Origin of the sequence: Fibrobacter sp. HC4, from assembly GCF_023373925.1 — a bacterium.
GTDB lineage: Bacteria > Fibrobacterota > Fibrobacteria > Fibrobacterales > Fibrobacteraceae > Fibrobacter.
This window is the reverse complement of the sequence record NZ_JALCZV010000002.1, coordinates 99344-157014: the sequence shown is the minus strand read 5'-3', so window position 1 is coordinate 157014 and position 57671 is coordinate 99344. Positions and strand designations below refer to the sequence as shown.

Here is a 57671-nt window from a genome sequence, read left to right as displayed (position 1 = left end):
CCAGAACGCGGCCCTTGGTGAAACTCTGGGCGCTCAGGATACTTGCAGAAATCTTTGCTGGATTGTGGGCAAAGTCATCCACCAGGGTAACGCCATTGAAGGTTCCCAGAATCTGATGACGGCGGAACACGCCCGGGAAGGAGCTGAGGGCGTCCGCGCAAGTCCTAAGACTTACGCCGGCCTTGAGCGCGGCTGCGGTTGCAGCCAGGGCATTTTCCATATTGTGACGGCCCGGCAGCGGCACCGTAAACTTCACCAGTTCATTATTGTGACGGCAACGGAAAATGATGCTGGGGCCTTCCGTGCGGAAGTCAATGCCCTGGACGCCCACATAGCTTTCAGTACCGAAATCGTTATGACGATCCTGGCTGAAAGGCTTTGCCAGCGGATGAGCGTCATTCACAATCAGGGTCTTGCCGTTATTCAAAATGTTGTCGCGGAACTTGCCGAAAATTTCCTGCAGTTCGCTCATTTCCTTATGGTCCTTATCCACGTTCAGAATAAGACCTACTTCAGGTTCGTAGCGGACCAGCGTTCCATCGCTTTCGTCGGCTTCAACCACCAGCCATTCGCCAGAACCGCTGACAGCGTTACCAATCTTGCCTTCCTTCTGGAGGTTCACAAGGCCAGCGCCAGTCATTACAGAAGGCTGCAAACCGGCGTACTGCAGAATGTGGTAAATCATGGCAGTCACAGTGGACTTTCCACTAGTACCGCTCACAGCAATGGTCTTAGCTTCCTTGGAAATCTTGGCCAGCATTTCGCTGCGGTGCATCACCTTCACACCAAGTTCCTTGGCACGCTTCAGGTCCGGATTGGAATCTTCGATGGCGGTGCTGACCACAACGGCGGTCAAGTCTGCGGAAACACCGGAACCATCCTGGGCAAAGCACTTGATACCGCATTCTTCCAGTTGTTCCATGACGCGGGGCTTCTCGCAGTTGCCTGCAAGATATTCACCAAACTGACGGTCGGAACCGCGAACTTCAACACCGCGGCCTGCAAGATACTGACCGATGGCACTCATGCCAACACCAGCAACACCAATAAAGAAATAAGCTTCCATAATTCAGGCGGCTCCTGCGCCAATTATAAAAGGTTCGGATCAATTGTGGGTTCGTAACCGGGTTCCACGAAGTCTTCCTTGGCAACGCCTCTCTTGCGGGCGGCCTTCATCTGCTTGATGAGCTTGCGTTCGGCAGCCTTGGCCTTACGGGCAGCGGCACGTTCCTTACGTTCAGCAAAACGCTGGGCACGAGTCTTACGTTCCTTATAGGGAGCGGCCTCTTCCGGAGTGATAGCCAGGAGTTCGTCGCTTTCGTATTCGTCGATGTAATCGCCCTCGTCCTCAAAACGCATTTCGGGATCCAGTTCGCGGAAGGCGGTATCGTCTTCAGAGAAGTTGGGAGCGTCTTCGGGGCATTCCTTCTTCAAGAGTTTCAGCACCTTGTCGAAAGGCTTTTCCAGAGGAACCTTGAACTTCATCTTCTTGCCGGTAGTCGGGTGAATCAGTTCAATCTTCACAGCCTGCAGCAACTGGGCCGGAGCAATTTCCAGAACCTGTTCTGCATATTCGCGCATCAAGGGAGACACGCGGTTCAGGCAACCTTCGCGACCATCGTACAAGGGATCGCCCACCACAGGGTGGCCCATGTAACGGCTATGCACGCGGATCTGGTGAGTACGGCCGGATTCCAGCTGCAGTTCCAGAAGGGTTGCAAAATTAAAGAACTTCTTGGCGGTATAATGGGTACGGCTTTCCTTGCCGCCATTGACCACAGCCATCTTCAAGCGGTTCTTGGGATTACGACCAATGGGCGCATCGATGGTACCTTCCAAGTCGCGAACATGGCCCCACACCAGAGCGTTATAGGTGCGGTGCAAAGTGCGGGTTTCCAACTGATGTGCCAGGTGACGGTGAGCGTTGTCATTTTTGGCAACCACCATCAAACCCGGAGTGTCCTTATCCAAACGATGGACAATACCCGGGCGCAGAGCGCCATTGATGGTAGAAAGGTTTTCCTTGAAATGGTACAGCAAACCGTTGGCCAAGGTACCACCCTTTACGCCGGCACCCGGATGCACCACCAGATTACGGGGCTTGTTGATCACCACAATATCGTCATCTTCGTAAACGATATCCAGAGGAATTTCTTCCGGTTCCAGGGTAGAGGCTTCCTTTTCGGGAACTTCACCGCAAACCACCACCATACCCGTTTCTACACGGAAGTTCTTGGGAGTGGCCACCCCACCCACCTTCACTTCGCCGGCAGCGATCATCTTCTGCACATCGGTACGGGAAACATTTTCAAGAACGCCAACAAGGAACTTGTCGATACGTTCACCATTCTTCTTTTCGTCTACGAGATAATTCATACAAGGGTAAAGATAGAAAAAAGCCAAATCCCATTTAAGATTGGAATACAGCAAACAGTACAATTCAGACTTTTTGGATTTATATTAATCGGTATGCGATACTGTATACGATGTGCAAGGGATATCGGTGAAGGGCACGAGTATTGCCCTCACTGCGGGACTCCGCAAAAGAGCCCCCTGCCTCGCCCAGTACCTGCAAAAAAGAAAGCGATCTGGTTCAAGATCGCAATTATCGTGGGAATCGTGCTGGTATTGATTATCGCGGTCTGCGTATCCATGGCAGTCACCGTGTACGAAGATTCGAAACCCAATCCCGACGCCATCATCCACAACGCAAACGGGTCCATCACCACCACTGCAAAGACACTGCTCAAGGAATTCAACGACAACGAAATCCGCGCCGGCGAAATGTTCAACGAAAAGCGGGTCTCTTTCTCAGGATGCGTGGAATCCGTCAACGACATGCTCCTCTTTTCGACGGTTCACATCAACAACTGCGGAATCCTGGGCTCAAAAACCATCAAGGCCATCTTCCCCACCTCGGCCAAAAAAGACCTGGCCACCCTGGTAAAAGGGAACAAGGCGACCATCACCTGCACCATCGTAGATGGCGGCAACATCATGGGCGTCCTGGCAAAGGAATGCCTTGTAAATCGCTAGAAGTTAACGGTTCCAGCCGGAATGGCCGTCACCATAAAGCAGGGGACCGTTATCATCGGGGTGACCTCCCCCGGTAACCGCGCCCTTCACTCCAAGCCAGCCACGCATCCTTTTGATACGTTCGGCCTTGCGCTTTTCGTCATCAAGTTTCTTCTCTTCATTAAGGCACTGTTCGTAGGCATTTTCGTCGTAGAGAGACATAGATTATCTTCCTTTGTAAGAAAGATAATCATTTTTTGCAAACTATCTCTCAATGAATTGAGCTTTTTCCTCTAATGAGAGGTCGTTTATTGACTTGCCGACTTGTTCTGCATACGCAACCAAGGCACGATGATCATATCGGCAAGATGGAGCCACCTTGTAAGGGTCAATGTTCGCCACATATTCACCATGATTGTCAGCCAAATTCATCGTCTTTTCATTTCCACTCATAGGTGTAATTCTCCAAAAGTTTCCTTGCAGACTTAGGCTCCAAGAGGAAGTGATAAGGGTGGCGGATACCGACAAAGAAGCACCCTAGAACTTCAATATAGTGATTTAACAATTCTTTGTTAAGAGCATAGCCATAAACATATCCCTCATATCCCCATTTAATCGACATATCCACCGCAATGGCGAAAAGATGACCTCCGACACCAGCATACCTTTGCGAACCAAACAGATGCTTGTTATTCCTAGGAGCTGTACACGCCCAATGCAGCTGAACAACCTTGGATTCAGGTTCATTTTTAACAGCTACAAGCCCCTGAATTTCTCCTGAATCTTTTAATCCAAGGGCAAATACATCAATTTCCTTGGGAATCTTATTCCAGTCTATCCCCCACCCTTTTTCCTCTGTAAAATTGTCTAGAAAAGACCTGCTCTCTATCTTAAAAACAGCAGTTTCCTTTATCTCGCCGGTTTCATTATCCTTAAGGCATGGGACTATTTCGTCAAGCCAAATATCCACGCACCCTATTTCTGTATATTGCATATATCCTCTGTACGTTAAAACCATCATTTTCCCCACGTCGGGAAAATGATCGATAGCATTCTTCTGATTTTGTGATGTTCTAGCACTGTTGTTGGCAGGGGTATTCCCTGGCTTACGTAATGAGCAGGCTGCGTCTCCTGCCAGCTATCCAACAACATCAACCAGATGGTTAATGAGCCTTGCCGCGAATGCACGTACGGACTTATGCAAGTCTATGTCGACTGTCGCAAGGATTGGTGAAATACGGAATGAAATATAATTAAAGATTTTGACAGTAAAGTGTCAAAAACAAAGCGTCAAAGCATAATTTTGATATTTTTTATTTCATTTTTACATTTGGTATTGCATTTTTCAACAGGTTAAGCTATTTTACGGGTATGAAAAACTCAACCGTTAGCTTAAAAAGAATTCTCCTGGAGAACTTCAAAAATGTCAAAAAAGGTGAAATTTCCCTAGTTCGCAAGGTGGAAAATGGAGCCTGCATTGTCGGCATTTACGGGCAAAACGGCTCCGGTAAAACGGCTATTATCGAAGCAATGAGTTTGCTGAAGCATTGTCTTCTGGGGTATCCTATGGACCCCACCATTACGAATTATTTTGCATCCTGCATTAACGTAGATAGCGAATCTGCACGTCTTGAATTTGAATTTGCCATTGAAGACGTTGAAGCCGAAACCAACTACAAGGTTGTCTATTGCTTCACATTGAAGAAAGAAGATAGCAACCGCAATACCAAGCTGATCATTTGCGACGAAAAGATTTCCTATTCCAGCAAGAATAAAGACACTGCAACAAAGTTTGTAGATTATGTAGATACCGATAGCGAAGCGCCCTTTGTGCCGAAATCAAAATACGACACACTTATCGGCAAAGACAAAAACAAGAAAACCGCTTTGCTCGTCGCAAAAAAAATGGCAGAGGCAAATACAGCATCCTTTATCTTTTCAAAGGAAATGCACGATGCCATACAGTTCGAAGAAACAAACTCCATTTTGGAACGTTTGGCAAATTATGGCGCACGAGAGCTCTTTGTGATTAGAACAGCATCGACAGGGCGAATCACCTTGAACGACATGCCAATCCACATTTCTCTGGACCACAATGTGGATCATAAGTCTGGTAGTTTGCTGTTGCCCTTGAACAGGCCAAATACGGTCGCACCGCATATCCTTCAGATTTTGGAACGAACCATCAATAGCCTGAACATTGTGTTGCCGCAAATTGTTCCCAATCTTAAAGTAGGCTTGAAACATCTTGGCCAGGAACTCATGCAAAACGGCATGCCGGGCCATATTGTGCAAATGACATCCAGCAAAGATGGCCACGAATTTCCATTAGCTATGGAATCCGACGGCGTCAAGAAAATTATATCTATCCTGTCGCTACTCATCGACGTTTACAATAACCATTCCATTACAGTCGCCATTGACGAATTGGACTCCGGTATTTTTGAATACCTGCTTGGTGAAATTCTCAGAATCATTTCTGAAAAAGGCAAGGGACAGTTGCTGTTCACATCCCACAATCTTCGTCCACTTGAAACGTTGGACAAAAACTTCATTGTATTCACGACTACGAATCCGGAAAATCGCTACATCCGCTTTAGCGGCGTGAAAACCACCAACAACTTGCGCGATTTCTACTACCGTGACATTATTCTTGGCGAGCAGAGCGAACCCGTTTACGAGACCACCAACAATTCCGAGATTGCCTTGGCATTCAAGATTGCAGGAGGCTCCAATGGCTCGTAAAAAGGTCGTGTTTGTCATTGTAGAAGGCCCCTCCGATGAAACGGCCCTGGGCGTAATCCTTTCTCGTTACTTTGACAAGGATTCCGTCTATACTCATGTGATGCACTGTGATATTACAACAGAATTTGACCAGGACACCCGTCAAAAAGTCGGTTCTGCAGACATCACAAAGAAAATCGCAGAAGTGGTTAAGAGATGGGCTGATACCAACCGCCTTAAACCGGAACATTTTGAACGTATCATTCACATTGTTGATACGGACGGAGCCTTTGTCGCAGAGGACTATGTAATTCAAGGTGATGTAGAAAAGCCTTTCTACACCCTAACGAAGATATTGTGCCCTGTACGTAAAAACATTATTGAACGCAATGAGAGAAAGTCCAAGAATCTTTTAAGACTCGCAAGTACGCCTACAATTTGGAAAGTTCCTTACAACGTTTACTACATGTCCTGCAACTTGGACCATGTACTTTACGACAAGCAGAACTCCAGCGATAGCGACAAGGAAAATGACGCCTTGGAATTCGCCCTACACTATAGAGATAACATTCCCGAATTCGTCAATTTCATTTCAAAGTCTGATTTCGCATACAGGCCAAACACTGAACATTCTTTAATCGAGATCTACAAGGAATCCTGGAAGGAAATCCAGGTGGGTTGTAATTCGTTGGAACGCAGGACGAATTTCGGACTGGTGTTTGGGTGAAAAAAGATATTTATAATTCAAATGGACCTTCTATTTTTTCGATAGAAGATTCTTTTGCTAAATGCGTGATAAGATAATCCCCAAAGCCCTCGTTATATTTTCGTTCAGATTTACCAAAAATTCGGTTTCAAGGTCGTTCCGTTCATCTATGGAGAGCTTGTCGGCTTCTTCTTCACTTTCGGCACCTTTGTTCATCATGCGGGTATACACCGATTCATCCGTCTTATAGATGTTGGGGAAGCCCTCGAATACCACACTGAATGTTCTTGACTACATATTTAGACATAAGCAACTCCTTCTTGGATTCCTATACCAAATATAGGAGCAAACCTCCGTCCGTTGGATTCAATCCGAAGCACCATCCCGCGCAAGGGATACCCATAGGATTCAATCCGACGCACTTTCCCGCGTAATGGATTTGCCTTGGGATGCAATCCGACGCACCATCCCGCGTAATGAATTCGCCTTGGAATGCAATCCGACACACTTTCCCGCGTAATGGATTTGCCTTGGGATGCAATCCGACGCACTTTCCCCACTTTTTAGCTGCTAATTTGAACAGCGTTTATTGTAAATTTTACTCATTTGTTCAGTATCAAAAATCAGAAAAATGCATTTTTTTCTTCATTCATACGCCAAAATGGCCAGTTCATACGGAACACCCCCCAAAAATGTGGTTTTTGCGAAAACTTTTTTGTACATTCTTTTGCAAGGAAATGTTCGAACAATTATCCTAAAAAAGACAAACAAACTTTCTTATATAAAGGATTAAAAATATGAACAAAATCAAAAGAATTAATTTCCATAGCATGCGCAACGAAGAAGTTCGCGCTTTCCACTACGAATGTCTGAAATTCACCAAGTATCTTTCGTCCGACATCTTTTCAAACAACGTAGCCGCCTACGAAAATGTATTCCAGAAATATAGTGATGCGTTAAAGTTGAACGCTACCGAGAACTTCGAAACCACCAAGGATCTTGATATCAAGCGCACCGATATCTATGTGGCCTGCCGACGTATCGCCCTGGGATTGCAGCAGTTCCCCAGCCAGGATCCGGTCATCCAGAACACAACGGCAAACATCGTTGAGTTCTTCAGCAAGGCTCCCACCATCCACAAAATTGCCCAGAATCAGACTAGCGGTATAATCAAGGGGATTGTGGAGAGTTGCTACGCCCTGGACTCCAACGCCCTGGAGGCTTGCGGTTTCAAGGTTTACCTGGATCAGCTTAAGGAAGCCAACGAGCGTTTCATCGAGGTTTCTGCCGAGCGCGCAGCCGCCTTGGGGAATCGCGAGACGGAGCTGGTCAAGCACACCCGCGATGAGTTGAACGAAATTTTCGACCGTGTGTGCTCCGGCGCCGAAGGCCTTGGCGCATCAGGTAACGAAGACTGTCTGAACTTCGTCAACAACATCAACGGAATCATCGAACGATTCAGTTCCGTCTACAAGTTGCGTCAAACCCTCAAGCAAAACGCCAAGGAAAAAACAGAAGAAAAATCTGAAAACAAAACCGTGGTTGCCTCCGCAGTGAAAGCAGCCTAAGCCCAAAACTAATTAAAGGAGTTCGCCCGGCCCATCAAAAAAAATGGCCGGGCTTTTTTACACAACAAATTTCTTACAAAATCATAAAATATGTAAAACCTACGATTATGTTTCTAGGTTAACACTTGTTTACCTGATGTTCATCCAAGGTATGCCATAGACAAATCGTCTATGGCATTTTTGGTTCGGCCAGATTAAGGGGGTTCTTTTTAGGGTAGATTATATTTGGGCGAATTTTTGCCCGGGATACAATAAGGAGTTCTTGTGAAGCACAATTTCCAGAAAGCTTTTGTGGCGGGGCTTTCCGCCTTGGGTTTGGCCATGTTCATGGCCTGTAGCGACGATTCCACCCCTCATGCGGCCGACCCAGTGGTTGATCCCTCTGCCGGATTAGAGGAACAGCCGCAAAGCGGCGTCAACCAGCCCGAAACCCCGGCAGACCAGTTTCCGGCCGAAAATCCCGACCCTAGCGAAAATACGGTCCCGGCAGAAAGCTCCGAATCCGGCGAAATTGCAGACCCGGCCCCCACATCCAGCGAAATCGCAGAAATTTCAAGTTCTTCCGAAGAGGTTTCCAGCTCCAGCGAAGAGGAACCCGCCTCTTCCGAAACGGTTCCTGCCGAGCCTTCCTACGCATTCGGCTATGCCCTCAAGAACGCCCCCACCCCCAGTAAGGGTTGCGGCAGGGAAACCACCCTCAAGACCGACAAGTTGGTCGAAAATGGCGAGCATCATGTGGTCAACGTTAACGGTACCTACCGCGAATATTTTATCACCCTGCCCAAGAATTACGACAATACCAAGCCCTACAAGCTGCTGATCGCCCTCCACTGCTACGGCAGTTCCGCCGAGGACTTCGTCCACCACACACCGGACTACGACCACCCCACTCCCTATTACAGCCAGCAGGCCCAGGATACCGAGGGTAACTACATGTTCGCCTCGCTCCAGGCGGTAAATGGCCTGTGGAACCAGGGTCAGGCAGACCATGATTTCTTCGGTCAGGCCCTCACCACCATCGAAGACAACTACTGTATCGACACCAGCCGCGTGTTCATTACCGGTTTTAGTTTCGGAGCCATGTTCTCTTACTCCCTGATGCAGGACTACCAGGAACGTATCCGCGCCGCCGCCACCTATGCCGTGGCCGATTACAACATCTGGCTCCCCCAGGATGCGGGTACCGACAAGAACCTGCCCATGGCCTGGATGAATGTTCACGGCCAGAACGACGACCGCTGCCTTTACGACAAGGCAAAGAACAGCGCCCTCCCCCGAATTTTAAAGAAAAATGGCAAGGCCTCCGACGGAGATAGCCAATTTACCGACGCCAGCGGCGAAATCATGGCCGAAAACCAGGGCAGCACGGGCCACACCTGCCACGACTTTACCACGGTAGACGAACGATTCCCCGTAAAGTTCTGCAGCTGGCCCGGAAACCACCAGTGGACCGCCCACGACACCGGCAACATGGGTATCGGCTGGGGCTGGGAAGACACCTGGGTCCCCGAAGAGGTCCACAAGTTCTTCGAGCAGTTTTAATGACCGTCTAATTTGGAATGAAACTATATTAACAAGAACAATCCCAACAGCAATGCAAATCCTGATGACGAACTGAACGAAGATCAGCTGGACCAGGTTTCTGGCGGCGGAAAATTCGGCGGTTTGGATATTGCAGGTTCCCTCGGCGACGTCAGCAAGGACTTCAACAAGGGCAAAAACAGCGATCCGAAGTGTAATAGATTCTAATAATGGTGTAAATTTCTATAAAAGTAAGAAAAAAAGTGTTTTTTTCTGTACAAAAGAGTTATATATAGCGATAGAAATCTTAGACGCCATCATCAAGGAGAAAAAATGGCACGTAAAAAGGTTAATAACGACCTGGACAACGAACCGATCGTACCTAACGAAGACGTTGAGCTTGAAGAAAACTCCATCTTCGAAGAAGAAGAAGACGAATCCGAAGACAAGGGCATCGACGAGATCCTGGGTGGAGCAACCCTGGGCCGTGCCGCTGGTGACCTTGACGGCTGGGGCTCTTCTGAATACGAAGACAACTAAGCGCCAGGTTCTTATCGCTTAAAAGAAGCGTTCCTCCAGTGGAGGAACGCTCTTTTTTTATTCAGTCTGCCCTAGCCGGTCTAAGCCGGGCCGAGTCTAAGCCGGCCCTAAACCAGGCCAAGTCCGGCCCGCGAAAACGGCATAAAAAAAGAAAACCCTCGTTTTTCAACGAGGGTTTCCTTTAAGTTTTCTTAAGCTAGAAGCTTAAAATTACTTGGTGATGACCTTGGCCATTTCGCAAACCTTGTTGGAATAGCCCCATTCATTGTCGTACCAAGCGCAAACCTTCACGAAGGTCGGGTCGAGCTGGATGCCAGCCTTGACGTCGAAGATGGAGGTGCGAGCATCGTTGCGGAAGTCGGTAGAAACGAGAGCTTCGTCGGTGTAACCGAGGATGCCCTTCAGGCCGCCGTCGCAAACGCACTTTTCAGAAGCTTCCTTCATAGCAGCGCAGATTTCTTCGTAGGTAGCAGCAGTCTTGAGTTCTGCAGTCAGGTCAACGAAGGAAACGTCAGAGGTAGGAACGCGGAGGGACATACCAGTGAGCTTGCCGTTGAGCTGCGGGAGAACCTTACCAACAGCCTTTGCAGCGCCGGTGGAAGACGGGATGATGTTTTCGAGAATGCCACGGCCACCGCGCCAATCCTTCATGGAAGGACCGTCAACAGTCTTCTGAGTAGCAGTTGCAGCGTGAACGGTGGTCATGAGGCCACGGACGATGCCGAACTTTTCGTCGAGAACCTTGGAAATCGGAGCCAAGCAGTTGGTGGTGCAGGAAGCGTTAGAGATGATGTCCTGGCCAGCATAGGTGTTGTGGTTAACACCGTAGACGAACATCGGAGTAGCGTCCTTGGAAGGAGCAGACATGATAACCTTCTTGGCACCAGCCTGGATGTGCTTGCGAGCCAGTTCGTCGGTCAGGAAGAAACCGGTGGATTCAACAACGACGTCAGCCTGGAGAGCGCCCCAAGTGATGTTCAGAGGATCGCGTTCTGCGAAGATCTGGATCTTGTTGCCATCAACGATGAGGTAGTTCTTTTCGCCCTGTTCGAAGGAAACTTCGTGTTCGAACTTGCCGTGCACGGAGTCATACTTCAGCATGTATGCGAGGTAGTCGACAGTGAGGAGGTCGTTGATACCAACAACCTGGATGTCGTTAGAGAAGTTTTCCACAGCAGCGCGGAACACCATACGGCCGATACGACCGAAACCATTGATACCGAGTTTGAGAGCCATTATTGGATCCTTTTTTAGTAGTGAATTGTTTGCACCCCCTACAATAGGGAACGCTCAACTGACTCCAAATTTATTAAAATTGCGAAAGTTGAAAAGAGTCTTTTGAAAATTTTTTGCTTTTTATTGGCTTATGAATTTGAAAATTGCCCAAATGTTCCGTTTTGCCCCCCTTTTCGGGCTGTTTTTTCTGGTTTCCTGTGCCGGTAACGGTGCTCCCCTGACCGAAAACACCCCCCAGTCCGCCCCCGAAGAGGCTACCCAGGGTAGTTACGCCGACGATTATTTCGACGACGGCACCCCCACAGCCGCCTCGACCCTGAACAGCCAGGCAAAGTCCGCCCCCGCCGCTAAGAAATCAGCCCGTTCTGGCGCCATCGGTTCGGCCGGTTTCAATTTCAAGGTCAAGAACCCCGCAGACTGGGCCCTGATTAGCGGCCCCGAAGCCGGAGAATCCGGCGTACCCTACGAATTTTATAATGCTAGCACTGGGCGCCGTGCGGTCCTTATAGAAGTGGAACTCCCCCAGGGCGAACCAATGCGCCTGATGGACCGAGCCCAGGTAGAAATGCAGGCTTTCGAAAGTAGCGGAAAGAAGGCCACCCTGGCCGAAACCTACCCCGAAGAGGCTTTCGGGACTACCGGTGCCTTCTTTGACGTGGCCGGCAAGCGCTACGAAACCCCTTATGAGGCCGTAGGCTTTGTCACCGGCGGCGGCAACCATATTTATACTCTGACGCTTTCGGCTACCGACGATGTTCCGGCTCCCGGTGCCCTCAAGGAAGAATGGAAGGAATTCTTCGCCGACTTCCAGATGCTGGAGACCGCCCAGGAAACGGGCCCCGAGCTTTCTCCGGAGAACGTCCAGAGCTATCATTCCGACGCCCTGGGCTACGACTGGGCCGTAAAGGACACCCTCTGGCACCACTGGATGGGGATTTCCCGCCAGAACGAGGACCCGGACCTGGTTCTTTCTAATAAGGCCGAGGATGTTTCGCTGTTTGTGTACGGCGCCATGATTCCCCAGGACGAAGTGAGCCAGCAGGACCTGTTCAAGGTGCTTTTGGTGCGCCTTGGAGTGGATCCGGGGAACCCCACCCTGGACGTGCAGCACCAGAAGATCAAGGATGCCGACGGTAATATCCTTTATGCCCAGGATTTTACCCTGACCCACACGGTGAACAAGTTCGACTTCTATTACACCGGTCGATATATATATAATGAGGGTCGCGGGATTTTGATCGTCTCCTGGACCCAGGGGATAAATAAGGGCAAGTACAGCAAACTGATGGATCGAGCCGTAGAAGGCTTGACTATGGGAGCCGCTCCTGCCGCAGACGCCTCTGCCGAGGCCGCCAAGAAGCAGGCCAAGTTCAACGCCGCCATCATGAGCCAGGTGGGCCTGCTCCGCCTGCTTGAAAATCAGCCCCTGGTGGCCTTGAGTTACTTCGAGCGCGCCAACAAGATGGACCCCGAGGAACCCCTTTACCTGATCAACTGCGGTTTCGTGTACCAGATGAAGGAACTGTACGGCCCGGGTATCAGCCATTTTGAAAGCCAGAAGGAACTGGTCCGCAAGAACGGAAAGCTGCTGAGCATTCTGGGCGAAATGTACGAGGCACTGTTCGACTATGGCCGCGCCCGCGAATGTGCCGAAGGCGCCCTGCGCTACACTCCCAACAATCCTGAATATGTAATCAACCTGAGCGACGCCTTGTGGGGCCTGGGCCAGCGCAACCAGTCCCTGATTGTGGTGCAGCGTCTTTACGATACCCAGCCCAGCAGCCGTCTGGGTGTGTACCTGGCCAAGACTTACATGGGGCTTGACCAGTACGCCGAAGCGGTGGACGTTCTTTATGGTGTCCGCGGACGATTCGGCATGAGCGTGGAACTGGGAACCGCCTTGATGGACGCCCTCATGTTCCTGGGCCGCTACGAGGAGGCCCGCGCCATTAGCGAAGAGACTCTGGCCAAGGACCGCAACGATTATAAGATCTGGACCACCCAGGGTAAGATCCTTTTCTATTCCCGCAATTACCGCGAAGCCGAAAAGAGCCTGACCAAGGCCCTTTCCCTGCGCCCCGATAACGAAGATGCCAAGAGTTTCCTGTCGGCTACCAAGGCTTTCCTGGGCAAGGCTGACAACCGCACCCTGCAAAAGCCCATTACTCCGGTGGAAGACCGCACCTCTGACCTGAAGAAGCTGCTACGCCCCGAAGCCAAGGCCGAAGCCGTAGATGGGGACTTCCCCGCCGTGGTCCATTACAACAAGCACGCCCTCAAGGCCGACAAGGGCGCAAGCGACAAGGGGTTCGCCTGGACCCGCACCGAAGAAATGCTCATGGAAATCCTGGATGTGCGCGGTGCCGCCATCTATCGTGAGTTCACCTTCGACTTCTTGCCCGGTTTTGACCGCATTTATATTAACGCCCTGGAAGTCTACGACAGCAACATGAAGCTGAAGCAGAAGGCCAGCCTGAACGGTGCCTATATTACCTATGCAACCGAAGTCGGTGGCGGCAACGAATCCCAGACGGCCCACTTCCCCCTGACGGACTTGGAACCGGGTGACTTCGTGTACATGCAGTACAGCCGAACCAACATCGAAAACAAGGGCATGATTCCCTACACCAACTTCATCAGTTCCAAGGATGTTCCCGTTGGTGAATCCGTATTCCGCATCTACGCCGACAAGGACCGCTTCGTTACCGAAGAATATGGTCCTCTCGAACGTCAGGAAATCAAGGGCGGCATGGAATGGAAGATCAACAGCCCCGTGGTGATCCGCAAGGAGCTCTACATGCCTGTTTACCGCGACTTTGGCGCTGGTGTCATGCTCACCGGCAAGCAGGAATGGGCTTCTGTTGGCGAAGATTACCAAAACTTGATCAAGCATCAGTTCAAGCAGGCCGTTTCTGTTCGCGAAAAGGCTTTTGAAGTCAAGGGATCCAAGGCAAACGACAACGCCGTCAAGGCCATCGTCAACTTTGTGCGCCGCGATATCCGTTACCGCGACATTCGCTTCGGCGGACACAGCCTGATTCCGCAAACAGCAGAATCCACCCTCAAGCAGCACCGCGGCGACTGTAAGGACATGGCCCTCTTGCTTAAGGAAATGCTGCAGTCCATTGGCGTCAAGAGTTATCTGACCGCCATCCACCTGACGGAAGAAGGTTTTGAACAGCTGCCCACCATCCAGCAGTTCAACCACATGATTCTTTATATTCCCAAGCAGGGGAACATCAGCGAAATGTGGGTAGACGCTACCGACAAGACGGGTAACGACCGCCCCGTGCCCCTGGATATGGAAGGCAAGGTGGCCTTGATCATTGACGACGACAGCAGCCGCGTGGTGACGACGCCTATCCTCGAAGATAATCAGGAACATCAGATTTCTGTGGACCATCGTCTGTTCATAGGCAACGACGGCGCTTGCGAATTTCGCGACTCCGTGGCTCTGGCAGGCAAGTTCGGAAGCGTCATGCGTAACCGTTTCTATGGCCGCGACGTCAAGGAACAGGAAAAGCTGATGGAAGACTTCCTGGCCTCCGGTATTCCCGACGTAAGTATCGGAAATATCAAGATCGAGAATCTGACGGAGTTCAACAAGCCCCTGGTTCTTGTGGTGACTTACGCCTCCAAGGGTTACTTCGGTCAGGGCGGTTCCGAACTGAAGGGACGCTTCCCCAACGTGTGGGAACGTAGTTTGTTCAAACTCCCCAAGGTTTCTAAGCGTCATCACCCCATCCGCATGCCTCACGAAACGCTGTTCAGCTACAGCCTGAATGTGAAGGCCGCCGGTGGCCGCGAAGTGGCCGTGAATGGCCCCAAGGCACTGACCCGCGCTCCCGACTACGTCAGCTACGAAAAGGGCTGCGCCGAAGGCACCAACGCCCAGAATTGCATCAAGTGGACTACCTTCGCCCTGTACGCCGACCCCAGCGAATACGAAAAGATTCGCGAGGAATGGACCTACCTGCTAAGCGAGACCAGCCCCATGATCATGGTGAAGTAAGTTCCTAAACGGTTCAATAAAGACCTTTTTTGGTCCCCGAGTTTTTCGGGGGCTTTTCTCTTTTTTCTAAATTTGCGCCCACTATGAGTATTGCAATTCCCCAGCTGCCGAAAGGCACCCGCGATTTTTATCCTGAAGCACAGCGCATTCAGAACTATATCTTTGACACTTGGCGTAAAACCGCCGAAGAATTCGCTTACGAAGAATATGAAGGCCCCATGTTTGAACACCTGGAGCTGTACACCGGAAAGTCCGGCGAAGAAATCGTAAGCCAGCTTTACAATTTCGTAGACAAGGGTGACCGCGAAATCGCCCTCCGCCCCGAAATGACTCCGACTCTCGCCCGTTTGGTGATCCAGAAGGCCCGCGAACTGAAGAAGCCCTTCAAGTGGTTCTCTATGCCTCGCCTGTTCCGTTATGAAAAGGCTCAGAAGGGTCGCCTTCGCGAATTCTTCCAGCTGAACATGGACATCATCGGTACCGAAAGCATTTATGCCGAAGCCGACCTGATGGCAGCAATAGCCACCATGCTCCGCAAGTTTGGCCTGAAGGATGGGGAATTCGCCATTGGCGTTAGCTCCCGTAAGTTGCTGGCCACCTACCTGGACGAAATTGGCGCACCCAACCCGGCACAGGTCTACCCCGCCCTGGATCGCCGTCTGAAAATTGGTCCCGAAGCGTTTGCAAAGGCTTTGGCTGACGCTGGCCTCACAGAAGATCAGGTGGCAAAGCTTGACGCCTTCATGAGCTGCAAGTCCATCGAGGAAGTTGCAGCAGCAGTCCATAGCGAAGCTGCAACCGCAGCCCTTGACGAAATCAAGGACCTGTTCGCCACATTGGAAGCTGCCGGTTACGGCGAATGCGTGAACCTGGACCTTTCCATTGTTCGCGGTCTCGCCTACTACACTGGCATTGTGTTCGAAGTGTTCGACAAGGGTAAATCCATGCGCGCCATCGCAGGCGGCGGACGTTACGACAGCCTCACCGAAAAGCTGGGCGGCGACCGCATTCCGGGTGTCGGCTTCGGCATGGGCGACGTTGTGCTTGCAGACCTGCTCCGCGAACACAACCTGCTCCCCAGCCCCAAGCAGAGCGTAGACTTCTACATCGCAAGCTTCACCAACGACATGAAGAAGGTCTTTGAAGCAGCCCAGATTTTCCGCGCAAACGGAAATACGGTTTCCCACCCGCTCTCCTCCATGAAGATGGGCAAGCAGCTGGACCAGGCAAACTACCAGGGTGCAAAGATCGTTGTTTACGTTGACGGCGACAAGGCAGCCGCAGGCGAGTTCGAATACAAGGACCTCCGCGACGGCACCATGCACGTAGGCAACGTAGAAGCCATTAAAGCAGCACTGTAGCTTCGCAATTATGAATTATGAGTTATGAATTATGAGAAACCGCAAAAAAGCATTTGCCCACACGTTTTCTCTTTTTTCGTAATTCATTCTTCATTTTCTCGTACCTCGTAATTCATACCTCATACTTAACTACATGTCTCCTCTTAAAACCTTACTTAGCATCCTTAGCCTTTTCGTGGTCCTTGGCATTATTGCCATCGTTTACCCCGAAGGCGGAATTCATGTTGGCGATAAGACGCTCCGTTACCCCAAGCTGACGGACATTTTCGAGAAGGCTCCTGCCAAGGTCGAAGGCGACTCCTCTGCCGCCCAGGAAGATCCCGAAGCCGCCATCCAGGCCATGATGGAAGCAACCCGTCAAAAGGAATTCGCCGAATTCTCGGATTCTCTGAAGTTTTACGAGGACTTCTTCGAAAAGGGCAAGACCCGATTCGACCTGCCCAACAACGACGCCACCTGGTTCGACAGGTTCTTCTTGCATATGCAGTTGGCCGCCCTGGACAGCAACACCGTACACATCATTCACTACGGTGACTCCCAGCTAGAAGAAGACCGCATCTCTGCCACCATCCGCGAAGACCTGCAAGATGAATTCGGCGGTGCTGGCCCCGGCATGATGCCCGCCATGATGACCGTTCCTTCACAGACAACCAGCCACTCCAGTTCTGGCGCATTGGAACGTTTTATCTTGTTTGGACCCTCCGACGAAGAAGCGGACCACAGCCGTTACGGCCCCCTGGCACAGCTTTCTAAGCTAGATGGCGAAGCTTCCATTACCATCCAGAAGCGTAAGACTGGCCGCAAGAACGCATTCCCCCACGTTGGCGGTTACAAGAAGATCAAGTTGCTGGTGAACAAGAACGCCCGCATCAGAACCAAGCTGAACATCAGCCAGACTTTCGTAGACACCATCGTCAACGCCGACAGCACCATCAAGGAAAAGCGTTATTCCAAGATTGTGGAGATGCAGGCTCCCGCCATCGAAAAGTTCAACAAGCTGGCCGTGTACACCTGGAAACTCCCCGATACAACTTCCCTGGCCAAGCTCTACATTTCTGGTTCTGCAGAAATCTACGCCATATCTGCCGAAGGTTCTTATGGTGTGAACGTAGACAACGTAGCCATGCGCGGAAGCTCGGGTACAATATTCCACCGCATCGACAACGAACTGCTGGCCGAAAGCTACAAGGCCATGAACGCCCGCCTGATCATTATGGAATACGGAGGCAACATGGTTCCCGGCATGGGCTCCAAGACGGTTGAATGGTTGAAGAAGGTCATCACCCGCCAGATCCAGGCCATCCAGAAGGCCAATCCCGACGCCGACATTCTCTTTATCGGTCCTGCAGACATGGCCCGCCAGCAAGACGGAGAATGGCAGACCTACCCGGGCCTTGCCATTACCATCAAGACCCTCCGGGAAATCGCCCTGGAAAACGGTGTTGCCTACTGGGACATGCATCGCGTTATGGGAGGAAACGGATCCATGATGAAGTGGGTTCAGAAGGAACCGGCCCTGGGCTTTACCGACCACATTCACTTTACGCGCCGCGGCGCCGCCTATATGGGTGACCTGTTCTGTGCCGCACTGCGCATGCACTACGATTACTTCCAGTTCCGCGAACGCCATCACATTACCGATGAAAAGCTGAAGGACATTCATAAGTATGCCGACGGCGTGAAGGAAGAAAAGAAGAGAGCAAGGGCTGCCGCCAAGGCAGCTAAGGCTGCAAAGGCCAAGGCCGCCAAGGAAAAATCTTCCAAAGAAAGGGCTGCCACCAAGGGGAAAAAGTGATTCGCATATTCTTTACTTTACTTATAGTGTTAGCTGGTTTTACCTGCGGATTTTCAAAAGATCTGCCGATCGCCCCGGGTAGTTACCACATTGATTTTAGCAAGTACAGCTTCATCGATTCCACCTTGAACGTGATTCAGTTCCCCAAGGGGAACGCCAGTTTCGAACCGTTCTTCAAGAAGCTGGACACCCTGGTTTTCGAGAACCGCGGTCAGGTAAAGATCCTGCATATCGGCGGCTCCCATTTACAGGCCGACGTTATTTCTGGGCGTATCCGCGAACATCTGATCAAGGAATATCCCGGCGCCAGTGCAGGCCGCGGTTTCGTGTTCCCCTACTCCGCCGCAAAGACCAACACCCCTTCGACCTACGGCAGCGCCTACAAGGGCATCTGGAATCGCAATCGTAACATCCAGAAAGAAATCACCCGCCCGCTGGGTCTCCTGGGTATCGCCGTAAGCACCAGCGACCCCCGCGCAGAAATCAGCATCTTGCTGGACAAGTACAACAGCGAACCCATGTGGGGCGAAACCCGCCTGCGTCTGTTCGGCTACAGCGACAACAACGATGTGGTCCCCGTGCTCCGCGTCGACACCACTGACATCTATGGCGTCCAGGACACCGCAAGCCAGAGCTACGTGTTCACTTGCCCCCGCCCCATCGACACCATCCAGATTCAGTTCCGCTGGATGGACAGCCTGCAGCAGGCCGCCATCGCCAAGTTCATTACCGACTCCCTGTATCAGGATTCTATCGCCCGCGCTTCCGCCGACACCACCCAGAAGGATTCCGCAATCGCTTCTAGCGCATCGGCACAGCCGGCAGCAAACGTACCCGCCAACGTGGCACTGATCGCTCCCGACGCCCCCAGCGATTCCATGTTCCAGGGGGACTGCGACCTGCTGGATACCGCCTGCATGGCCAAGGCCGAAACAGTCGCCGCCAGCATGAGCAACAGCGAAGGTTTGCGCAAGTGTTCCGACGCCATCCAGGCTGCAGCCGCAGCCAACGAAGATTCCTCGAACGCCGTCAACGTCCACTGCATTCCCGACACCGAAATCATTCCCGATTCCGTCAAGAAGAATGCACGCCCCAACTTCACCTTGACCGGCATCCTTACCGAAACCGACAATCCGGGTATCACCTACACTGGCGTAGGCATCAACGGCGCCCGCGTCCACGACTACTTCGAAGAAGTCTGCCCCCTGCTGGAACGTCAGATGGAATTCTACAAGCCCGACCTGGTGATTTTCGCCATCGGCATCAACGACGCCAACGTAGAACATTTTAACGACAAGCTGTTCATCGAGGAATACGGCAAGCTCCTGGCCCGCATCAAGCGCGTGTCCCCCAATGCAGCAGTCATTTTCGAGACTAACAATGATATGTACCGCAAGGTGAAAAAGAAGCGCTACGTGCAGCACCCCAATGGCGATGTTGCCCGCAAGGCCTTCTTTACCCTGGCAGAAAAGTACAAGGCCGGTGTGTGGGATAAGTTCAGCCTCATGGGTGGTTTGGGTTCCATGTCCAAGTGGGAAAAGGCTGACCTTGCAAAATCCGACAAGGTCCACTTCAAGCTGGCAGGCTACAACCTGCTGGGAGACCTTTTCTACAAGGCCCTGATCAACGCCTACCAGGAACACATCGCAAATTTGCCCGCCCAGGAACCCTAACGAATTACTGAACGATGCTTGACTACGTTATTCCCTACTTAACCCGCACCTTCTCTTTCGACCCCAACAGCCCCCTGCTGTTTACCCAGTTCTATTTCTGGGGATTCTTCGCAGTGGTCTTTGCCATTTTGACTCTAGTTCACAAGCGCATACTTTTACGCAACGCCTTCCTGTTTGCCACAAGTATGTTCTTCTACTATAAGACCAGCGGCAGTTATGTTTGCATTCTCGCCTTCTGCGTCGTGGCTAACTTCTTTATAGGCAAGTGGATCGAATCTACAGAAACCCAGTGGAAAAAGAAAGTCTGGATGGTCCTGGTAGTGATTATCGACTTGCTGGTGCTGAGCTATTACAAGTACGCCTACTTCTTCCTGGATGTAATCTACGACATTTTCGGCATCGAACTTCACGTCTATAACTTCTTTGCCGCTGCAAGTAACGCCATGTTCGGCACCAATTCCCTGGTAGACCGAATCATCTTGCCTGTGGGTATTTCCTTCTTCACCTTCCAGGCCATCAGCTACTGCGTCGATATTTACCGCGGGAAGATCAAGGCCGTATCCAACATCCTGGATTTCGGATTCTACCTGACCTTCTTCCCCCAGTTGGTGGCAGGCCCCATCGTCCGCGCCGACAAGTTCGTCCCCCAGCTCTATAGAAAGTTCTTCTTGACCCGCACTGCCTTCGGTATCGCCGTGTTCTGGATTCTGAACGGCCTTGCCAAGAAGATCATCCTGAGCGACTACCTGGCCACAAACTTCGTGGACCGCGTTTTCGATACGCCGCTGCTTTTTACGGGCTTCGAAAATCTGATTGCCCTGTTTGCCTATTCCCTCCAGGTTTACGCCGACTTCTCGGGCTATACCGATATCGCCATTGGCGTGGCCCTGCTCATGGGTTTCCGCCTGCCCCAGAACTTCAACTCCCCCTACAAGGCAATCTCCCCCACAGAATTCTGGCGCCGCTGGCACATGAGTCTTTCTAGCTGGCTCCGCGACTACCTTTACATTCCCCTGGGCGGCAACCGCGGCGCAAGTTTCGGCACCTATTTCTGGATTGCCTTTATCGCCCTCACCGCCATCCTGCTTTCGGGTAGCGTCTGGGTGGGACTGGGAATCGGCCTGTTCTTTGTCTACATCGCCCTGTACGCCTATTTTAAGCCGGAATCCCGCAAGTTCATTACCACCAACATGAACGCCATGACCACTCAGATCATGGGCGGTCTGTGGCACGGAGCCAGCTGGAACTTCATTATCTGGGGCGGCCTTAACGGTTTCGGCCAGGTATTCAACAAGATCTGGGTCAAGCGCAGCCTCAAGTTCCGCGCCTTCGCCTCCTTTATCCTGTTTGCGGTCTCGGCCATCATTTTCAAGCGGGAACATATCGCCATTTTCGCCATTTCTGCCGTCTGGTTTGGCGTTATCTTCTTCGGCATCTACGCCGTCATGATTTTCCGCCTGTTCAGCGACAAGACCTTCGGCTGGCTCCATACCGCCTGGAACGTCACCCTGACCTTCGTGTTCATTACCTTTACCCGTCTGTTCTTCCGCGCCGGTTCCAACCTGGACCCCGCCGAAGCCAACGAAGTGGCATGGAACACCGCCAAGAACATGGTGCAGCAGATGGGTACCGCCTGGAAGCTGGAAACCATCCCGGCCATCGCCTGGGAACACATGAACATTATCTTGGTGTTCATTGCCGGTATGCTGATCCACTGGATCCCCAAAAAATACAAGAGATGGTACCGCCTGAACTTCGCCATGCTCCCCATCCCGGTCATGGTCTTGGCAACGGCCCTTATCATCTTCGTGATCTACCAGTTCATGAGCGCAGACTCCTGCCCCTTCATCTACTTCCAGTTCTAGCGATTTTCATTTAAGCAAAATCACACTTTGAGTCAAAAACACCGCTATTTGTGGTGTTTTTTCCGTTTTACGCGTCAAAGAACCATTTTTCTTACAATAAAAAGTTATTTTACAACCGATGAGTTTCCAGTATCAGATATGCGGTCTAATTATAATAGTGTTGATCCATGTGATCTACTCTACTCATAAGCGTCTGATGCTCCGTAGCGAAAGGGTGTTCAGCAGGGCACTTCGCATTACTACGGGAATGCTGATTCTCGACATTTTGAAGGTCTTAGCCATCCAGAATATGGATACTCTACCCCTGAACATGATCAAGGGCATGAGTAAAATCTACGAAGGGTCCATCATCCTCTGCTCGGGGACCGTGCTGATCTACCTGATGGCCAACATTCTCAAGAAAGAAGCCTATAACGACCTGAACAAGACGACCCTGGCCGTACTTCTGGCCGAAATCGTTCTAGCAGCCGTTCATACCACCCATATCGACCCCCGTGGATTTTCTTACGGACCGGCCATTAACGTGGGCTATGTCATTGTGGGCGTAAACTTCCTGGTCACCCTGTTTTTCCTGATCAAGAATATCGAAAAGGTGGAACGTCGTAGACGTTTTGGGATCCTGCTCTGGATTGCCATGTGGGTGGCCCTAGTCCTAACTCAGCGTTACGTTCCCCATATCATGCTTTCTAGCCTGGCCGTTGCGTTGGGCGTGTTGATCTTGTTCGTCTTGCTCGAAAAGCCGGAATCTAAGCTGGACAAGGAATATGGCTGTTTCAACTATTTCGCCTTGCTGAACTACCTGGACGAAATGCTGGAAATCAAGGCCCCCATCCACCTGATGTCCGTTTCATTGAAATCTTCAGGAACATTGACTGGTACCGCCCTGTACAAGGAAGCCTCCCACGCCCTCAGCGTCATGGAACGCATACCCGGCGTATGGGTTTTTAGAGGCATCGGCCAGGATTTTATTGCCATCGCCAGGACCAAGGAAGCCATTGACGACCTAGGCAAGGAACTGGAACGAGAAGCAGCCCTGATTCCCTACATTTCTAAACTGGCCCGATTTGTGCGCAGCGACAACTGCTCCATATTCAACAATGCCGTAGAAGTTCTGAGTTTCTTGAGTTTCGCCAAGACCTGCGACAACGAAAAGAGCCGAATTTTTACCACCAACGACAGTTTGGTTGAAGCTTATCATAACCGCAAGCAGCTTGAAATAGAACTGAATAACGCCCTGATCGAGAATCGCATCGAGACGTTCATTCAGCCCATCTATTCTGTTCACGACAAGCGAATTTCTTCTGGCGAGGCCTTGGCCCGAATCCGCACCCGCGACGGAAAGATCCTGATGCCCAGCGATTTCATTCCCGTTGCCGAACAGAACGGTTCCATTTCGGAACTGGGCTACAAGATTTTTGAACAGACCTGCGAATTCATCTCGAAGAACATGGACCTGTTGGATTACATCGAAATCAACCTGTCGGTGGTCCAGTGCGAAGATGAAGGCTTGTCTCAGAAGTTGATCGAGATTATGGACCGCTACCACGTTCCGCCTCAGAAGATCAACCTGGAAATTACCGAAACGGCCTCCATCGTGACCAAGCAGAAATTGCTGAAGAACATGGAACGTATGCTGGAACATGGCGTCACCTTCTCCTTGGATGACTTCGGAAAGGGCGAATCTAACCTGATGTACATGGTGGATATGCCGGTTTCCATTGTGAAGCTGGACTTCGACATGAGCAAGTCCTACTTCAAGAATGACAAGGCCAAGTATGTGGTGAACGCCGTAGAAGGAATGTCTCACGGTTTGAACATGAAGCTGGTGGCCGAAGGTATCGAGACCGAAGAAGAACTGCGCGCCATGGAAAAGCAACGCGTGGACTACATTCAGGGTTATTACTTCTCTAGGCCCCTGCCCCAGGATGAGTTTGTAGATTTCGTGCAGAACTACAACGCTAACAGGGATATGGAAGCCGGAAACGAAAAGGAAGATCCCATCGAGAAGTTTAGACCCGCATAAGGGTACTGCAAATTTTATATTTGTAGTGATGAATTCCTCCGAAAATAAAAGCCCAGAATCCAATCTGGAAAAGCGCCTGAAACGTCAGGTCATTGGCAAGCCCCACCGCTTTATGGCCGTGGTGCCTCTGGGATTTGAAGAGACTTTGGTGGAGGAGTTGAAGTACATCGGAGTGGAGTGCGTCCAGGATTGCACCGCTAATGGGAACTGCGCCGCAGGTATCAAGGTCGCGGGCGACGGCAAGGTGGAATTCACCGCAAAGATTACCGAAGCCTGGAAGGCCGTAGCCTACAGCCGCATTGCCAACCGAGTCCTCATGGAAATCGCCACCTTCAAGGCCGAGAACTTCGGACAGTTGGAAAAAGGCGTAGCAGCAGTGCCCTGGGAACTTTATTTAGGCGAGATGGGCGTTGTCATCCACGTCACTTGCAGGCATTCTCGCCTGTACCATAGCGACGCTGTCGAAGAACGCATCCGCAAAAACATCACCCCCACAGATCACGCTAGCGCGCCCCAGCACTTGTACGTCAACCTGCAAGACGACCGCTGCACACTCTGGCTAGACCTAGCCGGCGAAGAACTTTACAAACGCGGCCACGAACGCTTTGTGGCAGAAGCCCCGCTGAAAGAAACCATAGCCGCCGCCATGATCTTTGAAGCAATTAAGCTCCAGACTCCAGAATTTCTAACCACTAACCACCAACCACTAACCACTACCTTCATCGACGGCATGGCCGGCAGCGGCACCTTCTCTCTCGAAGCCGCCTACATCGCAAACGGCCTGATTCCCGGCAAGTGCAGGGACTTTGCCCTAAAGCATCAGCCCGCCTTTAAAGAAGGCACCTGGAACTTTATTCTAAAAGGACGTCATTCTGAAACAGCAGCGCCCTTACGTCATTCTGAAACAGCAGCGCCCTTACGTCATTCTGAGGAGCGGAGCGACGAAGAATCCACGACGAACCTTCTCTCAATTATTACCAGCGACATTTCGGAACGCCCCATCGGCATCATCAAGCACAATGTGGAAGTTTCGCCCCTGCCGGCAGACATTATCAACCCGCAACTGAAGGATTTCTTCAGCTACACCATTGATGACATTTGCGCAGTTCGACCATCCGCAAACGATACAGCCCGCGACATTGTGATTTTATTAAACCCGCCCTACGGCAAGCGCCTGGCATTTGACGCCCCCAAGCTGTACACAAAAATCGGGCAGAAACTTGACCAGCTGGGGCGCGACGCTCAATCCTGCGGCGCATCCATAACCGTAGCCATCCTCGCCCCGAAAGACGACACCCGTGGCGGCGCCCATTACACCTGCACAGAAAACCTGCTGAAAGCCTGCCCTGCCCTAAACCCAAGCAACAATCCCGAGGCAAAGCTCATCGAAACAAGTCACGGCGGCTTCAGCCTAAACGCAATCTTTGCAAGAATCTAACAAGCGTCCCAGCCTTTCAAATAAAATCCATTGACAAAAACATATATACTTTTGTATATTATCAATTGATGACAGGGTGGCAGGCCAGCCCACCTAAGACAAAAAAGAACGGCCATTGGATGAATATCCGCGTTTTGTATATCCTACAGAACGCGGATTTTTTGTTTTAAGGAAAAATAATGAACGAAATAAAAACTGTTGTCCTGAAAAAAGACTTCTATGAGAAGCACAAAGAACACAAGGAAATCCTTTCCGACAAGGACGGGCGCCCCTACCTTACCTTAGTTGTGGAATGTAAGGATAAAATGTTTGCCATTCCATTTAGAACAAATCTCAAACATAAATTTGCGTTTTATTTCTACACTTCCCAAAGAAAAGATGAGGAACAAAAAGGGACTGCCTGGTATTGATTATACAAAGGCCGTAGTCATTCAAGAATCAGACATTGAACGAAACAGCGCTGTTGATAAAAAAGAATGGCTAGAATTAAAGAGAATTTAGAAACTCACTGGATTCTTCGCCCCTGGGGCTCAGAATGACAATCGAGAAATATTGCGATATACTATATTTTCCTCGTTCAAATTTTATAGAATCGGCGCAGTCCCGCCCCGCATATACGGAACTGCGCAATTTATGAGGTAACATTATGCCGAAACTTCGTTCGTTGAAGACTATGGAAGGCCGCGAAATGGCCGGTGCACGTGCCCTTTGGCACGCAACAGGTACCAAGGTGGAAGACTTTGGCAAGCCGGTGATTTGCGTTGTTAACAGCTACACCCAGTTCGTTCCGGGTCACGTTCATCTGAAGGACGTGGGTCAGATCGTTGCCCGCGCTATCGAAGCCGCCGGTGGTGTTGCCAAGGAAATGAGCACTATCGCCGTGGATGACGGTATCGCCATGGGTCACGACGGCATGCTTTACAGCCTCCCCTCTCGCGACCTCATTGCAGACTCTACCGAATACATGGCCAACGCCCACCGCGCCGACGCCCTGGTCTGCATCTCCAACTGCGACAAGGTGACTCCGGGTATGCTCATGGCCGCCATGCGCCTGAACATTCCTGCCATCTTCGTTTCTGGTGGCCCCATGGAAGCTGGTCACGTTACCACTAAGGACGGCAAGGATCGCGCTCTTGACCTGATCGACGCCATGATCGATTCTGCAGACAACTCCGTTTCTGATGAAGAAGTTGCCGCTATCGAAGCTAACGCCTGCCCCACTTGCGGTTCCTGCTCCGGCATGTTCACTGCAAACTCCATGAACTCCCTGACCGAAGCTCTTGGCCTTTCTCTCCCGGGCAACGGCACCATCGTTGCAACCCACTCCGAACGTAAGAAGCTGTTCGAAGCAGCCGGTAAGCGTATCGTGGAACTTTGCCACAAGTATTACGACGAAGGCGACGAAAGCATCCTGCCCCGTAGCATCGCTACCATGGACGCCTTCGAAAACGCAATGCGTCTGGACATCGCCATGGGCGGTTCCTCCAACACCGTGCTCCACCTCCTGGCTGTGGCTCAGGAAGCCGGCGTTGACTTCACCATGAAGGACATCAACCGTCTCTCCCTGAACACTCCTTGCATCTGTAAGGTTGCTCCCACCGTTCACAACATCCATATTGAACAGGTGAACCGCGCTGGCGGTATCATGGGCATCCTCGGCGAACTGGACCGCATGGGCCTCATCCACAAGAACGCAAAGACTGTTCACGCAGCAACCATGGGCGAAGCTCTTGAAATTAACGACATCGTCCGCGGCAACGCAACCGAAGAAATCAAGCAGCGTTACCTGGCAGGCCCCGGCCGCAAGTACAACCTGGTCGCTTTCAGCCAGAGCACCTACTACGAATCTCTGGATCTGGACCGCGAAAAGGGCGCAATCCGCGATGGCGCACACGCCTACACCAAGGACGGCGGTCTCGCAGTTCTGTACGGCAACCTGGCTCAGGACGGCTGCATCGTGAAGACTGCAGGCGTTGACGAATCCATCTGGAAGTTCACCGGTCCCGCCGTTGTGTTCGAATCTCAGGAAGACGCCGTGAACGGCATCCTTGGCGACAAGGTGAAGGCTGGCGACGTTGTGGTTATCCGTTACGAAGGTCCTAAGGGTGGTCCGGGCATGCAGGAAATGCTGTACCCCACCTCTTACCTGAAGAGCCGTCACCTGGGCAAGAGCTGCGCTCTCCTTACCGACGGTCGCTTCTCTGGTGGTACCAGCGGTCTTTCCATCGGTCATGCTTCTCCGGAAGCTGCCAACAAGGGTAACATCGGTCTGGTGGAAACTGGCGACGTTATCGAAATCGATATCCCGAACCGCACCATCAACGTGCAGCTCACCGACGACGAACTTGCCGCACGACGCCAGGCAATGGAAGCTCGTGGTGCCAAGGCATGGAAGCCGGTTTCTCGCGACCGCGTAGTCTCCAAGGCTCTGCAGGCATACGCCGCCATGGCAACTTCTGCCGACAAGGGCGCAGTCCGCGACCTGTCTCTCATCGGCGTAAAATAAAGGAACATGGCGCGGGCCGCACCCGCATACAGCCTAGCTAAAAATCCCGACGGTTCAAAATGAACCGCCGGGATTTTTTTGCATTCCCCTTCTGCGAATAAATCGCAGGCAAAGCCTGCGACGAAATGTGCATCGCACATTTCAGCGGGGGTTCTAAGGGGGGAGTGCCCCCTTACGTCATCGCTTACTCATTAGGCGTAGCAGTTCATCGGTCACTTCGCCCCACATGTCCAGCACCACCTTGCCAATGGCAGGATCGTACATCTTCCCAAGATTTTTCTCGATCTCTTCGCGGCAGAAATCCAGGGACATGGCATCACGATAGCAACGTTTACTGGTCATGGCGTCGATGGAATCCGCAATGGCAATAATGCGGGAACCCAGCGGAATATCATCACCAGAAATTCCTTCCGGGTAGCCTCTACCATCATAACGTTCATGATGATGCATCACAATATTCACCAGTTCCTGGGTATAGTTGGACTGCATCAAAATCTTGGCACCGATAGCCGGATGCTGTTTAATCGCGGCGAACTCATCATCAGTTAGCTTTCCCGGCTTGCCGAGAATAGCATCGCTAATTCCCACCTTACCAATATCGTGGAGAATGGCCGCATCAGAAATCATCTTCAGGGAACTGTCAGAAAGTCCGAGAGCTTTTGCAAACTTAATGGAAAGTTCCTGCACTCGGTCGGAATGATGGGCAGTGTATGCATCCTTTGCTTCTTCGATGGAAATCAGGCAAGACACCAGTTCTCGCAAATTCTGATTTTCGCCGTAACTATCCGCATGATGAGACGCACTCTTATCGCGATACATATTCAAGTCGGCATCCATTTTCCAGTCGCTTATGGACTTGCGCATGCCGTAATCATTTTTCAAACGGCTTTCACCTACAGCCATCGAAAGCCTGTACAGGGCGGTCTTGTTGTAAGTCTCAACCGCATTGCGAAGGCGCTTCTGCAGCTGGAACATCTTTTCTTTGCCGGCGTCTGCAACAACCACAAATTCATCGCCGCCAATTCTAAAGCAATGACCCGAAGCACCGAAGGCCTCTGTAACGGTCTGGGCAGCTGCCACGATCAAGGCGTCACCAGCCAGATGTCCAAAAGTATCGTTGGTATACTTCAGACCGTTCACGTCGATCATGAGCATCGACCAATCCGAAGGAGCATTCCCCTCGGAATCAATTCGCTTTAACAGGGAATCAAAAGCCAACCTGTTTTCAAGCCCGGTCAGGCTATCCCTAGAAGCAAGGCCCTTCAGCTGCTGGTTGTACACCTGCAGCTTGCTGTTGATTTCTTCCAGTTCGAAGGAAGTCTCGCGAATGAAGGTCGCCATTCGTGCGGCCAGGGGCAACTTGGTGGAACGAGCTTCATGGCGCTTGAATGCCGAAGCCTGCAATCCCTTGCCGGGGCCCTCTCGCATAGCCGCAATCACAAGGGTAATGTTATGCTGATTCAAGTGGAACTTCTCACGCAGGAATTCACCGTGGGAGAAAAATCCCGTGCTATGGGCGATGCACTTAAAGGGGAAAATTTCGTAGGTCGGTTCCTGGGTGGCCCAGAAGGCCTTGCGGGCGGCACAAGAAAAGATATGCAGCACGTCAGGATTAAAGACCTTGATCTTTTCGCTTTCTTGCCTAATGGATTCCAGAATGGTTTGAGGTTCTCCATAGGAAAGTCTAACAATAGAACCCACCTGTACATCGGAACTCATGTTGATGGAACCGTCCGGATTGCTGGAAGCAGGAGCGCGGACAATGGTGGTTCCGTTATGTTCGTACATAATGGGGAAATCCAGCGCATTCATAAAGAAATTGCTGTCGTTGTTGATGTTCAAATACTTGTGGTAAACATCGAAAGCGGGAATGCCGCTCAATTCGTGGAGAACACTTCCGTCGGACTTGGTCACATGGAAATTACGTCCGATAGGTTTCCATCCGCTGATCTTGATGGACTCCACAATAAAATCTTCGCCGCCGAAAAAGAGGATAATCAGACCGTTGGGGTTATAACCGCCGACAGAAGAGAACACGCAGGAATCAGAACTGCTTAAATCCGTAGAGCAGACAATGCCGCCAAACATCTGGATATCGGGACGCAGACCATCCATGCCTTCGCAGAAATTTGTAGAGGAGTTGGCCGAAATGGTACGGTACATTTCGATAGCCTTGACCCACGGATTTTCATTGGCCTCGGCCACAATGCTCTGGGTAATTTCGCGGGCCGACATCTTGGACATGTCGTACTGTAAAAGTTTGAACTGGGTCGTGGGCTTTTCAAAAAAAGTAACCGCAATGGTAATTTCGGCAGCAGCATCGCAGTCAACGATGTTACCGCTAGTGGAATTTCCGAACCAAGGCACACCGGGGAATACTTCCTCGATGATCGTCCAGATAGGCTGCAGCTTGTGCGGGCTCAGAACCGTTGTGAAAATCTGGATGTACATCCTAGGCAATTCAGTTCCGTTCCCAGTCATGGGCAAAATCGCCTTCAGGACTTCCAAATTGTTCCGTAATTCCTCGTCACCCTTGTAAGATATGATTCTCTTCTGCATCGAAAATGTAATTCCACTTTAAGATATTTATTTCTTACAATATATGTTAATAATATACACCTAGGCAAACGGAATTTCACAACGCTTACATTTTTTTAAAAATTCTATATTCCAGTTCGTTACAAGATGAAATTAACTTGCGCCTAGATTAAGGCCAAAGAAAAGCGAGATTATTTATGAGTGATCAGAAGGATTCGCTCCAGAAACCGTTCATGAACTCCAAGAAGGTGTTCGTTTCCGGCAAGATTTTCAATGATATCAAGGTCGGCATGCGCGAAATCCAGATTGAAGATCCGGATTTTACCTCTGTTACCGTCTATGATACCAGCGGACCCTACAGCGATGCCGACGCCAAGATCGACGTAACCAAGGGTATCGAACGTTTCCGTGAAAGCTGGATTAACGAACGTGGCGACGCCGAACAGCTGGACGACATGACTTCTGCCTATGGCCGCGCCCGCCGTGAAAACCACGAGCTGGACCACCTGCGCTTTAGCGCAGAACACCACCCCATGCGCGCCAAGGCTGGCCACAAGCTGACCCAGCTGGACTATGCCCGCGCAGGTGTCATTACCAAGGAAATGGAATACGTGGCTATCCGCGAAAACCAGCGTATTGACGAACTGGTGGCCGCAGGCAAGCTGAAGGCAAACGGCAAACCTATTACCGCCGAATTCGTCCGCGACGAAATCGCCGCCGGCCGCGCCATCCTTCCGGGCAACATCAACCATCCGGAATGCGAGCCCATGATCATCGGCACCAACTTCCTGGTGAAGATCAACAGCAACATCGGGAATTCCGCCATTACCTCTTCTATTGAAGAAGAAGTTGAAAAGATGGTCTGGTCCGTACGCTGGGGTGCAGATACTGTGATGGACCTTTCCACCGGCAAGCACATTCACGAAACCCGCGAATGGATTATCCGCAACAGCCCCGTACCTATCGGAACCGTGCCTATCTACCAAGCTCTAGAAAAGGTGAACGGCAAGGCCGAGGAACTGACCTGGGAACTTTACCGCGACACCCTGATTGAACAGGCTGAACAGGGCGTGGACTACTTCACCATTCACGCAGGCCTTTTGCTGGAACACATCCCCATGTGCGCCAAGCGTACCACCGGTATCGTTAGCCGAGGCGGTTCCATTCTCGCCCTGTGGCAGATGAAGCACAACCAGCAGAACTTCCTGTATACCCACTTCCGCGAAATTTGCGAAATTCTGGCACAGTACGACGTAGCCGTCTCCCTGGGTGACGGTCTCCGTCCGGGTTCTCTGGCCGACGCCAATGACGAAGCCCAGTTCGGCGAACTGGATACTCTGGGCGAACTGACCAAGATCGCCTGGGAATACGGCGTTCAGGTGATTATCGAAGGTCCGGGTCACGTGCCTATGCACAAGATCCAGGACAATATGGCCCGCCAGCTGGAAAAGTGTCACGGCGCCCCCTTCTACACTCTTGGACCTCTCACTACCGACATCGCTCCCGCCTACGACCACATCACTTCTGCCATCGGTGCAGCACAGATTGGTTGGTACGGTACCGCCATGCTCTGCTACGTGACCCCCAAGGAACATCTGGGCCTCCCCAACCGCGACGACGTTCGTGCAGGCGTTGTGACCTACAAGCTGGCCGCCCACGCCGCAGACATCGCCAAGGGCCATTTTGCAGCCCAGTTCCGCGACGATGCCCTGAGCCGTGCCCGCTTTGACTTCCGCTGGAACGACCAGTTCGCATTGTCCCTGGATCCGGAAAAGGCCATGGAATACCACGACGCGACTCTGCCCGGCAACCAGGCAAAGTCCAGCCATTTCTGCTCCATGTGCGGCCCTAACTTCTGCAGCATGCGCATTACCCGCGCCATCCGCAACTTTGTGGCCACCGGCGACATCGGCGATGTCTAACAGAAAATCCAAAGCGACGCCGAAAGGCAAATTCTAACTTTGTGTAAAAAAACGAGTTCCCGTACATTCGGGAACTCGCTTTTTTATATCTTTTCAGCATGATCAAAGATTGCATTCAACTCGCCATTTCCATCGTCAAGATTTGCGTCGTGCAGATTCTGACCTGGACCTATATTCTGCCGTTGTTCTATTTCTTGAAGGGTATGCTTGAAGTGCGCCCCTTCAATTACCTCAAGTCCCTGAACTGGATCGTGCTCCTGGGCATTGCCGCCTTCTGCGTGATCCTCGCCATCGTAAACAATATCCGCGTCGAAGATTCCAAGTCTGTGGAATGGATCGGAAGCCAGGAAATCCTGGAAAAGCCGGCAGACATTCTGTAAGGGGGCCATATGGAAAAGTTTACCAAGAAGACCGCAATTTCTCTGGCACTGCTGATTGTCGCCTCCATTCTTGTCGCTTTCGGCGTTGCAGAAATCTCGTTCCCCGAAACCTTCCTGACCGTTACCGACAAGGATTGGATGATCGATATCTGGCCCAAGTCCTACCGCTATAACATTCATGTGGGTCTGGGAGCCATCATCGTGGCAGCAGGCCTCTGCATTCCCGCCTACAAGCTTCACAAGGACTTCGCCATCCGCGCCCTGGAAACCTTGTTCCGCGTGGGCATTGGCGGCATGTTCATTTTCGCAAGTATTTTCAAGATCCAGGATCCTCACCAGTTTGCAACGCTGGTGGCTCAGTACCAGTTCTTCTCCACCCTGCACCTGGATTTCATCAACAACTTCTTCGCCCTGGTGTACCCGCAGTTTGAACTGTGGTTCGGTCTGGCCATGATCTTTAGCCCCTTCGTCAAGGAAAGCGCCTTCGCTATTTTCTGGATGTTCGTCAGCTTCATTATCGCGCTGGCTTGGGCCCTGGGCAACGACCTGGGCATTACCTGCGGTTGCTTCGAACTGGAAGATGGTGACGCTCACGACAAGGCCGAAGCCTGGACAAGCCTTATCCGCGACCTGGTGCTGATCTGGCCCACCCTGTGGCTTATCTTCCGCAAGAACAGAAGCCTAATCAAGGTCTGGACAGAAAAGAAGTAAGTGCCGAAAGCACACAATTCTTAAAGGAATTCATAGAGCAGTGGAGCAAAAGTTCCGCTGCTCTTTTTTCGTCTACCACATTTTCGCCGGCGATGACGCGGTCAATTACCTTGGCGTAGGCTTCGGCATCGGTAGGCGGATCAATCAGAGGAACAACCCCTTCCAGGTTTTCTTTTACCGCAGAGGTGGCTGCACACAGGGCAGGAGTTCCGCAGGCAAGAGATTCAATAGGAGGCAGGCCAAAACCTTCTAACAAAGAGGGGTATACCATCAGGTCGGCATGGCGGTAAAAGTCCCGCAGTTCCGTTGCGTTCAGGCGTTCAAAATGGTAGACGTTATAAAGCTTTTTAACGTTAATGATTTCGCGGAGTCGTTCCGAAAGTTTACCCACACGGACAAAGGCCACATCGGGGCGGAGCCTTGCCGTTTCAAAATAAGTGTCGATATTCTTGCGGGGTTCATCAAGGCTAACGTTAACGCACATGCCCTCGAAATTACGCATACCGTGCTTGCGACGGAATGCCTTTTTATCGTCGGCAGTAATTGCCACTTCGGGCTTGTTAAACAGATCCTGGTCAATGGGGCAACCGATTACAGAGCCGGGAGCACAGGACATTTTCTTGCCAAAGTGAGCCGCAGCCTGTTCACGAGTCCATCCAGAATTATAGACAAAAGAATCCGCCTTGACGGTTGCACGGATATAGAACAGGTTCAACAGGATAAACTTGGCACTTGTGGGGTAAAGGGTTTCTGCAAAGGTATCGTGAACGAACATGACTGTACGTCCGTCATTCTTGCAAGCCTTTAACGCCGACTTTGCCACCGGCACCAGAAAACCCAACTCCGGTCGAATAAAGAAAACCACATCCGGCTGCACCGCCTTAATCGCCTTCTTTAAAGGACTGCGGAAACTCATGAATCCAGTATAGAGCGACTTGGCCCACACTTCGTGAGAAGTATAGGAATCCGGCGACACCACTGCAGCGGCACCTTCAGCCGACTTGGCCGCATCCGGGAAGAACTTGGGTGTCTTTAACCACAGCACATGGGTTTCAAACTCCGGCGTTACCGCCTTCACCAAATTCAAGGTTAGACGTCCAAAACTGGTACACTCATTCTTATCGCAAACAAAAAGGATTTTCTTCACAACGTCAATTATAAAAAATTCCTTTTTTTATATTGTGGGCTATGAGCAAGCACCTCTACTTTTATAGCGATGCGTCGGAATGGGGCGGCCAGGAAATTCTTTCGGCCCGTATCGCCAACATTCTGGCAGAAAGTTACCAGGTGCATTTTTTCTTTTCCGCTCAAAAGTTTGATTCCGAGTTACACCCCTCCATTGAACGGATTCCCCTACCCTACCATTCCCAGGGACCATTCCCCATTGTTCGAGATAGGTTTTCGGGTAAGTCGGGCAAGGCCTTCAAACTTTTAAAAGAACATGGAGCAGGTTCCGCCAACTTTAGGCAGCTTATCATCTGCCCGGGCAACATAGAACGTTGTATTCCCGCCGTAGTTGCCGCCTCCAAACTCAATCTGGAATTGATTTCCTATTACCCCATGGCCTTCACCCAAAAGGAATCGCTGGCCAAGTTTGGAACACTCCGCGACAGGCTGGCATTGAAAGTCTATCCGAAGATTTCGAAATGGATCGTCAACACGCCTTACCAGGAACGTCTGCTCCGCAGATTTATTCCCAGTGAGACGCCTGTATTCCAGTTGCCCAACCCGCTGACCTACCAGGAAGACGCAGCCCCCAAAGCACCTTCCGAAGTAAGAAACATCGCAAACATCGGCAGACTATACTTCGGGCAAAAAGGTCAGGAGATCATCCCCCCGCTAGCAAGCCAGCTAAAAGAAAAAGGCGTTCATTTTCACGTCATCGGACAAGGCCCCGACAGGGACATTTTCAACAAGATGGTCCAGGACTGCGGAACATCTAACGTTGTTCATAATTACAGTTGGCTTTCCCCTAACGAGGTCAAGGAAAAACTTCAGAATCAAATGGACCTGCTGCTTGTAACGTCAAAGTTTGAAAGCGGTCCCATGGTGCTTTTCGAAGCCTTGCAATGCGGCATTCCCGTGTTAGCCGCCAACGAAGAATACGTCAAGGACTACAGGCTTCCCTGCTGGATGACCTACGACCCCGGCAACGTTCAGGACGCCGTCCAGAAGATCCTTGATTTGCCCCAGGCGTGGAATCAAAAAACCTTTGAAGAGGTCCGCCAATTCCTTTTTGCAGGCCGTAGAGACCAAGAGTTCCAACAACAGGTGTTGAACATCTTTTCTCAGATTTAAACAGCTCCCGATATTTATATATTAGGGCAATGAACTCTGTACACGTTGTCCTATGCACCTATAATGGCGAGCGCTATCTTGATGAAATGCTCCGTTCCATTGCATGGCAGACCCTTCCGGCAAAATCCGTCACCATTCTTGACGACGCCTCGTCTGACAGGACTTGCGAAATTGTAGAAAGCTATAGAGAAAAGCTCCCCCTCCATTTTTACAGAAATGAAACCAACACGGGGCACAGAGCCGCATTTTCGAAAGCGCTGGAATACGCTCGACAGCTTGTACAGCCGGGAGATTTCATCGCTCTCGCCGACCAGGACGACATCTGGAATCCAACCAAAAACGAAAAGTTGGTCCAGGGCATCGGCAGCAAGGCCCTTGCATTTGGAGACGCCCAGATCATAGACGGTCAAGGCAACAAGACTGCAGATTCCTGGCGCGCCCTCGCCCATATTAGCAAGGACTCCAACATTTGCCGCCAGGTTGCCGGCATCAACAACGTCACGGGAATGATTTCTCTTTTCAGAGTAGAATTGCTGAACGAGATCCTCCCCATTCCAGAAGGGGTCACCGTACACGACCGCTGGATCGCCATGATGGCCCTGAAGAACGGAGGCATTGTCGCCATCGATGAAACCGTCGCCAGCTACCGCATTCACGGAGGCAACGCCGTTGGAGGTGTCGCCACGCCTTGCATGAGCAAGACCCTGGCCACGGCAATTTCCTGGAACGAGACAATTATCGCCAACGCAGACCGACTCAAAATGAATGACGGGGAAATCAATTTCGCGAAAAAGCACCTGCGCTGGACTCAACACAAGACAGCTCACACAACCGCTTTCCGATTCCTCCCCTGGGTTTTTGCCCACAGAGATGACCTTTTCTTAAAGACATCTGCAGTCACCAGATTAAAGCAGATTCTCTTTAGCGCCCTTGGATTACCACTGGCTAAAAAACTTTTTGGGAAATCCTGATGGAAAAGCAGACTGCCATTATTTTGGTTACCTATAACGGATGGGCCTTGACCGAGGTCTGCCTTAAAGATTTGCTGCCCCTGGTTTCTGCCAACGATGCAGAAACTGCAGGTCATTTCGTCGTAGCCATCGCCGATAATGGAAGTTCCGACGGAACTGTAGAAAAAAACCGAGTCCACTTTCCATGGGTACACCTCTACCCGCAAAAAGGCAACCTGGGCTTTGGCGCCGCCAACAACGGGGCCATCAAGGGTCTCATCGCAGACGGCATAGAATTCGACGCCATCTGCCTTCTCAACAACGACACGCGATTCACTCCAGAAGCTATCGTGACGTTGCGAAAGAATCTTGACCAGGCTGCAGAAGTAGGCCACGAAGCGATCATCGCGCCTACAACGCTAAACGCAGACGGCAGCCGTCAGAACAATTTTTTTGCTGGACTGGGCCCCGACGGAATTGGAGCCATCCCGTTTTTCCTAAACGCCTTCCGCAGCGAATCAGGTGCCGCCCGCATTCTAGAGGGCACACCCGCCCCCGCCGACAAAAATGGTCTTCAGGAAGTCCACTGGGCAAGTGCCGTCTGCTGGATGCTGCACCGAGCCCTCTGGGAAACCGTCGGCGGGTTCGACGAAAAAATTTTCATGTACTACGAAGATGCGGATCTGGCCCTGCGATTCCGCAAACTGGGCGCACGCTTCTACATCGCACAGAACGCCCCCATCACCCACCTGGGTGGCGGCTCCGCAAGCAACAGCCTCAGTCGCGCCCTGCAGCATGACCGCTCCCAGCAATACATGTTCCGCAAGCATTTCGGACTCCGCGGACTTCTGCTTTCCAAGTTATTCCGCATGACCCGTAGCCTTGTCCGCATATTGACCGCCCTTCCCCGCTGTCTGGCAGGAGCCTCCGCCAAACAAAAGAGGGAATACCTCCGCCATCATTTAGCCTTGTTGAAGGAAGCCTTCAAATGAGAATCGTCGCCGCCCTTCTATTGTTAGCCGTTTATGCATCGGCTCATTTTACCATAGTCGATACGTCAAAAAATTACGAAGTCAATATACACGCCCAGCTGTTGGATTCCCTGGCAATTACCAATTACGAAAAAATTCCAGGTCAAGGCAACACCCCCACCCATTACGACAACGCCATGTCGGTGCGTCTGTTTTTGGATGGTCATTTTACAGACGCCTTCCAGTTCGCTGCCCGCGTAAAAGTCAGCACCGACTTTACCAACCGCGATATCGCCGACCATTTCTACAACCCCAACGAAGGCATTCCCTACAACAAGCAGAGCGACACCAAGCGTACCTGGGACCTGTTCGCCGCACACGCCAGCTACCAGCTTTCCGCCGTAACATTGCTTGGCGGTTTTGATTACCTGGACATGGGTCCCGCCCGTCGAAACCATGTGATTCTCCGCGGAGAACAGGCAAACTACCGCCCTTGGCAAGATAGCAGTAGCCGCATTAGCGACCCGGCCCCTACGCCCTATTTCGGTTATCAGTTTGAAGTGGGCCCTGTCGTATATTCCCAGTACGGCATGAAGCTTTTCGAGAAAAAAGGGAACGGCAAGTACCTTCACGTCCATCGTCTTGACCTGAACTTGCCGGCCAACATTACCTTGGGACTTTCCGAAACGGCCCTCTATGGAACCACAACAGAACCCGCAGGCTCCAACCCCAACCTGGATGCCGATAGCAGCGGCCGCGACTTTGAATGGTCCTACATGATTCCCTTTATCCCTTACGTTTTCCAGGAACATCTGCAGGGAGATCAAGACAACATCGGCCTAGCCTTTGATCTAAGCGTCAAGACCATTCCCCATTGGGAATTCTACGGCGAACTGCTTTGGGACGACATGAAGTCCCCCACCTCCATGTTTGATGATTCCTGGTGGGGCAATAAGTGGGCAGCCTCTGTTGGCATCGCCCGCGACAGCCTGCGTCTCGGCAAGACGCTCTGGAACTGGAATGGGGAATACACCCGCATCGAACCTTGGGTTTACACCCACCACAAAGGCGGCGCTTACACCTATGCCAGCTACGCCCAGAGCATGGGAACCGATCTTGGCCCCAACAGTCAGGAACTCTACACCGAAGTTAGCGGTCTCTACCGCGTAGAATCCGGTCTGCTGAAAGACGCCCTCATCCGCGGAACATTGCTTGCCAGCGCCGTTGCCAAGGATACCGCATTCGGCGGAAACATTACCGACATTCACACTCCCGAAAGCGCCATCGACAAAAAATACCTGAATGATGAAACCTCATTCAGGTATTACGAAGTAGGCGGCAAGCTGGAATTCTATCCCTTTAGGTGGATGAGCATCCGTGCCGGTTACTCACGATTCTTCGGAGATTACGAAGGCTACAGAACCTACGGATTCGGATCCATTCAGTGGTGATGCCCCTTCTTGGGAATAAATCCCACCAAAATCAATAAGGCAAGAACAGCGGCACAGCTGTAATCGAACCATCCCAGGCCATCACCATCCCCGTAGTGGCCATTTGCAGTTATGGTGCTAAGGAAGGTGTCCATCATGAACGTATCCACCAGCCATCCAAAGAAGAAGGCTCCGGCAGCAATGCTGATTAGGTAGGCAATCAAAGTACGCTTGCCAAAAGTCTTACCCACCACAACCATAGATGCAATGCTTGTTGCAGGACCAGCCATCAGCAACACCAAGGCAGCACCAGGAGGAAGTCCCTTTGCCATCAAGGCCAAAGCCAGAGGGATGGAGCCTGTGGAACAGGTGTACATGGGCATGGAGATCAACAGCATGGCAAACATGCAGAGGATGGGATACTCGCGAATTGACATGAACAATTCATTGGGAACGAAGGCAGCAATCAAGGCACCCAAAACCAAACCGACCAAAAGCCAGCGGGTAATTTCAGGCAATAAATCGCCGAAGCCGTACTTGAAAGTTTCCTTCAATTTTCCAACAAAACCGTTCGCCTTTTCAGAAGAGTGTTCATCGAGACAGCAACTGCAACCATGCACTTCTTCATGACCGCAGCAACACTTGCGTTCCTCATGTTCATCATGGTCGTGTTCGTGGCAGCAGCAACATTCGTGATTCTCATGCTCGTCGTGTTCCTTATGGTCGTGACCGCAACTGCCGCAGCCGCATTCACTTTTGGGAACCGCAATTTTCGAAAGGTCATCTTCAGCCTCGCCCCGCGTTACCAGATTGGTTAGCAGCCCGCCGAACATCGAAGAGACAAATGCAGCCACCGGATGGAGAATGGCAAAAGGCAGTCCCAGCAGAGAATAAGTCGCCAGAATGGAATCCACCCCAGTAGCAGGCGTAGAAATCAAGAAGCTGACGCTGGCACCCTTGCTAGCCCCTTCCTTACGTAGGGCAACAGCCGTAGGGATTACGCCACAACTACAAATAGGAAGCGGAATTCCAAATAGCGCCGAAAGCAGAACCGACTTGAAGTTAGGCTTACTTATCTTAGGCACATATAAGGATTTGGGAACCCACACGTGCAAAATTCCCGCCAATAGGAACCCTAAAAGCAGGAAGGGCGCCATTTCGGCAAAGAGTTCTATTAATGCAGAAAGAAATATTGTTACGTATTCCATGATATTATTCCTCTTTTCAAGATTCAATAGTTGAACAACCTTTCAATCTTTAAGAGAAAGAAAAACAGCCTTCGCCGTTAATCTTCATCCTCCATGACATGGGCCATGCCCTGATTGAAAATCATCTTAACGTGTTCATCGGCCAGGGAGTAATAGACAACGCTCCCTTCCTTACGGCACTTCACCAGATTAGACTGTTTTAAAATTCGAAGCTGATGGGAAATGGAAGACTTGGTCATATTCAGCAAGACCGAAATATCGCTGACGCACATTTCCGGGCGACAGTCATTCCCATGGCATTTGCTAATTCCTTTCTTGTGGGAAGCCATATGGACTTCGGCACGCATCAAGGCGCAAAGAATCTTGACGCGGGTAAAATCACTGAAAATCTTGAAGATATCCGCCAGATCCATAAGGTTTTCATCCTCAGGCATCATAGGACGAATAGCATTCACCACTTCTTCGTGAATGCAGCTACAGTCGGTTCCTTCTAATTCGATTTCAGCCATTGTTACCTCAAGGATCTCAGTTCAACCAAACAAGCAGTTGAACAATCATTCAACTACCAATATAAAAAGTTAAACGTTTCCCTGCAAGTGGTCCACATTATTTTTCATAAAAAAAGACCACGCCTTGGCGCGGTCCCTTTAAAAATTCGCTGTACAATCCAGCTATCCAAACAAGGCCCTTATTTCTTCGTCGGTCTTAACCGCCAAAGCCTTAGTCTTCCATTCAGAGTCCAGCATCTTACGAGCCATGTCTGCAATGACAGTGGTATGGGCCATTGCAGACTCCGCCGGAGACAACAGCACGCACATGAACTTCGCCTTTTCACCACCGCGGATTTCAACATCCGTCAGACCCTCGGGGCAAACTACGAAAGCCATCAACGGTTCAGCTAGTCCCGGCACACGAGTATGAGGCAAGAGCAAGCCCTCCCCCATATACACGCCCTGCTTCACACGATCCACAAGCCCCTTCCATGTCGCATTAGCATCAAAGGAGCAGGGACCATGTACAAGAGCATCATAAGCGAAACCCAAGGCTCGGCCAAAGGTTTCTTCTGCTGCATAAAATTTTGTATAAACAAGAGCCATGGGCTATGCCAGTGCCTTATCCATAAATTCGAAGACTTCCGGTTCGGTGACCTTGGCGATCTTCTTGAATTCACCGAACAGCACGCGGAGCTGAGCCTTACCCGGTTCGATGTACTGTTCAAACTTCTGGATTCCCTTAACCTTAGAGAGGAAGCAATAAGCACCCATGGCCTGCATCACGCGCTGGAGGCTTGCATGGATAAAGGCTTCCCAGGCATCTTCCTGTGTATAGGTCTTGGTTTCGCGGAACATGGTGCGCCAGTATTCAAAGAAGTCCTTGATTTCGTTCAGAGACAGGCTCACGTAAGGATCCCACAGGAGGCTAGCCAGATCATAGAACATGGAACCGCGACGGGCGCCCTGATAATCTACGAAGGCAACTTCAGAATCGGGCTTCACCATAATGTTCTGGCTCTGGAAGTCGCGATGCAAAAGTACCTTGGGCTGAGCATTCACAGAAATGGCCAGCACAGAGTAGAAGTTCAACACCGACTGAGGAATTTCCTGAATTCCCTTATGAGCCTTCAGGAAGTTTTCGGTAAAGTAGTCGGTTTCCCACTTGAGGGCGGCAAAGTCAAAACGACGGAGCCAAAGGTCGGAGCGGGAACTGAACAGGGAGCGAGAAACTTCCTGCCACTTGACGAGAGCGTCAATCACCACCGGATACAGGATGCGGACGTTGCCGGATTTGTTCTGACCAGACGGAAGAATTTCATCCAGCAGGTTGTGTGCGCCCAGATCTTCCTGCAACACAGAGCAACTTGCTTCGTCCACAAAATACACGCGAGGCACCGGCAGACCGAATTCACGGAAGGCGGCGGAATAATCTACAAAGCGCTTAAAGTCGTCATCTACAGATGCGGAAACCTGAAGTACACAGGACTTATCGCCACTGGCAATGCGGTAGTACTTGCGGCCCGAACCGGCACCGGCAATGGTTGTAATTTCAAAATCCGCGGCATAGCCGTGAGCCAAAAGAAAATCTTTAACTGCAGAAGAGACAATTTCGTTATTCATAGTACGGAATATATATAAAATTAGCGGTCAAGGTACCGCAATCTTTATTACGAGAACTTAATTCTCGGGTCTACCAAAGTATAAAGGATATCGCTGAACAGGCGGCCCACCATGGCCATTAGACTGCTCAGGAAAATAATCCCCATAACCACATTGTAGTCACGGTTTACCATGGAATTGTAATAGAGCAATCCCATGCCATCGATATCAAAAACTTTTTCGATCAAGAGCGCTCCGGCAAACATAAGGGTGCAGATTTCGCTCAGGCGGGTGGCAATGGGAATCAAGGCGTTGCGCAGAGCGTGGCGTACCAGAGCCTGGTTGAAACTCATGCCCTTGGCCAGGGCAGTTCGCATGTAGTCACGGCCCAGCTCCTCCAAGGCGGAGTTTTTCATGAGAAAGGTCAAGAAGGCGAATTCACTGATCATATAACAGAAAATAGGTAGCACCAGATGGTGAGCCAGATCCGCTAACTTTTCGAAGAACGTGAAATCTTCAAATTCGTCTGATGTCAAACCGCCCAGGGGGAAAATATCCAGGTAAGAACCGCCGGCCAAAAAGATAATCAGCAAAATACCAAGGGCATAACCGGGCATCACATAGCCCGAAAAAATCACGCCGCTGCTAAAGGTATCCAACTTGCTTCCATGATGAACCGCTTTCCACAGTCCCAACGGAATACAAATCAAGTAGCTTAAGAAGAATGACGTAAAACCAAAGAAAAGAGAAATGGGGAAACGGCTAGTGATTACGTCCCACACAGGAAGACCGTAAGTATAACTGTTCCCTAGATCCAAATGAAGTACGTTCCAGAGCCAGGTCAGGTACCGCTGCCAGGCCGGCTTGTCGAAACCGAAATAAGCCTGAATCTGGGCAATCTGATCTGGAGAAAGAGCCTTCGACGCATCTACCCCACCCTTCATGGCAGCAGCCTGCTGGGCACGGGAAATCATTTCTTCTACCGGGCCACCGGGCAACAGCTGAATCAGGATAAAGCACACCAATGAAATCCCGATAAGAGTCGGGATCATCAGCAGCAAACGTCGAAGGATATAAGAACGCATATTAGCGACGAGGTGATAGCGGAAAGGTTAAAGAACTTAGCTAGGCGGCTACGCCGCTCTTCATCAACGAGGCTTAGCCTCGCATTATTCTTCTATAAACTTTATCCTTTAACCTTTAAGCTGATTAACGCATCTTACCGGAGCGGAGGACGTCCATCATGTTGAAGGGTTTTGCAGTGCCAGCGGCAATCTGTTCGGCCAGGAAGTTCACGGCGTCCACAGTACCTTCGGCGTAAATCTTACGGCCGCACACATTGTGCTGGAATTCGAAGTGGACGGTACCGTCTTCGCTGTCCAGGCTATAGGTGTGGAATGCGTGGCCGCCCAGGTATTCTTCAGGCACGCCCATACGTTCCATCTGGCTCTTTTCGTCACGAACCTTTTCGATATCGTCCGGAGTGTATTCAAAGCCCATCTTCTGGAAGGAGCCAACCACGGCGCGTGCAGTACCACTGGTGTCAGCCTTAGTCTTCTGATGGCTTTCAACCACAGAAAGCTTGTAGCCGCTGAATGCGGTGGGGAATTCATTGGCCAGCCATTCGATCATGGTCTGGAAGGCCACAATCTGCTTGCTCATGTTGGGAGCAATCACGCTGGGGTGATTAGCTTCGGCAACAAGCTTGGTCAAAGCTTCGCGGTCACCACCGGTGGTGCCCATGACAAACGGAATCTTGTGCTTGACATAGAAAGCGGCGTTGTCGTTCACGGCGGTGGGATGAGTGTAGTCCACGCAAATCAGGTTGGGGTACTTAGCAAGAACTTCACCGATGCGTTCTTCGCGGTTGCTGGGTTTCAAGAGCTGAACGGTCTTGCCAGCCACGACCGATTCATTTTCAACGATGATTTCGCCAGTGAGGGAATAGGGAACCAGTTCCAGGCCACGCTTGACGCAGGTTTCGGCCACGATCTTGCCCATGTTACCCGGAATACCATTTACCATTACTTGAACGGACATAAAAAACTCCTGTAATTATTTACAGGAGACAAGATAGAAAAAATATTTTTTTAGAAATTCTTTCGCTGTTTGAAAACGACCAGATGTTCCTTGGCTCGGGTAGCCCCCACCAAAATCAGATTGGCATTGCTATGAGGCGCGCCAGGGTCATTCTTGGACGGTTCTAGATCCGCCAAAATAACCACCCGCTTATCCAAGCCCTTATAGCGGTAGGCCGACACCATGTTTATGGCAAGACTGTTCAAAGAATCGCTCACATCGCTCCACTGGAATACATCATCGTTCAACGACGCCAGGCCGGAATGATTTTTGCTTCTCAATGAAACAACCAGAATGTCCTTAGGTTCGACACCCTTCTTTTTCAGATCCAGAACCACCTTCCGCAACATTTCAACCTGGTCTTCGGGCTTGTCATATAGGCGAACATCTACCTCACGGCCAGGCACAGTATCTTCGTAACAAGGGATACGGATATCCGTTACGTCATGAACCCAGTTCAAAATTTTCTTGGTGCTGCGGAAGCCTCGCTTAAGAACCATTACAGGCATGGCATTAATGGCAGCATTCCCCAGAACCTCGCGGCCTTTGTACAAAGTCTGTTTGGAATCATAGAAGAATCGCACAATCCCCTTTTCTGGATCCTTCAACAGAAGCAAAGCCGTATCAAGCCAATCGTTGGCGAAGTCCTGTCCTTCATCAACAATCAGGGCATCAAAAAAGCGATTCTTCTTGCAACGTAATTTTTCCAGAGCCTCCTTAAAGAAGACCGACATGGATTCAAAATATTCAGCCTTCTCCTTAGCATCATCCGGTTCCTTGCGGGCAACACCCTTGACCTTGGCCAAGCGCACATATTTAGCCGCCAACTTATGGAATCCAGACATCACCACCTGCGATTCATCTAGGCCAGCCTCCACAAAATTTTGCTGCATGTGTTCCGCCAGCAAATCATTGTAGCAAAGAACCACAACCCGCTTCCCTTCGCGAGCCAGGCGGGTCGCCTCCCACTGCACCAACAACGACTTTCCAGAACCAGCCACACCCTCGATACGCATGCGCGGGTTACGAACAATGGACTCCATCAGCATTTCCTGAATTTCCGTCGGGCGCACACGGGCTTCTGCCTGCATATCCCAAAGTTCCGGCCAGGAAGGTTCATCAAAGCAACCCAGGAACGAAACCAGCCTGTCAAAATTTTCATCCGAAAGTTCATCATTGGGGAAGGGATTTCCTCCCCGAGATTCTTCCTTCATTTCCAGGATTTTCTTGACCTTACGTTCCAAAGTATTGTAGCTTTTCAGGTCCGACTTTAAAATCGCGCGTTTAGGTTGCATGGCATTGCTGCCAATTTTTCCAACGCTATCCATATCCGCAAAACAAACGGCCCACTGCACACGAACCCGGTGATAGCCAGCCCCTTCATCCTTGGGGAACATACCGCTAAAATGATCATGAAGTGGATAAATCAAGGACTGCACTTGTTGAACGGGAGAACGTTCCATCACGCGGTTTCCCTGCTTCCACATAAAACCGTTTTCGGAACCCTGCGACTCTTCCGTAGAAATCTGGCCGTCCTTGCATTCAATCAGGAGCATCCCATACTTCTTGTGGTAAAGGATGCAGTCCACTTCGCGGTCCACATCATTACCCCGGCCTCTCACGGCAAAATTCAGGTGAACATTCATCCACACATTCCATTTTTCATCCAAGCAGGAGGCCATATCGAAAATGGCCATTTCGGAACGTGAGGTAGATTCAGTAGACAAGCGCTTACGAATAGTAGACATAAAAAAATCCTTCTTTACAAGGAATATAATATCATAAATAAAAAACGCATACTTTTAAATAAATAGAAAAGAAATCATCCAGAACGGATGATTCCTAAAAAGCGAAGGCAACCCTTTTAAATATGCCCCGGAATAACCTCTAACAATCGAGATTTCAGCATCTCGTAACGAAGCCGTTTTTCTTCCTTGGCAAAATGAACCTCACGAGACTGCAATGCATTACCCTCATAGCAAAGCTTTTCACTGCCGAACTGTTCGCTGGTCAAGTCAAAAACACGGTCTCCAATTACATTATAGCAGTGGACACCACCTTCCGGCCGGAGAATGCCATACACATCCCCTCCCAAAAGATCTTGCACTAAAAATGCCGTAATAGAACACTGTCCGCAGGTTTTGTTTTCGCAGGACCATTTTTGACGAAGGCGGGGTGCGCAAGTTTCAACACACCAGATTCCGGAAAGCAGGTCGTAAAGGCGCCGCACTTTTTCTGGAGCACCTTCCCAACCATAAAACTTGTAGGATTTATTCAACATGGCAAACCTTTACAAGGCCAACTTGTAAATTTCCATGGTAGCGGCAGCATCCAGATCCATATAGCCCTTAAGAACGTCGCCCTTCAACTTATGAAGGCGTTCGTTGAGCAATTCCAGGTTGGGATTTTCTATGCCAAGTTGTGCGAAAGTCACAGGCATATGGAGCTTGTCGTGGAACCAGGTCTTGAGGGCAAGAGCACCCGCCATTGCATCGGCAGCAACGTCTCCGGAGTCGGCAACGCCTAAAACACGATGAGCCAGTTGGGCAACCTTGTGAGGGTTGTGGGTTGCACCGTACTGCAGGAACGCCGGGAAAATCACAGCAAGGCCTGCGCCGTGAGTCACATCGTACTCTGCAGAAATTTCATGTTCCATGGCGTGGCTGTTCCAGTCTTCCACGCGGCCGATGGAACAAGTATCGTTATGGGCGATAGTAGCGCTCCACATGATGTTAGCGCGGGCTTCGTAATTCTGCGGGTCGGCAATAAGCTTTTCCGCATTTTCCATAATGGCAAGGAGCATGCCTTCGGCAAGGCGGTCGCCAATCTGCACGTCAGGAGTGTTGCTCAGGTAACGTTCCAGAATGTGGGCCATCATATCGCTGACGCCGCTGGCTGTCTGCCATTCCGGCAAAGTCATAGTCAATTCAGGATTCATCACCGCAAACTTCGGGCGAAGAATCATGGGATAGCGGATACCCACCTTCACCTTGGTGGTGGTATTGGTAATCACAGAATTGCCGGAGCCTTCGGAACCTGCAGCAGGAATAGTCAGCACCACGCCAATAGGCAATGCGCGACTGACCGTAGCCTTCTTCTTTCCGTTCACCATTTCATAAAGATCCCAGAAGTCACCTTCGTAATGGTAACCCACAGCCATAGCCTTGGCCGTATCGATTACGGAACCGCCACCTACGGGCAGCAAAAGTCCGGCTTAAATTCACGGGCAATTTTCAAGCCTTCACGAACCTTGGTATCAATAGGGTTCGGCTGCACGCCACCCATTTCTGTAAAGGCAATTCCTGCAGCGGTCAATGCACTTTTCACACGGTCCAAAAGACCGGAGCGCACCACGCTGCCCCCACCGTAAATAATCATCACGCGGCTAGCGCCATGCTTAAGGCAAAGCTCCCCTACCTGGGATTCTGTGGAACGACCGAAAACAAATTCTGTAGGACTATAGAAAGTAAAGTTGTTCATGGAAAGGAAATATAAGTTTTCATTTCTAACAATGAAGCTAAAAAACTTCTATTTCCTCAATTTCCTACCAGCAATAAAATTTTTCACAAGACTTGATAAGATCATCCAAAAACCATAATCAAGCAGGCCCAAAAAAGCAAGCCATTTAATGGGCGAAATTAAAAAGGCTATGGCAATAAGGGTACCGCCAACAAGAGGCACTCCAGACGAATAATGTCCGCTTTTCTTGCTAGAAATCAAGGCACCATAGGTCATCACCAAGAAGAACAGACCTAATCCGCCAATCACCATTGTCAAAGCCCACTGATTCATTGCAAAAAAATAATTAAATCAAGGTTTCCTGGTTATAAAATTTTCCTTCATAAGCTCTGTGACCCGCCGCAAAAGCCATTTTCCGCAAAAATGGACTCCCAAAAGGCAAACCAAGCTAATTTGGAGCCCATTTCATTACTTTGTATTCAACAAACATAATAAAGTTTGTTCAAAAATAGGCTCCAAAATGGACAACAATGAAAAAAAGGAGTCCATTCAAAACTTAGACAACACGGTAATCCGCCATTTTCGCGTTAGTTTGTCTAAAAACATGGACTCCAAATCCGATAAACCAATTAAAATGGAGTCCAAAAATTCGAAAAAACGAAACAAATACAAGAAATGCGACCCCATAGGAGCCGCATTTCAAATGTCACTAGATCCTTCGCTAACGCTCAGAGCCTGCCCTGAGCTTGTCGAAGGGATGACACAAGCAGGTAATTTCACAAGAACATTCAAACATCAAAAATGCCGAGACATAAATCTCGACATTTTTCTATTCGCTAGACGAGTTTAATCAAGACCATCCTTAGAACGAATGAGCATAATCGCAGGAATCTCAATCAGGTTCAAAAAGGAGCGTCCCCATGAAGCATGGCGGGCAAGGCCTCCGTAATAAGGATTTCCAGATGCATCATAACACCGGTCCCATCCTATAACGTTAACACAGCCCGCAAGGAAGCCCTTTAAATCAGGCCCCGATAAATAATCACTATTTGGATCATATTTCTGCCAATACAAATCAATGGATCTAGCGCCTATTAATTTACCAGCAATGTTATTGGAACATTCGTGGACTCGGCCATAACGGTCTCGTACGCAAGAGGCTAGAAAACCTTCGTAAACCACGCATTCATCAGCTTTAGGATCTATAGAGCAGGCTAGGCCCGCCCTAATCACCATCAAATCCTGCCTGGCAATATCCTCCAGTTCGCTCTTGCTAGAACAAGATACAAGCAAAGAAACCAGAACAACCAATAAAAAGCGTTTTTTCATGGTTTATTACACCTTCAGTTCGCCAGCGTCGATATTATCCCAATCGGCGATTGCGTCGATAGCCGGGCGGACTTCTTCGGTCACGAACTTCACGACCTGACCAGGAGCGCGGCCAACGAACTTGCGGAGATCGAGGATTTCCTTCAGCTTTTCGACCGTGATGCCCAGCTTCTGGAGCTTTTCGTTCTTGAGGACGCGTTCCAGAAGATCGTTATCCTTACCCTGTTCCTTAACGACGCGGCCAGCTTCCTGAGACATCACGCGGATTTCTTCGTGGAGTTCCTGACGGTCGCCGCCATTCTTCACACCTTCCATGATGATGTTTTCGGTAGCCATGAACGGGAGTTCAGCCATGATGCGCTTTTCGATAACCTTGGGGTAAACCACCAGGCCGTTGGTCACGTTTTCAGCGATGATGAGCATTGCATCCATAGCGAGGAATGCTTCAGGAATGGCGAGACGCTTGTTGGCGGAATCGTCCAGAGTACGTTCGAACCACTGGGTAGCCTGAGTAATGGCGGTGCTGTTCACCTGGGCCATGACGAAACGGGCCAGAGAGCAGATACGTTCGGAACGCATGGGGTTACGCTTGTAAGCCATGGCAGAGGAACCGATCTGGGTCTTTTCGAACGGTTCTTCCACTTCCTTAACGCCCTGCATGAGGCGCATGTCGGTTGCAAACTTGTGGAGGGACTGAGCGATGGAGCTGAGCACCTGGTTTACGCGGTTGTCCCACTTACGGGTGTAGGTCTGACCGGTGATGGTGAGCACGCGCTTGAAGCCAGCCTTGGCGGTAACGCGGCGGTCCAGTTCCATAATCTTTTCTTCATCGCCGTTGAACAGGTCCATGAAGGAAGCCTGGGTACCGGTGGTGCCCTTAACGCCGCGGAACGGAAGAACTTCGATGAGGAAGTTGACTTCTTCCAGGTCGATGAGCAAATCCTGGAGCCAGAGGCAAGCGCGCTTACCAACGGTAGTGAGCTGAGCTGCCTGGAAGTGAGTTGCACCCAGCTGAGCCATGTCCTTGTATTCCATGGCAAACTTGGAAAGCTTATCCATAACGCGGCAGAGGCGCTTACGGACGATGATCAAAGCCTGCTGCATCTGGATGAGGTCGGTGTTGTCACCAACGAAAGCGGAAGTTGCACCCAGGTGGATGATGCCCTTGGCCTTGGGGCACTGCACACCGTAAGCGTAAACGTGGCTCATCACGTCGTGACGGCGGCGCTTTTCTTCGGCTTCGGCAACGTCAAAGTTGATATCGGTAGCGTGAGCCTTCAGTTCGTCCACCTGTTCCTGGGTAATGGGCAGGCCAAGTTCCTTTTCGGATTCGGCCAGGTAGATCCACAGCTTGCGCCAAGTCTGGAACTTGTACTGCGGGCTGAAGATGAAACTCATTTCCTTAGAAGCATAGCGCTGAATCAGCGGGCTTTCGAATTGATCACGCATGTTTTATCCTTTGGGTTGTCCCCGTTAAATTTACGGGGTAAAATGTAGAAATTAAAACGTTCAAATCCTATACCAGCGCTTCACTTATGCAATGCAAAATTAGAATCGCATATAAACCTAAAAACAACTTACCAAGTACATTTTCAAAACGCAGAAATTAAACGTTCAAATAAAAACGTCTAACTCATTGAGGAGCAAGACGTTAGAAATAAATCCATATTTTTAGGGAATTTTCTGCTATCCTTTCTGCAAATTTTCAATATCTTCGCGACTCAGGTAAGTTCGTTGTTCCAAACCATCAACAATTGTATTTGATATATTTGTTCGCAAAATTTAGGAGGAAACATGTTCAGAATTTTCGCTGCACTCGTTCTTATTGCGTTCATTTTTTGCGGTTGCTTTACCCCAAGTCGCACGGCACCTTCTGTCAAGGAATACTCCATGCAAAACATGGGCAGGTCCTTCGTCACCAGCAGAACCGTGCATATTCCCACCCCGCTTCCGTTCAAATATGAATTCGGCGGTGCTTGGGATATTCGGTTCAATATATTTGACCTAGACCGGGAAGTATCTGCCTTTACTGTAAAAAAAGACAACAAGATTATCGCTATCCGAGGGGCCCGTAAGGACTACTTCGCCCAGGATACCACATTCACCTCCCCCTTTGACGTAAGCGACGAAGAATTTGCCCTATACTACTTGAACTGGGATATGGATTACTGGAAGAATCTCATCGATCAAACTGAGCAAGAAATAGCAAAACGTCTGTTGCAAAACGACTCGGTTCTCTCCACAATAGGAATATCAACAAGAAAGACAAGCGGAGAAAGTAAGACCAGCCAAGAATTATTTTTTGAACTCAGCGACCGTTTCTCAGTTACGGGTCACGGAGCACTTAGCCCTAACGAAAAGATGAACGTCGTTCAATCGTTATTCGGCAATGCGGGCAATGAAATGATCCCCATCTTAAACCAGGGTTCAGCCGCTTTACAAAAAAGAGGCCACATGATTAGCTACACCGCAAGTGAAGCAACCTACAATGCAGAGAAGAAATACGGTACCATCAGCCGATCCCTTCCCGATAGCAAGACCTGCACATTGGCAAGCGTGCAGGCAAACAATTACATCTATATGATTACAGGCACAACATCCTCCGACGACAGCGACGACATGTGCGAAGTTATCGCCGACATCTGGGAAGACCGAGCTGAATTTTAGTATTTTAACTTTCTAGAAAAACACGGAGTTTTACTCATGATTCAAGAAATGTTAGCCTTCAATAAAGAGTTTGTCGCAAGCAAGGGCTACGAGAAATTCACCACCAGTAAATATCCCGACAAGAAGATTGCCATCGTCACCTGCATGGACACACGCCTAGTGGAACTGCTCCCTGCAGCGCTAGGCATCAAGAACGGTGACGTGAAGATGATCAAGAATGCCGGCGGCACCATTACCAATCCTTTCGATAGTACCGTCCGAAGCCTGCTGGTAGCCATCTACGAGCTGGGCGTCAACGAAATCATGATTATCGGCCACACCGGCTGCGGCGTGCAGGGCATGGACGCCCAGGAAATGCTCCACCTGATGAAGGAACGTGGTGTAGACGAAGAGCACATCAGCCTCATGCGTCATTGCGGTATCGATCTGGATTCCTGGCTGCACGGATTTGAAGATACGGAAGCAGCAGTTCTCGAAACAGTTGACTTGGTAAAGAACCATCCCCTGGTTCCCAAGGACATCGTGGTCCGAGGCTACATCATGGAATCCGAAACAGGTGCGCTAAAATCACTTTAACGCACCCCAAAACGTCGACTTAAGTCAATTTTCTCTTTTTTCAAAATCTGAGGTTATATTATTGACATCTAATGATTTTGAAGGAGAAAATCATGACTGTTGTAAATATTGACGGGAAAATCGAGAATAACAATCTCAGCATTATCCTATCCGGTAAGGTTGATTCATCCAACGCAGGCGATGCAGAAAAACAGGTGATGGAACTACTCGGAGACAACTCCCCTACAGCAGCCACCATTGACGCAGAAAAACTGGAATACATTTCTTCTGCAGGTCTGCGTATCCTTCTCAAGCTTAAAAAGAAAATTCCCACAGTTACAGTCATCAACGTTACCAGCGAAGTGTACGACATCTTTGAAGTGACTGGTTTTACAGAAATTCTGGACGTTCAAAAGGCCTATCGATGCGTAAGTATCGAGGGTTGTCCGGAAATCGGCCGCGGCGCTTATGGCACAGTCTATCGTCTGAGCGAAGATTCCATTGTCAAGGTCTACAGGGTTGAAGGCGCCAACTCCATTGACATCATCAAGCGCGAACAGGAAAACGCCCGCAAGGCATTTGTCTACGGTATGCCCACAGCCATCAGCTACGACATCGTCAAGGTTGGCAATGATATGGGCGTGGTTTATGAAATGCTAGACGCCCAGACCGTGGGTTCCTACATTACCGAGCATCCCGAAGAATTTGACCAGCGTATCCAGCAGATTGCGGACTTGGCCCGCAGCATTCACGCCACCGTCGTAAAGAACAACGAATTCCAGAGTTTCAAGGAATTTATTATCGGCGAAATGGAACACGTCAGAAAGTGGGTCAACGAGGAACAGTTCCAGCAAATCCTGGATACAATCGCCGCCTTTCCCGACCCGTCCACATTGCTCCACGGTGATTTCCACCCCAAGAACACCTTGATCCGCAATGGTGAAATTGAACTGATTGACATGGGCGACGTCAGAGTGGGCCACCCCATCTTTGAGTTCAGCAGCATGTGCATGCTGGACACCCTTCTCAAGAACAACCCCCAGATGCAGCCCTGGCAATTCATGGGAACCGACGAAGCCACGGCTTCAAAGGTTTGGCCCGCATTTATCAAGAGCTACCTGGGAGACAAGTTCAATCCCCAGACCGCTGAACTGCTAATCAAGGCAGCCCAGATCGGTATGTTGATCAAGGTTCTCCCCAGCATTGCGGCAAGAGTCAATGCGGCACCCGAACCCAGACCCGAAAGTATCGCCATGCTGACTTCCAGGATTGAAACCCTGTTAGCCATCAAGCCCGAAATGATCGCCGGCCTGTTCAAGCAGGTTGACGCCTTGCTCCAGAACTAAATTTCGGAAACCAGCTCTTCCATTCCCTTTCGAACGGAATGGCGGGGGCTGGGGCCACCTTCTGCAGGATCGGCATAGCCGATATCCAATAGGCAGCTCAACTTCAAATTTTCAGGCAATTCAAAAGCCCGTGCAATTTCCACGGCATTGAATCCTCGTGCCCACAAAGTATTCAGACCCAGTTCCGTGGCCTGCATCATCATTGTCGTGGTTACAATGCTGGCATCCATATCGCCGCATTCGTGTTCGTCGTTGTAATTTAGGGCGCGGTAACACAAGTCCTTGTCGTAACAAACCATAAGAACAACCGGGGCGTTGTAGGCCATGCGGGTAATTCCGCGGAGTTTTTCCAGCGACTGGGCAGACTTTACAACGAAAATCTTCAATGGTTGATGATTCATCGCCGTAGGAGCCAGACGCCCAGCTTCCAAAATCTGCAGAAGCTTTTCTTCTTCAACATTCTTGTCACAAAATTTGCGGCAACTGTAGCGATTTTTCACCAAATCCAAAAATTCCATAGAAGAAACCTCTCTTTTTTTGGTGAATATAACCTTTTTCTTCTAATTATCAGCCTTTAATCGCATTTGGAATAGCATTTTTCAAAAAAAAATCGCACTATTTTTTTACAAGCTCTATTTATATTTGGAGTGTGCTGTTTTACAGTTTGCATAATCAAGGATTACCGTAAATGAAAAAACTGGTTCTATTCTCAAAGAAATCGAAAGTTGACAAGACGCTCCAGAGCATCCTTGTCGAAAATTTCGACAGCCAGTTTTTAACTACAGAATCGGGCAATGGCATCTGGGGAACGCTGACCGAAACGAATCCGGACATCATCCTAATCATGTCGGACGCCGCCACAGACAACGATTACAGTCTGCTAAAGGCGATCCAATCCAAAAAGACTTTGCTTCCGGCATCCGTTATCGTGGTCACCCCCAAGACTCCGTCCGACAAGGAATTCAAGTGCCTGGATTACGGTGTACTGGACTTTATCAGTGCCCCTTACAGCAAGCAGCTAATCGTCAACCGACTTGAAAAGCTGACCAACGTCAAGGAATCCATCCATCTGCAGGAACTGGAGTACATTCTAAAGCGACTCCCCTCCAACATCTTCTTGAAGGATGCCGAAGGCAAGTACGTGTTCTGCACCCATTACTGGCACCACCTTCACGGCGCCGACGAACCGGGCTGGACGATCCGCGGAAAGACCGACGTGGAAATCCGTAAGGACAAAGAAAACGCCAAGATGGCCATGGAAAAGGACAAGGAGATTATCCGTACCGGCAAGGGCGCCCATTACGTCATCGAGGTAAACGCAGACGGAATCCAGGAATTCCTCGAGATTATCAAGGAACCCGTCCACGACGACAAGGGCAACATTTACGGCATCGTGGCCCTGATCAACAACGTGACGGAACAGGAAAAGCTTAAACGCCAGCTGCACCGTCTGGCCATTACCGACGAACTGACCGGCCTATACAACCGAACTTACCTGAACGAAATTCTAGGAACGATCGCTACCGACGACAAGTTGCCGCTGGGATTCATATCGGCAGACTGCAATTACCTGAAGCAGGTAAACGATTATTACGGACATCTGATCGGCGATGAATACATCCGACTTGTGGGCGTGCTGTTCAAGATGGTTCTCCCCGAAGACGCCATGTTCTTCAGAATGGGCGGCGACGAATTCCTGGCAATCATCCCGAGAACTACGGAACCTCAGTTGCTAAACTACATTCTGCACCTGAAGTCCAAGGCCCAGATGCTACAAATTCGCGGACGACGCTTCAGCGTTGCCTTCGGCTACTCCTGCATGACTTCCAAGAACGACGACATCATAAAGTATTTGGAAAGGGCCGACCACGAAATGTACACGGACAAGGCCGAAAAAAAACGTAAAGACGACTAACGACAAAGGCCGACAGTAAGCCGGCCTTAAATCATTTTCGGTTAGTTTCATTTTCGGTTAATTCTCGTCTAACCAACGCTGCAAGATAATCTGGGCTGCAAGCTGGTCAATAACCGCCTTGCTCTTTTGTTTTTTCTTCTTGCTGAAATGTGCGGTACAAGCCTGGGCCTGCACGCTGGAATAGGATTCATCCTGAGTGTAGACAGGCATACCCGGGAAACGTTCCTTGAGATCCTGCACAAACTTTTCGACCACAACGTTCTTGCCATTGGCACGACCATCGGGATGGTACGGCATACCGACCACAAAGGCGTTCACCTTGTTTTCCTTGACAAGAGCATCTAGACGGACCCACAAGTTTGTGGTCTTCTGGTCGATAGTTTCGCGGGCGAAAGCAAACTTCAGTTCGGAATCGGCAAAAGCGACTCCCACACGATGTTCGCCATAATCCAGGGCAAGATAGTTCATGATCGTAAATCCACTACTCGTGGATGATAACGTTATCAAGCTGCTTATTGCAGACCGTGACTCCGTTCCAGAGGACAGCATTCTCGATTGTGCAATTTTCGACAACGCAACCGTCGCCAACCGCCACGTTAGGACCGATGGTGCAATTGGTCAGCTTGGCATCCTTGCCAATATAGCAGGGAGCAATAACCTTCACGTCGTCTCTTATAAAGTCAGCGGAATTGTCATTGCGGTTCAACACGTGAGCATTGGTTTCGAGCAGGGTTTCTGCCAGACCGCAATCCAACCACTTGCTTACAGGTGCAGTACGGAAACGGCAACCCTTCTGGATCATCATTTCAAGGGCGTCGGTCAGCTGGAATTCGTTCTTGGTACGAATATCGTTGTCCATCAGATACTTGAGGGATTCCTTAAGAACCTTGGTATCCTTGATGTAATAGATGCCCACAATGGCTTCATCAGAAACGAATTCCTGGGGTTTTTCGACCAGGCGTTCAATACGACCTTCGGCATCAGTCACGGCCACGCCAAAGCGACGGGGATCTTCCACCTTGAAGGTGTAGAGGATGTTTTCGTCAGCCTGTTCCAGCACAGAAAGATCGGCCTCAAAAAGAGTATCGCCCAAAATAATCAGGAGCGGCTCATCGTCGCCAACAAAAGGAAGAGCCAAACTGATGGCTTCACCCAGGCCCTGGGGGTTATTCTGGACGACAGTACGGGTTTTACCCCATGCGGAACGTTCTGCAAGGAATGAATCAACAGTTTCAGCCTTGTAACCAGTGATAAAAATGGTTTCGGCAGGCTTCAAAAACAATGAGTCTTCAACAATCCAGTCCAAAATAGTCTTGCCGGCCACCGGAAGCAAACACTTCGGCAGATTTTCGGTATAAGGACGCAGACGCAGTCCATTGCCAGCAACAGGGAGAACAATCTTCATTAAAAATCCGTGTGAAACAAATTTGAAAAGTTAGTCTCTAAAAGATAGCTTTTTTGACAAGATATAAATTTTGTAATACTAATATCATACTATAAAATGTAATTCTTTGGATTTTTTATAAAAAAACGTGTAATAAAAAATTCTAACCATAAAAAAAGACCTCCCTTTCGAGAGGTCTTTTAGTGGATGATGCAGGGGTCGAACCTGCGACCCGCTGATTAAGAGTCAGCTGCTCTACCAACTGAGCTAATCATCCAGATCGTTATGCCTTGCGGCTATGTAAAGCAAAAGACGAAGTTTCAAAGTTCATGATTCGTTTTCACGAAAGATGCTTATCTTTGCCTGTCGCTTTTAGTGGATGATGCAGGGGTCGAACCTGCGACCCGCTGATTAAGAGTCAGCTGCTCTACCAACTGAGCTAATCATCCATAG

The 57671-nt window shown here is 50.3% G+C and carries 49 protein-coding genes, 2 tRNA genes and 1 pseudogene (1 of these 52 cut by a window edge); 26 read left to right on the top strand and 26 right to left on the bottom strand.

What is annotated here, in order from left to right; all coding sequences use genetic code 11:
* Together murC and MMG03_RS01905 are read right to left on the bottom strand one after the other, a co-directional pair.
* A protein-coding gene (murC, locus tag MMG03_RS01910) for a UDP-N-acetylmuramate--L-alanine ligase (RefSeq protein ID WP_249505502.1) crosses the window boundary here: on the bottom strand, nucleotides 1-1066 show its 5' portion. Its footprint begins 368 nt before the window's first position; the window shows 1066 of its 1434 coding nt (coding positions 1-1066); it begins with the start codon at nucleotides 1064-1066; the stop codon falls past the left edge of the window.
* A 23-nt stretch (nucleotides 1067-1089) separates the two neighbouring features.
* Entirely contained in the window at nucleotides 1090-2376 is a 1287-nt protein-coding gene (locus MMG03_RS01905) for an RluA family pseudouridine synthase (RefSeq protein WP_249505501.1), read from the bottom strand.
* Between the two features lie 93 nt (nucleotides 2377-2469).
* Between MMG03_RS01905 and MMG03_RS01900 the strand changes: the two genes are divergently transcribed.
* Nucleotides 2470-3036 carry an OB-fold protein gene (locus MMG03_RS01900; protein ID WP_249505500.1) on the top strand — a complete coding sequence of 189 codons (567 nt, stop codon included), beginning with the start codon at nucleotides 2470-2472 and terminating at the stop codon, nucleotides 3034-3036.
* A gap of 3 nt (nucleotides 3037-3039) precedes the next feature.
* Here MMG03_RS01900 and MMG03_RS01895 read toward each other — a convergent pair whose 3' ends face one another.
* The 3 genes from MMG03_RS01895 to MMG03_RS01885 are packed head-to-tail and all read right to left on the bottom strand — an operon-like array spanning nucleotide 3040 to nucleotide 4009.
* Complete coding sequence (locus MMG03_RS01895; protein ID WP_073235284.1) at nucleotides 3040-3237, bottom strand: hypothetical protein; 198 nt, start codon at nucleotides 3235-3237, stop codon at nucleotides 3040-3042.
* 42 nt (nucleotides 3238-3279) lie between these two features.
* Nucleotides 3280-3468: a hypothetical protein gene (locus tag MMG03_RS01890; protein ID WP_073235281.1), complete on the bottom strand. Its 189-nt coding sequence runs from the start codon at nucleotides 3466-3468 to the stop codon at nucleotides 3280-3282.
* Nucleotides 3455-4009, bottom strand: a complete 555-nt coding sequence (locus MMG03_RS01885; RefSeq protein ID WP_073235432.1) for a hypothetical protein — start codon at nucleotides 4007-4009, stop codon at nucleotides 3455-3457. The genes MMG03_RS01890 and MMG03_RS01885 overlap by 14 nt, the downstream gene beginning before the upstream one ends.
* 377 nt (nucleotides 4010-4386) lie before the next feature.
* Between MMG03_RS01885 and MMG03_RS01880 the strand changes: the two genes are divergently transcribed.
* Nucleotides 4387-5760: an ATP/GTP-binding protein gene (locus tag MMG03_RS01880; RefSeq protein WP_112131787.1), complete on the top strand. Its 1374-nt coding sequence runs from the start codon at nucleotides 4387-4389 to the stop codon at nucleotides 5758-5760.
* Nucleotides 5750-6466, top strand: coding sequence for a hypothetical protein (locus tag MMG03_RS01875; RefSeq protein ID WP_112131786.1), 717 nt, complete (start codon nucleotides 5750-5752; stop codon nucleotides 6464-6466). Before MMG03_RS01880 ends, MMG03_RS01875 begins: the two co-directional genes overlap by 11 nt.
* A 57-nt stretch (nucleotides 6467-6523) precedes the next feature.
* On the opposite strand, the gene MMG03_RS01870 is transcribed toward MMG03_RS01875, so the two are convergent.
* Entirely contained in the window at nucleotides 6524-6721 is a 198-nt protein-coding gene (locus MMG03_RS01870; RefSeq protein ID WP_112131785.1) for a hypothetical protein, read from the bottom strand.
* 521 nt (nucleotides 6722-7242) lie between these two features.
* Between MMG03_RS01870 and MMG03_RS01865 the strand changes: the two genes are divergently transcribed.
* The 3 genes from MMG03_RS01865 (at nucleotide 7243) to MMG03_RS01855 (ending at nucleotide 10074) form a co-directional block, all read left to right on the top strand.
* The gene (locus MMG03_RS01865) at nucleotides 7243-8013 is read left to right on the top strand and encodes a DUF6261 family protein (protein ID WP_088665710.1); all 771 of its coding nucleotides are present in this window, start codon (nucleotides 7243-7245) and stop codon (nucleotides 8011-8013) included.
* A gap of 264 nt (nucleotides 8014-8277) precedes the next feature.
* Nucleotides 8278-9555, top strand: a complete 1278-nt coding sequence (locus MMG03_RS01860) for a hypothetical protein (protein WP_249505499.1) — start codon at nucleotides 8278-8280, stop codon at nucleotides 9553-9555.
* Nucleotides 9556-9867: 312 nt separating this feature from the next.
* The gene (locus MMG03_RS01855) at nucleotides 9868-10074 is read left to right on the top strand and encodes a hypothetical protein (protein WP_073160655.1); all 207 of its coding nucleotides are present in this window, start codon (nucleotides 9868-9870) and stop codon (nucleotides 10072-10074) included.
* A 210-nt stretch (nucleotides 10075-10284) separates the two neighbouring features.
* Here MMG03_RS01855 and gap read toward each other — a convergent pair whose 3' ends face one another.
* On the bottom strand, nucleotides 10285-11310 hold the full coding sequence (gene gap, locus MMG03_RS01850) for a type I glyceraldehyde-3-phosphate dehydrogenase (RefSeq protein WP_073160653.1): 1026 nt from the start codon (nucleotides 11308-11310) through the stop codon (nucleotides 10285-10287).
* 151 nt (nucleotides 11311-11461) lie between these two features.
* Between gap and MMG03_RS01845 the strand changes: the two genes are divergently transcribed.
* From MMG03_RS01845 to ilvD, 9 genes are all read left to right on the top strand, one after another.
* A complete protein-coding gene (locus MMG03_RS01845; protein ID WP_249505498.1) occupies nucleotides 11462-15322 on the top strand; it encodes a DUF3857 domain-containing protein in 3861 nt (1286 codons plus the stop codon).
* Nucleotides 15323-15405: 83 nt separating this feature from the next.
* The gene (gene hisS, locus MMG03_RS01840) at nucleotides 15406-16683 is read left to right on the top strand and encodes a histidine--tRNA ligase (RefSeq protein ID WP_249505497.1); all 1278 of its coding nucleotides are present in this window, start codon (nucleotides 15406-15408) and stop codon (nucleotides 16681-16683) included.
* Nucleotides 16684-16816: 133 nt separating this feature from the next.
* Nucleotides 16817-18478, top strand: coding sequence for a GDSL-type esterase/lipase family protein (locus MMG03_RS01835; RefSeq protein ID WP_249505496.1), 1662 nt, complete (start codon nucleotides 16817-16819; stop codon nucleotides 18476-18478).
* Between the two features lie 26 nt (nucleotides 18479-18504).
* The gene (locus MMG03_RS16010) at nucleotides 18505-20151 is read left to right on the top strand and encodes a GDSL-type esterase/lipase family protein (RefSeq protein ID WP_249505495.1); all 1647 of its coding nucleotides are present in this window, start codon (nucleotides 18505-18507) and stop codon (nucleotides 20149-20151) included.
* Between the two features lie 14 nt (nucleotides 20152-20165).
* Nucleotides 20166-22016 (top strand): MBOAT family protein, encoded by a 1851-nt coding sequence (locus MMG03_RS01825; RefSeq protein WP_088658515.1) that lies wholly within the window; start codon nucleotides 20166-20168, stop codon nucleotides 22014-22016.
* Nucleotides 22017-22185: 169 nt separating this feature from the next.
* Nucleotides 22186-24039, top strand: a complete 1854-nt coding sequence (locus MMG03_RS16005; protein WP_158236641.1) for an EAL domain-containing protein — start codon at nucleotides 22186-22188, stop codon at nucleotides 24037-24039.
* A gap of 28 nt (nucleotides 24040-24067) precedes the next feature.
* On the top strand, nucleotides 24068-25477 hold the full coding sequence (locus MMG03_RS01815; protein ID WP_249505494.1) for a class I SAM-dependent RNA methyltransferase: 1410 nt from the start codon (nucleotides 24068-24070) through the stop codon (nucleotides 25475-25477).
* Nucleotides 25478-25656: 179 nt separating this feature from the next.
* A complete protein-coding gene (locus MMG03_RS01810) occupies nucleotides 25657-25887 on the top strand; it encodes a hypothetical protein (RefSeq protein WP_249505493.1) in 231 nt (76 codons plus the stop codon).
* Nucleotides 25888-26123: 236 nt separating this feature from the next.
* The gene (gene ilvD / locus MMG03_RS01805; RefSeq protein WP_073235233.1) at nucleotides 26124-27983 is read left to right on the top strand and encodes a dihydroxy-acid dehydratase; all 1860 of its coding nucleotides are present in this window, start codon (nucleotides 26124-26126) and stop codon (nucleotides 27981-27983) included.
* Between the two features lie 177 nt (nucleotides 27984-28160).
* Here the strand turns inward: ilvD and MMG03_RS01800 are convergent, their stop codons facing one another.
* Nucleotides 28161-30542 carry an HD domain-containing phosphohydrolase gene (locus tag MMG03_RS01800; protein ID WP_073160632.1) on the bottom strand — a complete coding sequence of 794 codons (2382 nt, stop codon included), beginning with the start codon at nucleotides 30540-30542 and terminating at the stop codon, nucleotides 28161-28163.
* Between the two features lie 176 nt (nucleotides 30543-30718).
* Between MMG03_RS01800 and thiC the strand changes: the two genes are divergently transcribed.
* The 3 genes from thiC to MMG03_RS01785 all read left to right on the top strand — a co-directional run bounded on the left by thiC (nucleotide 30719) and on the right by MMG03_RS01785 (nucleotide 33534).
* On the top strand, nucleotides 30719-32443 hold the full coding sequence (gene thiC, locus MMG03_RS01795) for a phosphomethylpyrimidine synthase ThiC (RefSeq protein WP_101479329.1): 1725 nt from the start codon (nucleotides 30719-30721) through the stop codon (nucleotides 32441-32443).
* Nucleotides 32444-32541: 98 nt separating this feature from the next.
* Entirely contained in the window at nucleotides 32542-32823 is a 282-nt protein-coding gene (locus tag MMG03_RS01790) for a hypothetical protein (protein ID WP_073160628.1), read from the top strand.
* A 9-nt stretch (nucleotides 32824-32832) separates the two neighbouring features.
* Nucleotides 32833-33534, top strand: coding sequence for a MauE/DoxX family redox-associated membrane protein (locus MMG03_RS01785; protein ID WP_249505492.1), 702 nt, complete (start codon nucleotides 32833-32835; stop codon nucleotides 33532-33534).
* Here MMG03_RS01785 and MMG03_RS01780 read toward each other — a convergent pair.
* Entirely contained in the window at nucleotides 33509-34681 is a 1173-nt protein-coding gene (locus MMG03_RS01780; RefSeq protein ID WP_073160624.1) for a glycosyltransferase, read from the bottom strand. The two genes, MMG03_RS01785 and MMG03_RS01780, sit on opposite strands and share 26 nt — an antisense overlap.
* A gap of 41 nt (nucleotides 34682-34722) precedes the next feature.
* Between MMG03_RS01780 and MMG03_RS01775 the strand changes: the two genes are divergently transcribed.
* From MMG03_RS01775 to MMG03_RS01760, 4 genes are read left to right on the top strand one after another with little or no spacing between them, the layout of a single operon-like run.
* The gene (locus tag MMG03_RS01775) at nucleotides 34723-35832 is read left to right on the top strand and encodes a glycosyltransferase (RefSeq protein WP_249505491.1); all 1110 of its coding nucleotides are present in this window, start codon (nucleotides 34723-34725) and stop codon (nucleotides 35830-35832) included.
* 29 nt (nucleotides 35833-35861) lie between these two features.
* Nucleotides 35862-36803 (top strand): glycosyltransferase, encoded by a 942-nt coding sequence (locus tag MMG03_RS01770; RefSeq protein WP_112131776.1) that lies wholly within the window; start codon nucleotides 35862-35864, stop codon nucleotides 36801-36803.
* Nucleotides 36803-37774, top strand: a complete 972-nt coding sequence (locus MMG03_RS01765) for a glycosyltransferase family 2 protein (protein WP_249505490.1) — start codon at nucleotides 36803-36805, stop codon at nucleotides 37772-37774. The genes MMG03_RS01770 and MMG03_RS01765 overlap by 1 nt, the downstream gene beginning before the upstream one ends.
* A complete protein-coding gene (locus MMG03_RS01760) occupies nucleotides 37771-39204 on the top strand; it encodes a hypothetical protein (protein ID WP_249505489.1) in 1434 nt (477 codons plus the stop codon). The genes MMG03_RS01765 and MMG03_RS01760 overlap by 4 nt, the downstream gene beginning before the upstream one ends.
* On the opposite strand, the gene MMG03_RS01755 is transcribed toward MMG03_RS01760, so the two are convergent.
* The 12 genes and pseudogenes from MMG03_RS01755 to purB all read right to left on the bottom strand — a co-directional run bounded on the left by MMG03_RS01755 (nucleotide 39195) and on the right by purB (nucleotide 50800).
* Nucleotides 39195-40391, bottom strand: coding sequence for an SO_0444 family Cu/Zn efflux transporter (locus MMG03_RS01755; protein WP_249505488.1), 1197 nt, complete (start codon nucleotides 40389-40391; stop codon nucleotides 39195-39197). The two genes, MMG03_RS01760 and MMG03_RS01755, sit on opposite strands and share 10 nt — an antisense overlap.
* 77 nt (nucleotides 40392-40468) lie before the next feature.
* Entirely contained in the window at nucleotides 40469-40900 is a 432-nt protein-coding gene (locus MMG03_RS01750) for a metalloregulator ArsR/SmtB family transcription factor (RefSeq protein WP_073235204.1), read from the bottom strand.
* Nucleotides 40901-41062: 162 nt separating this feature from the next.
* Complete coding sequence (locus MMG03_RS01745) at nucleotides 41063-41488, bottom strand: PTS sugar transporter subunit IIA (RefSeq protein ID WP_073160610.1); 426 nt, start codon at nucleotides 41486-41488, stop codon at nucleotides 41063-41065.
* A gap of 3 nt (nucleotides 41489-41491) precedes the next feature.
* Nucleotides 41492-42505: an aminoglycoside phosphotransferase family protein gene (locus MMG03_RS01740; protein ID WP_249505487.1), complete on the bottom strand. Its 1014-nt coding sequence runs from the start codon at nucleotides 42503-42505 to the stop codon at nucleotides 41492-41494.
* Between the two features lie 47 nt (nucleotides 42506-42552).
* Nucleotides 42553-43569: an ABC transporter permease subunit gene (locus tag MMG03_RS01735; protein ID WP_073160606.1), complete on the bottom strand. Its 1017-nt coding sequence runs from the start codon at nucleotides 43567-43569 to the stop codon at nucleotides 42553-42555.
* Nucleotides 43570-43693: 124 nt separating this feature from the next.
* Nucleotides 43694-44524, bottom strand: a complete 831-nt coding sequence (dapB, locus tag MMG03_RS01730; protein WP_073284038.1) for a dihydrodipicolinate reductase — start codon at nucleotides 44522-44524, stop codon at nucleotides 43694-43696.
* Nucleotides 44525-44574: 50 nt separating this feature from the next.
* Nucleotides 44575-46311 (bottom strand): DNA/RNA helicase domain-containing protein, encoded by a 1737-nt coding sequence (locus MMG03_RS01725; protein WP_249505486.1) that lies wholly within the window; start codon nucleotides 46309-46311, stop codon nucleotides 44575-44577.
* Nucleotides 46312-46427: 116 nt separating this feature from the next.
* Complete coding sequence (locus MMG03_RS01720; protein WP_073284032.1) at nucleotides 46428-46844, bottom strand: hypothetical protein; 417 nt, start codon at nucleotides 46842-46844, stop codon at nucleotides 46428-46430.
* A 9-nt stretch (nucleotides 46845-46853) separates the two neighbouring features.
* A pseudogene (locus MMG03_RS01715) lies at nucleotides 46854-48043 on the bottom strand (iron-containing alcohol dehydrogenase).
* 48 nt (nucleotides 48044-48091) lie between these two features.
* A complete protein-coding gene (locus MMG03_RS01705; protein ID WP_249505483.1) occupies nucleotides 48092-48355 on the bottom strand; it encodes a hypothetical protein in 264 nt (87 codons plus the stop codon).
* A 513-nt stretch (nucleotides 48356-48868) separates the two neighbouring features.
* The gene (locus MMG03_RS01700; RefSeq protein ID WP_249505482.1) at nucleotides 48869-49351 is read right to left on the bottom strand and encodes a hypothetical protein; all 483 of its coding nucleotides are present in this window, start codon (nucleotides 49349-49351) and stop codon (nucleotides 48869-48871) included.
* 6 nt (nucleotides 49352-49357) lie between these two features.
* Entirely contained in the window at nucleotides 49358-50800 is a 1443-nt protein-coding gene (purB, locus tag MMG03_RS01695) for an adenylosuccinate lyase (protein ID WP_249505481.1), read from the bottom strand.
* A 345-nt stretch (nucleotides 50801-51145) separates the two neighbouring features.
* On the opposite strand from purB, the gene MMG03_RS01690 reads away from it, so the two are divergent.
* From MMG03_RS01690 to MMG03_RS01680, 3 genes are all read left to right on the top strand, one after another.
* A complete protein-coding gene (locus MMG03_RS01690) occupies nucleotides 51146-52018 on the top strand; it encodes a hypothetical protein (RefSeq protein ID WP_249505480.1) in 873 nt (290 codons plus the stop codon).
* A gap of 36 nt (nucleotides 52019-52054) precedes the next feature.
* Nucleotides 52055-52594, top strand: a complete 540-nt coding sequence (locus tag MMG03_RS01685; RefSeq protein ID WP_249505479.1) for a carbonic anhydrase — start codon at nucleotides 52055-52057, stop codon at nucleotides 52592-52594.
* A 92-nt stretch (nucleotides 52595-52686) separates the two neighbouring features.
* Entirely contained in the window at nucleotides 52687-53919 is a 1233-nt protein-coding gene (locus MMG03_RS01680) for a phosphotransferase (RefSeq protein ID WP_249505478.1), read from the top strand.
* Here the strand turns inward: MMG03_RS01680 and MMG03_RS01675 are convergent.
* Nucleotides 53916-54437: a nitroreductase family protein gene (locus MMG03_RS01675; protein WP_073235172.1), complete on the bottom strand. Its 522-nt coding sequence runs from the start codon at nucleotides 54435-54437 to the stop codon at nucleotides 53916-53918. The genes MMG03_RS01680 and MMG03_RS01675 overlap by 4 nt on opposite strands.
* A 170-nt stretch (nucleotides 54438-54607) precedes the next feature.
* Between MMG03_RS01675 and MMG03_RS01670 the strand changes: the two genes are divergently transcribed.
* Nucleotides 54608-55834: a diguanylate cyclase domain-containing protein gene (locus tag MMG03_RS01670; RefSeq protein WP_249269276.1), complete on the top strand. Its 1227-nt coding sequence runs from the start codon at nucleotides 54608-54610 to the stop codon at nucleotides 55832-55834.
* Nucleotides 55835-55891: 57 nt separating this feature from the next.
* On the opposite strand, the gene ruvX is transcribed toward MMG03_RS01670, so the two are convergent.
* The 4 genes from ruvX to MMG03_RS01650 form a co-directional block, all read right to left on the bottom strand.
* The gene (ruvX, locus tag MMG03_RS01665) at nucleotides 55892-56302 is read right to left on the bottom strand and encodes a Holliday junction resolvase RuvX (protein ID WP_073160572.1); all 411 of its coding nucleotides are present in this window, start codon (nucleotides 56300-56302) and stop codon (nucleotides 55892-55894) included.
* A gap of 13 nt (nucleotides 56303-56315) precedes the next feature.
* Complete coding sequence (locus tag MMG03_RS01660; protein ID WP_073235169.1) at nucleotides 56316-57239, bottom strand: sugar nucleotidyltransferase; 924 nt, start codon at nucleotides 57237-57239, stop codon at nucleotides 56316-56318.
* Nucleotides 57240-57422: 183 nt separating this feature from the next.
* Nucleotides 57423-57495 (bottom strand) — tRNA-Lys (locus MMG03_RS01655).
* 99 nt (nucleotides 57496-57594) lie between these two features.
* Nucleotides 57595-57667: transfer RNA gene (locus MMG03_RS01650), tRNA-Lys, on the bottom strand.
* Between the last annotated feature and the right edge of the window lie 4 nt (nucleotides 57668-57671).

Excerpts from the sequence above, each read along its gene's own strand:
- MMG03_RS01905 (WP_249505501.1), bottom strand. The coding sequence starts at position 2,376 with ATGAATTATCTCGTAGACGAAAAGAAGAATGGTGAACGTATCGACAAG.
- MMG03_RS01900 (WP_249505500.1), top strand. The coding sequence starts at position 2,470 with ATGCGATACTGTATACGATGTGCAAGGGATATCGGTGAAGGGCACGAG.
- MMG03_RS01895 (WP_073235284.1), bottom strand. The coding sequence starts at position 3,237 with ATGTCTCTCTACGACGAAAATGCCTACGAACAGTGCCTTAATGAAGAG.
- MMG03_RS01890 (WP_073235281.1), bottom strand. The coding sequence starts at position 3,468 with ATGAGTGGAAATGAAAAGACGATGAATTTGGCTGACAATCATGGTGAA.
- MMG03_RS01885 (WP_073235432.1), bottom strand. The coding sequence starts at position 4,009 with ATGCAATATACAGAAATAGGGTGCGTGGATATTTGGCTTGACGAAATA.
- MMG03_RS01880 (WP_112131787.1), top strand. The coding sequence starts at position 4,387 with ATGAAAAACTCAACCGTTAGCTTAAAAAGAATTCTCCTGGAGAACTTC.
- MMG03_RS01875 (WP_112131786.1), top strand. The coding sequence starts at position 5,750 with ATGGCTCGTAAAAAGGTCGTGTTTGTCATTGTAGAAGGCCCCTCCGAT.
- MMG03_RS01865 (WP_088665710.1), top strand. The coding sequence starts at position 7,243 with ATGAACAAAATCAAAAGAATTAATTTCCATAGCATGCGCAACGAAGAA.
- MMG03_RS01855 (WP_073160655.1), top strand. The coding sequence starts at position 9,868 with ATGGCACGTAAAAAGGTTAATAACGACCTGGACAACGAACCGATCGTA.
- gap (WP_073160653.1), bottom strand. The coding sequence starts at position 11,310 with ATGGCTCTCAAACTCGGTATCAATGGTTTCGGTCGTATCGGCCGTATG.
- MMG03_RS01845 (WP_249505498.1), top strand. The coding sequence starts at position 11,462 with ATGTTCCGTTTTGCCCCCCTTTTCGGGCTGTTTTTTCTGGTTTCCTGT.
- hisS (WP_249505497.1), top strand. The coding sequence starts at position 15,406 with ATGAGTATTGCAATTCCCCAGCTGCCGAAAGGCACCCGCGATTTTTAT.
- MMG03_RS01835 (WP_249505496.1), top strand. The coding sequence starts at position 16,817 with ATGTCTCCTCTTAAAACCTTACTTAGCATCCTTAGCCTTTTCGTGGTC.
- MMG03_RS01825 (WP_088658515.1), top strand. The coding sequence starts at position 20,166 with ATGCTTGACTACGTTATTCCCTACTTAACCCGCACCTTCTCTTTCGAC.
- MMG03_RS01815 (WP_249505494.1), top strand. The coding sequence starts at position 24,068 with ATGAATTCCTCCGAAAATAAAAGCCCAGAATCCAATCTGGAAAAGCGC.
- MMG03_RS01810 (WP_249505493.1), top strand. The coding sequence starts at position 25,657 with ATGAACGAAATAAAAACTGTTGTCCTGAAAAAAGACTTCTATGAGAAG.
- ilvD (WP_073235233.1), top strand. The coding sequence starts at position 26,124 with ATGCCGAAACTTCGTTCGTTGAAGACTATGGAAGGCCGCGAAATGGCC.
- MMG03_RS01800 (WP_073160632.1), bottom strand. The coding sequence starts at position 30,542 with ATGCAGAAGAGAATCATATCTTACAAGGGTGACGAGGAATTACGGAAC.
- thiC (WP_101479329.1), top strand. The coding sequence starts at position 30,719 with ATGAGTGATCAGAAGGATTCGCTCCAGAAACCGTTCATGAACTCCAAG.
- MMG03_RS01790 (WP_073160628.1), top strand. The coding sequence starts at position 32,542 with ATGATCAAAGATTGCATTCAACTCGCCATTTCCATCGTCAAGATTTGC.
- MMG03_RS01785 (WP_249505492.1), top strand. The coding sequence starts at position 32,833 with ATGGAAAAGTTTACCAAGAAGACCGCAATTTCTCTGGCACTGCTGATT.
- MMG03_RS01775 (WP_249505491.1), top strand. The coding sequence starts at position 34,723 with ATGAGCAAGCACCTCTACTTTTATAGCGATGCGTCGGAATGGGGCGGC.
- MMG03_RS01770 (WP_112131776.1), top strand. The coding sequence starts at position 35,862 with ATGAACTCTGTACACGTTGTCCTATGCACCTATAATGGCGAGCGCTAT.
- MMG03_RS01765 (WP_249505490.1), top strand. The coding sequence starts at position 36,803 with ATGGAAAAGCAGACTGCCATTATTTTGGTTACCTATAACGGATGGGCC.
- MMG03_RS01760 (WP_249505489.1), top strand. The coding sequence starts at position 37,771 with ATGAGAATCGTCGCCGCCCTTCTATTGTTAGCCGTTTATGCATCGGCT.
- MMG03_RS01755 (WP_249505488.1), bottom strand. The coding sequence starts at position 40,391 with ATGGAATACGTAACAATATTTCTTTCTGCATTAATAGAACTCTTTGCC.
- MMG03_RS01750 (WP_073235204.1), bottom strand. The coding sequence starts at position 40,900 with ATGGCTGAAATCGAATTAGAAGGAACCGACTGTAGCTGCATTCACGAA.
- MMG03_RS01745 (WP_073160610.1), bottom strand. The coding sequence starts at position 41,488 with ATGGCTCTTGTTTATACAAAATTTTATGCAGCAGAAGAAACCTTTGGC.
- MMG03_RS01740 (WP_249505487.1), bottom strand. The coding sequence starts at position 42,505 with ATGAATAACGAAATTGTCTCTTCTGCAGTTAAAGATTTTCTTTTGGCT.
- MMG03_RS01735 (WP_073160606.1), bottom strand. The coding sequence starts at position 43,569 with ATGCGTTCTTATATCCTTCGACGTTTGCTGCTGATGATCCCGACTCTT.
- dapB (WP_073284038.1), bottom strand. The coding sequence starts at position 44,524 with ATGTCCGTTCAAGTAATGGTAAATGGTATTCCGGGTAACATGGGCAAG.
- MMG03_RS01725 (WP_249505486.1), bottom strand. The coding sequence starts at position 46,311 with ATGTCTACTATTCGTAAGCGCTTGTCTACTGAATCTACCTCACGTTCC.
- MMG03_RS01720 (WP_073284032.1), bottom strand. The coding sequence starts at position 46,844 with ATGTTGAATAAATCCTACAAGTTTTATGGTTGGGAAGGTGCTCCAGAA.
- MMG03_RS01705 (WP_249505483.1), bottom strand. The coding sequence starts at position 48,355 with ATGAATCAGTGGGCTTTGACAATGGTGATTGGCGGATTAGGTCTGTTC.
- MMG03_RS01700 (WP_249505482.1), bottom strand. The coding sequence starts at position 49,351 with ATGAAAAAACGCTTTTTATTGGTTGTTCTGGTTTCTTTGCTTGTATCT.
- purB (WP_249505481.1), bottom strand. The coding sequence starts at position 50,800 with ATGCGTGATCAATTCGAAAGCCCGCTGATTCAGCGCTATGCTTCTAAG.
- MMG03_RS01690 (WP_249505480.1), top strand. The coding sequence starts at position 51,146 with ATGTTCAGAATTTTCGCTGCACTCGTTCTTATTGCGTTCATTTTTTGC.
- MMG03_RS01685 (WP_249505479.1), top strand. The coding sequence starts at position 52,055 with ATGATTCAAGAAATGTTAGCCTTCAATAAAGAGTTTGTCGCAAGCAAG.
- MMG03_RS01680 (WP_249505478.1), top strand. The coding sequence starts at position 52,687 with ATGACTGTTGTAAATATTGACGGGAAAATCGAGAATAACAATCTCAGC.
- MMG03_RS01675 (WP_073235172.1), bottom strand. The coding sequence starts at position 54,437 with ATGGAATTTTTGGATTTGGTGAAAAATCGCTACAGTTGCCGCAAATTT.
- MMG03_RS01670 (WP_249269276.1), top strand. The coding sequence starts at position 54,608 with ATGAAAAAACTGGTTCTATTCTCAAAGAAATCGAAAGTTGACAAGACG.
- ruvX (WP_073160572.1), bottom strand. The coding sequence starts at position 56,302 with ATGAACTATCTTGCCCTGGATTATGGCGAACATCGTGTGGGAGTCGCT.
- MMG03_RS01660 (WP_073235169.1), bottom strand. The coding sequence starts at position 57,239 with ATGAAGATTGTTCTCCCTGTTGCTGGCAATGGACTGCGTCTGCGTCCT.